Below are 55685 nucleotides of genomic sequence, written 5' to 3'. Positions count from 1 at the left end.
CGCGGGCGTGCACGGCCAGCTCCTGACCGGTCTGGCGGGCGCGATCGGCGACCCGCTGCTCGGTGCTTGCAAAGGCGCCGACAATGGTCTGCGCATGCTCGCCGATCGTCGAGGTGCTGTCGGCGATGCGCGAAACCAGGCGCTGGTCGGCGTCGTCGAAGATGCGGGCGATTTCGGATGCCCGGCTGGACAGCGCGTCCGAACCCTCGGCGATGCGCGAGACCAAATGCTGGTCGGCGGCATCGAAGATACGACCGAGGTCCGACGCGCGGGCGGCGAGCGCCTCGGCGGATTCGCCGATGCGCATGCCGAGCCGCTGGTCGGCGCTTTCGAAGTTCCGCAGGATGTCGCCGGCGCGGGCGGCCAGCGACTGCGCCGTTTCCACGGCACGGGCGACCAGCTTCTGGTCGGCCGCGTCGAACGTGCCGGCAATCTCGCTTGCGCGGGCGGCCAGCTGATCGGCGGTTTCCTGGGCGCGGGCGGCAAGCTTCTGGTCGGCCATGTCGAAGGTGCCGGCGATCTCGCCGGCGCGGGCAGCGAGTTGATCGGCGGTTTCGTGGGCACGGGCCAGCAGCGAGCTGGAGGTGTCATCGGCGCGGGCGAGCAGGGCGTTCGACGTATCCTCCGCACGGGCGTGGAGGCGACGATCGGCCTCCTCGAAGGTGCGGGCGATGTCTTCGGCCCGGGCCAGCAGGGCGGCGGACGTCTGCTCGGCGCGCTCGGCGATCTTGCGATCGGCGTCGCTGAAAGCGGCACCGGCCTGTTCGTGCAGCGTGCTGGTGACTTCCAACACCTTTTCGCGCAATGCGCCGGCGACGAAGACAGCGCTCTTCTCGAGCACGTTGCGGACGTTGTCGACACCAGTCGAGAGCGCGCGCTCCATGGTGCCGGCGCGTTCCTCGATGATGCCGGTCTGGCGGCTGAACGCCTGCTCGATCTTGTCGACATCGGCGGCGATCGCGGCGGAAATGTCCGTGCTCCTGGCCGCGATCTGGTCGATGTGGCCGGACAGCGAACGATCGACCTCCTTGCGGCTTTCGGCGAGCTTGCCGAGATCATCTTCCAGCGCGCGGCTGAGCATGTTGCGGCCTTCGGACAACTTGCCGACATGTCCGGCGATGATATCGTCGATATCGCCGCGGCTTTCGGTCAGCTTCTGGAGGTCGGCTTCGAGAGCACGCTTGAGAATGTCGCGGCCTTCGGCGAGCTTCTCGACCTGGCCGGCGACCAGACCGTCGATGCTGGAGCGACTTTCAGCCAGCTTGGCAAGGTCTGCCTCCAGCGCACGCTTGAGGACATCGCGGCCTTCGGCAAGCTTCTCGACCTGGCCGGCGACCAGACCGTCGATGCTGGAGCGGCTTTCGGCCAGCTTGGCAAGATCGTCCTCGAGAGCCTTCGACAAGGTCGAACGCTCCTGCACAAGCCGTTCCGCATGATTGTTGACGTGGGTGCCGACAGTCTCAAGGTCGGCCTCAAGTGCCTTCGACAAGGTCGAACGCTCCTGCACAAGCCGTTCCGCGTGACTGCTGACGTGGCTGCCGACAGCCTCGAGATCGGCCTCAAGCGCCTTTGACAGTGTCGATCGCTCTTGGGCAAGTCGGTCCGAGTGGCTGTTGACAAGTCTGTTGACAGTTTCGAGATCGGCCTCCAGCGCGCGGGCGAACTGGGCGCGGTCGTCGACCAGCTTCTGGGACTGGTCGGCAACGGTGTTTCTGACCGTGCTGAGGTCGGCTTCCAATGCGCGGCGCAGGATATCGCGCCCTTCGGCGAGCTTCTCGACCTGGCCGGCGACCAGACCGTCGATGCCGGAGCGGCTTTCGGCCAGCTTGGCGAGATCGTCCTCCAGCGCCTTCGACAAGGTCGAGCGATCCTGAACCAGCCTGTTCATGTGGTCGGCGATGACGCTGTTCACATTCTGCAGATCGGCTTCCAGAACACGTGAGAGCTGCCCGCGATCCTCGGCCAGCCTGTCCGACTGGCTTGATATGACGTTCTTGATCGTATTGAGGTCGGATTCCAGCGCACGCTTGAGGATGTCGCGGCCCTCGGCGAGCTTCTCGACCTGGCCGGCGACCAGACCGTCGATGCTGGAGCGGCTTTCGGCCAGCTTGGCGAGGTCGGCTTCGAGCGTCTGCGACAGCAGGCCGCGGTCTTCCGCCAGGCGTCCCGAATGGCTGTCGATCAGCCCGCGTATCCCCGACAGGTCGCTTTCGAGCGAACGGCCAAGCTGCGTGCGGTCCTCGGCCAGTTTCGCCGAATGCGCCTCGATGAGGTTCTTGATACCGGCAATGTCGTTTTCCAGCGCCTTGGCGAGCACCGCGCGGCCCTCGGCGATTTTCTCGACCTGGCCGGCGACAAGGCCGTCAATGTCGGCGCGGCTCTCGGACAATTTGCCGAGATCGGCCTCCAAGGCGCGCGACAAAATGTTGCGGCCTTCGGCCAGTTTTCCAACATGCCCGGCCACCATTTCATCAATGATGGTACGAGCTTGCACCAATTTTCCGGAGTCTTCGTTGAGAGCCAGTGAGAGCCGGTTGCGGCCTTCTTCCAGCCTTTCGAGGTGGCTGCCGAGCGACGCATCGATGGCGGCACGCGATTCGTTGACCTTGCGCAGGTCTTCTTCGAGCGCACGCGCTATCAGGCTGCGGCCTTCGGCCAGCCTCTGCACCTGGTTGGTCACCGCCGCATCGATGCCGGCGCGGCCTTCGTCGAATTTCTCCAGGTCCGCTTGCATGGCTGCCGCCATGCGCTCGCGGCTCTCGGAGAGCTTGCGGCTATGGTTTTCGACGGCTTCTTCGATACCGACGCGCGCGTCGGCGAGCCGCTGGATGTCGGCATCGAAGGAGCGCGACACGACGTGGCGGGCTGCCTCCATGCGGCCGGCGAAATCGCTGGCGCGCGCTTCGAGCATGGAAGAGGTCGAGGTGACGATGTCGGCCATGTCGGCGCCGATCTGGGTCTTGCCCTGATCGATCATGGCCGACAGCGTGTCCTTGCTCTCGGCGAAGGTGTGGGCGATTTCGCGCGCGCGCTCGACCAGCGTTTCATTGATCTGGCGGGCGCGGGCTTCCAGCGCGGCATTGAGCTTCTGGGTGCCGGTGTCCAGCGCTTCGGCGCGGGTCTGAAATTCACTGATCAGCGCCTGGCCGCGTTCGGCCAAGGTGCGTTCGATGCCGTTGAGGCTGGCCTCGAACTCGGAATTGAGGGTGCGCGCGGCGCCGCCGAGCAGCGACACCATGCCGGTGGTGCGATCGTCGAGCAGGTCCGTCAACGAACGGGTCAAGCCGTCCGTGGTGTCCGTCAGCTTGGCGATACGGGTGTCGAGCAGGCTGGCGAAAGCCTCGCCGGAGGTTGAAAGCCTGTCGGTAATGTTGTCGAGCCGGCCCTCCACCGAATCGAAGATCGACATCGAGCTTTCGTTGATGCGGTCGATCAGCGTGTCGCCGGAATTGGTGATCGTCATCGACAGTTTGGTCGACGCGTTGAGGATGCTGTCACGGATGATGTCGCTTGCCGCGCCGATTTCATCGCGCAGCGTCTCGTGCGCGCCGGAGATCGAGGCGCGGACGCGTTCGGCATGGGTGACCACTGCTTCGCGTTCGCTGCCCAATCCGTCGACCAGCGACCTGATGCGGGTTTCGTTTTCCGAATAGGAGCGCTCGATCTGGTTGACCTCGCTGTGGACCAGCGTCTCCAGTTCGACGGCACGGGCAAGGGTCCGTTCGATGCCTTCGCCCATGGCAGCCACCTCGCGGCGGACGGCCTGGCCGATCATCATGACGCGATCCTGGGCCATGTTTTCCGGCTCGGTCAGGCGGAAGGCCACTTCCGTCATCGATTGCGCGGCGATGCGCATGTCCTGAGCGCGGCGAATCATCGTCGCGAAGGCCCAGAACAGGATGACAGGCACGATAGCCGCGACGGCAAGGCCGATCAGTTCGGGGCGGGCGAAGAACTGGTCCAGCGTGCGGATCCGCCAGATGCTCGGTCCAAAAAGCAGGTTCGCCAGTCCGCCGGCGCCCGCGATCCAGGCAAGCGAGACAAAGGCGATGACCCAGTAAATGGTGTTGGAGGCGCGCCTGTTCAGGCTGTGCAGAAGGGTCTTGTAATCTTTCTGACGATCGTCGTTGGCTGGCGCGAAGCCGGCGGGCTGGCCACCATTGCGCGTCTCAACCGGGCGAAGTTCGGCCGGCTTGGCGTTTGGCGCGGGCTTCGCGGCCTGGGGCTGATTGACGACGGGCGCCGGCTGCTGATTGCGTCCCTCGCGTGCCAGTTCGTCGGCCGCCTGTGATATCTGCGCTTCCAGATCTTCCATCGAGGCCGCGATATCGAGGTCGCCGCTATCGGTATCGCCGCTCAGGTCAAGATCGAGCGCTTTTTCGAGTTCCCTGGCTACGTCGCTGTCGAGAGTTCTGGTCGTTGTTGGTTTCTTCGCCATGCCTTCGCTACCCTGTACTAGCTGCCGCGGGGGCTTATAATTGTGCTTGTCTTACCCCCGCGCAGGAGGCTGAAAATGGACCCTCGTATCGTAATGACACAGGGGGGTAAAGAAAACATGCATTCCGCGGGATACGTAAAACTTTAAATATAAGGTTAACGGAAGCGTGATTTGGGCGCCGCTTTCGCAACATTTTTCCGGGCCATCCATTAACCCGTTGTCCACTGGATTCGCCTAGGTTTTCAGGCGACCGAAGAAAATGGAGTTCGAGTTCATGCGTGGCGAAAGCGGCATTGCCTTCTCAATGCCGGGGGGCGACGTATCGGGAACGAGGCAGTCCCGACCGGTCGATTTGGCACACCTTGCCCGGCAAACGATGGGCGACCGCGCCCTCGAGCAAGAGGTGCTGGCGCTGTTTGTACAGCAGGCACTGTCGGTACGCGACAAAATAGTCGATGCCGACATCAAGGACCGGCTCCTGCTGGCTCATGGTTTGAAAGGGTCGGCCCGTGGCGTGGGTGCCTTCGCCATCGCCGATTGCGTCACCGATATCGAGCATCGCCCGGAGGACGCCCAGACGCTCAAGCGGCTCGGCAGGCTGATCGACGAAGTGCGCGACTTCATCGCCGCCATCAATCGCTGATCCAGGTTTGCGACAAAAACGTCACGGAGCGCCGCTTTCGCACGGCAGTTGACTTGTTTGCCGGAGTGATTATCTCGGGCGAAACTCGCTTCCCCTCGGGCGAACTCCCTTCGTCCGGGGCGAAACTCCCTTCAGGTGACAAATGACCAAACTGACCTTCATCGCCCATGACGGCACACATTTCGACGTGGACGCCGAAAACGGCTCGACGGTCATGGAGAACGCCATCCGCAACGCTGTCCCGGGCATCGAGGCGGAGTGCGGCGGCGCCTGCGCCTGCGCGACCTGCCATGTCTATGTCGATGAGGCATGGACGGCCGAAGTCGGCGAGCCCGAGGCGATGGAGGAAGACATGCTGGACTTCGCCTACGACGTCCAGCCGAACTCGCGCCTGTCCTGCCAGATCAAGGTACGCGACGCGCTCGACGGCCTGATCGTCCGGGTGCCCGAGCGTCAGGGCTGAAGCCAGCACGGGCGATTTTTGCCGCTGACGCTTGGCAGCGGGCCGCTGGTCATGCAGTCTCGCCCGGACTTTCGCAGCGAGGCGCATCATGACCGGCATCATCAGCACAGACGTCCTCATTGTCGGGGCAGGGCCGGTCGGCCTGTTCGCCGTGTTCGAACTCGGCCTGCTGGACCTGAAATGCCACCTGATCGACATCCTCGACAAGCCCGGCGGCCAATGCGCGGAACTTTATCCGGAAAAGCCGATCTACGACATTCCCGGCTGGCCCTCGATCTCGGCGCAAGGGCTCGTCGACAAGCTGCTTGAGCAGGTCGCGCCGTTCCAGCCTGAATTCACCTATAACCGCATGGTCTCCAGCCTTGAGAAGCTGGAAGACGGCGGCTTTCGCGTCACCACGGACGAGAACGAGGTATTCGAGGCCAAGGTGGTGGTCATCGCCGCCGGCGGCGGCTCATTCCAGCCGAAGCGCCCGCCGATCCCGGGCATCGAACCCTATGAGGGCAAGAGCGTCTTCTATTCGGTGCGCCGGATGGAGGACTTCCGCGGCCATGACCTTGTCATCGTCGGCGGCGGCGACTCGGCGCTCGACTGGACGCTGAACCTGCAGTCGATGGCAAAGAGCGTGACACTGGTTCACCGGCGGGCCGAGTTTCGCGCGGCGCCCGACAGCGTCAACAAGATGTACGCCATGCAGGAGATGAAGCAGCTGGAATTCAGGGTCGGTCAGGTGACCGGGCTCACCGGAGCCGATGGCCAGTTGTCATCGGCCACCATCAAGGGCGGCCCGGATGGCGACGTCGAGGTGCCTTGCACCCGCATGCTGCCGTTCTTCGGACTGACCATGAAGCTCGGCCCGATCGCGGAATGGGGGCTCAATCTCCATGAGAACCTGATCCCGGTCGATACCGAGAAGTTCCAGACCTCGGTGCCCGGCATCTTCGCGGTGGGCGACATCAACTGGTACCCGGGCAAGCTGAAGCTGATCCTGTCGGGCTTTCACGAGGTGGCGCTGATGGCGCAGGCCGCCAAGCGCATCGTCAGCCCCGGCGAGCGCATCGTGTTCCAGTACACGACCTCGTCCACCAGCCTGCAAAAGAAGCTCGGCGTTTCCGGCTAGTTATTCCGCCAGGATCGGCGCCGGATCATCGACGTGGCCCCGAAGTTCTTTCTCGGGCATCAGCGTCAGCGTGACGAGACCCAATCCCAGAGTGCCGGCCGCGACGAGAAAGATCATCACGAAGGGTTGGGCCGATACGACATGTCCAGCCACCTGAACGCCTTCGCCGGCCAGCGGCAACCCAAAGCCAAGGGCGACCGCGCCGAGCATCGCCACCCCCAATGCACTGCCCAGCGAACGCAGAAAGGTAAGCACCCCCGTCGCCACGCCAAGATGCATGCGGTCGACGGCGTTCTGCACGGACACGGTGGTTACCGGAAATGTCGTGCCGGTTCCCAGCCCGATACAGATGGTCAGGGCTTCGACGACAAGCAGCGATGCATGGCCGGCGACAAAAGCCAGCAGGCCCGTGCACAGGATGGCGAAGACGACGCCGACCATGGCGATGCGCTTGTAGTGGGTGAAGCGTGGTATCAGGCGGCCGCTGGAAGCGGCGCCGCCCACCGTTCCAAGCAGAAGACCAAGCATTGCAATGCCCGACTCGCTGGCCGTGAGGCCGAGTATCGACTGCAGATAGACCGGCAGATACACGGCAAGGCCGACGCTGGAGGCCTGGAGCAGGAACATCGACAGGGTGCCGGCCAGGACGATCGGGTTGCCCAGCACCTCGAGCGAGATGAGCGGTTCAGCCGCCCGCATCAGCCGCAAGGCAAAGGCGCCCCAGAACAGCGCGGAGCACGCCAGGACGCCGATGACTTCCGGCGATAACCAGGGATAGGCACTGCCGCCCCAGTTCAGTGCCAGCAGCAACAGCGCCGTTGCCACGATCAGCAGCAATGCGCCGAGGCCATCGATGCTGTGGTTCTTGGCCGCGATGGGCAGCTTCTTGAGCGGCTTGTTGATGATCGCCATGGCAAGAAAGCCCAGCGGGATATTGATCCAGAAAATGAGAGACCAGTGCAGATGCTCAGCGAAGGTGCCGCCCAGCAGCGGCCCGGCGACGCTGGCAACGGCCCAGGTGCCGGAAAACCACGCCGCATAGCGCGCCCGCTCGCGCGGCGGGACGAGGTCTCCGACCACGGTCTGCGTCAGCGCGAAAAGACCACCGCCGCCGGCCCCCTGGATCGCGCGACCCAGGATGAGGACGAACATGTTGGGGGCCAGTGCGCTGACCAGCGATCCAGCAAGGAAGATGAGGATTGCCGCGTAGACGGTTGGCCGACGCCCATAGACGTCGGAAATCTTGCCGTAGAGCGGTGCCACGGCGGTTGCGGTCAAGAGGTAGCCGGTGACGATCCATGGCAGGTATTCGGCATGGCCGAGCAAGCGCCCGATGGTCGGCATGGCGGGCGCGACGATGGTCTGGTCGAGGGCTGCCAGCAGCATCGACAGGAGAACGCCGCCAATAATGGCGTTCTTTTCGCTTTCGCTCAGCGGCGCGCTCACGGCCGCCACGGCCTGCTTGTCGACAGCCTGGTCCATAAATCTTCTCGTCCATGCGCTTTGCGCTGCCGCATCACCATTGGGCTTGTCTGGTGCATCCGCGGCGTGATCGATCGTGATGCCCGTGCTTCTGGATTGTGCCCTTGGCAACCCTGGATATGTCGTTCCGTATAGGCCGATTTCGACGGTTGCTCGAAAAAATTCCAAGCTGGCACTACGCTTCCGCCCGGTTGGCTTGCACCCAGGCGAACGGAGGCGGCGAGGAGATTCAGGCCGGCGGCCGCAACTGGCCGCTCTCGATGCGCTCCATCCGGTAACGCAGCAGCCGCAGGATGCGGCTTTCGAAATTGGCGCCTTCGACACGGTCGAACCGCACCTGGTCCCTGTCGTGTTTGGCAAGCTCGGCCGCCGTGATCGCGGCGGCCCTGGCCTTTGCGGCGTCGCAATCCTTCTGCGGATAAGCTGCCTTCAGGGCGTCTTCCAGCGCGCGGCCGTGGTTCTGGGCTATCTCGACATGGCGGTCTTCATGGCGCTTGATGTCGGCGGACAAGGTATCCCAGAACAGCCGCACATCGGCGTCGGCTTTGCGCGGGCGGCGCCATTCGGGAAGGATCACCTTGACCTTGACGGTGACGACCGCGTCGGCGATCCGGCAGGAGCCCGGCTGGCTGGCGTAGCTAATGCGTGTCGTGAAAGCCATCTGGGTGGCGCCAGGGTGGCGCGACCCCGTGCTTTTGACCTGGGGCCCGTGTTTGGCAAGTTGCTGCTCGATATCCTCCAGCGTTCTGCCGCCAATGGCGAAATAGCTGTATGTCTTCACCAGATTGGCCGCATTCGCCGGAACGGCGGCGGTAAGCAGCAGCGCGCACAGGGATCGTATCATCATGTTGCCTCTTCAATCACCTTGCTTTACGGCCTTCGCCGGCGCAACGGAATTGATCCAATGCGGATCACACATCGTTGATGGCATCTTGGTTGATGAGCCCATGGTTGAAGCGCAATGACGGCGGGGCGATGGCAATTGGCGCATGGACGCCATCTCGAGCTTGGCGGCAAGGCCGTGGTCGTCGGCATCCTCAATGTCACACCCGACAGCTTCTCCGATGGCGGCTTGTTTGATGCTCCTGAACCCGCGCTCGTCCAGGCGCGCCGCATGATCGGGGAAGGAGCCGCCGTCATCGATGTCGGCGGAGAATCGACCCGCCCGGGCGCCGCCGCGATATCGGCCAGCGAGGAGCAGGCCCGTATCCTGCCCGTGATCGAGGCGTTGGCGCAGGTCGGCGACGTGCTGATTTCCGTCGACACCTATCGTGCCGACACCGCGCGGCTCGCCGTCAAGGCCGGTGCGCATATCGTCAACGATGTCTGGGGTCTGCAGCGTGAGCCCGACATTGCGCGGGTGGCGGCCGAAACCGGCGCCGGGCTTGTCATCATGCATACTGGACGGGATCGCGACAAGCTGCCCGATGTGATCGCCGACCAGCTGGCGTTCCTGGGAAAATCGCTTGAGATCGGGCGCGGGCAAGGTGTCGCCGACGGCCATATCGTGCTCGATCCCGGCTTCGGCTTCGCCAAGGAGACGGCGGAGGAAAACCTCGATCTGATGGCACGGTTTGCCGAGCTTGGCGCGCTCGGCTTCCCGCTGATGGCCGGTACGTCGCGAAAGCGTTTCATCGGCACCGTCACCGGCCGCGACGCCGCTGATCGGGCGGCCGGCACGGCGGCGACCAGCGTCATTCTCCGGCTCAAGGGCGCGCATCTGTTTCGCGTCCATGATATCGCAATCAACGTGGACGCGCTGGCGGTGGCGGATGCTATGCTGGCGCGGGAAACCGGATCGGAACGCTGAGCCATGTATGTCATCCGCATGAAGAATTGCGCCTTCTTTGCCCGGCACGGCGTGCTGGACGAGGAAGAAGCGCTGGGGCAGCGCTTCTACGTCGATGCCTCGCTCACCGTCGAGCCGGGACGCGCGCTCGTCGATGACGCCATCGGGGAAACCGTCAATTACGGCGTCGCCTTCACCGTCATCGAGGAGATCATCACGGGACACCGGCGCTGCCTGATCGAGGCGCTGGCCCTGGAAGTCGCGAAGGCTCTCACCGGGCGCTTTCCCCAGATCCGGAAAGCCGAGGTCACCGTTCGCAAGCCCAATGCGCCGGTGCCTGGCGTGCTCGATTACGTCGAGGTGACCGTTGTCTGGCCCGAGTAACACCGTCTATCTGAGCCTCGGCGGCAATCTGGGCGATCCGGCGGCGTCGATGGGAGCGGCGTTGCGCCTCCTCGACGCCGATCCCGATACCGACATGGCCGCCGTCTCCTCGCTCTACCGGACACCGCCCTGGGGCAAGCTCGACCAGCCGGATTTCCTCAACGCGGCCGCCGAATTGTCGACGCGGCTGTCGCCGCGGGCATTGCTCGACCTCTGCCTCGATGCCGAGCGAAAGCTCAAACGCGTGCGCGAGGAGAGGTGGGGGCCGCGCCTCATCGACATCGACATCCTGGTGTTCGGCGACCGCATCATCCATGAAATGGGCCTGGAAGTGCCGCACCCGCGCATGCTGGAGCGCGCCTTCGTGCTGGCGCCGCTGGCCGAAATCGCGCCGGATCTTGCCGTCGGCGGCAAACGCGTGGCCGATCGCCTGAGCGCGGTCGATGCGGCCGGCATCGAGCGGCTGCCATCAGGCCGCGACTGGTGGCGGCGCTAAATCGCGGATCAGCCGGAGAAACCACCGTCATCCAGGAATGCTTTTTCCTCAGCCGTGGTCTCGCGGCCAAGCATCCGGTTGCGGTGCGGAAAGCGGCCGAAGCGCTGGATGATGTCGCGGTGCTCCAGCGCGTATTTCAGATTGAACTCGGCCCTGGCGGTATGAAGTTCGACCGACCGCTCCTGGTCCGCAAGATTTTCCGAATGTTCGAACGGCAAATAGAGGAACACACGCACTTCCGGTTCCAATGCCAGATCGTGGCCGGCATCGACCGCTTTTTGCGCAAAATGCTTTGCCAGTGGGTCGGTTGCAAACATGTGGCCGGTGCCGCGAAAGCAATTGCGCGGGAACTGGTCGAGCAGGATCATCAGCGCCAGCGAGCCCTCGGCATGGCTTGACCAGACATCGCATTCACGGCGCGCTGCGGCGTAGTGGAGATCGAGGAAGCGGTCGCGGAAATCGGCATCGAAAGCGTCGTTCTTCTCGAACCAGGCATCCTCGCCGGCGTCGCGCCAGAACTTGGTGATCGACAGGGCTCTGCTGTCCAATTCCATGCCTAACTCCCTCAATCCGCCGATTCGGATTTATGCAGGACGCCGGCCGTTTCCTCGTTGAGCGCCTGGCCAGGACGGCGGGGCGTGGAGAGTGGGGTCGGGATCGGCGTACCGATATTGCCTTTCAGGAAACGCTGTCCCGAGCGGATGCCTTCGGCGAGCTGGGTCTCGAACCGGGCCGTGTCGCGGCGCCTGACGTCCTCGATCGTTTCGGCGACGTCCTCGGGATCGACGCCCAGCGCCTCGAGGGTCGAGCCACCAAAGACGAGCGCCGATTCGAAGGTTTCGCGCAGCTGATAATCGACGCCGGCGCGGATGAGCTGCAGCGCCGTGCCGCGGTCGAACGCACGGGCCAGCACCGTAAGCAAGGGGAACTCAGCCTTGACAAGTTCGGCGATGCGGATGGCGGCGTCGGGCTTGTCGACACAAATGAGCACGGCCCGCGCCCGGCCGGCCCCGGCCGCGTGCAGGATATCCAGCCGCGTGCCGTCGCCATAATAGACCTTGAAGCCGAAATCGGCGGCCGCCTGGATCATCTCGACATCGTTGTCGATGATCGAGACGTCGATGCCGCGCAAGAGCAGGGGTTGGCTGGCGATCTGGCCGAAGCGGCCAAAGCCGATGATCAGCACGCTGCCGGACAGGCCGTCGGCGACTTCGACGCCGTCCAGCGACTGCTCGTCCCGTGGCGTGAAATAGCGCAAGGCGATGATCGCCAGCGGCGTCAGCACCATGGAGATGATGACTATCGCGGTCAGCGTTGCGTTTGCCTGGCCGTCGATGATGCCGACGGCGGCGGCCGCGGAATAGAGCACAAAGGCGAATTCACCGCCTTGCGCCATGAAGACCGCGCGCTCCAGTGCCTCGCGGTGGCCTGATTTCAGGATGCGGGCGACAATGTAGATGCCGAAAGCCTTCATCACCATGTAGGCCACGACGTAGACGGCGATCAGCTTCCAGTTCGCGGCCACCACGTGCAGATCGAGCGACATGCCGACCGCCAGGAAGAACAGGCCGAGCAGGATGCCGCGGAACGGCTCGATGTCAGCTTCAAGCTGATGGCGGAAGGTCGATTCCGAGAGCAGCACGCCGGCCAGGAACGCGCCCATCGCCATCGACAGGCCGCTGAGCTGCATGGCAAGCGCCGATCCGAGCACGACCAGCAGAGCCGCAGCCGTCATCACTTCGCGCGCACGGGCATCCGCCAGGATGCGGAAGAAGGGGTTGAGGAGGTAGCGTCCCGCCACCACCAGGCCGATGATCGCGGCGAGGCCGATGCCGACCTCGGTCAGCCGCTCCGACAGGCTGGTACCGGCACCGCCCGGCGCCAGGAAGGCGATCAAGGCGAGCAGCGGCACGATGGCCAGGTCCTCCAGCAGCAGGATGGAGACGATGCGCTGGCCCTTGGGCGCGGCGATTTCGCCGCGTTCTTCCAGAAGCTGCATGACGATGGCCGTCGAGGTCAGCACGAAACCGGCGCCGGCGACGAAGGATTGCGCGATCGGAAACCCTCCGGCCATGCCAACACCAGTCAAGAGCACCGCGCAGACGCCGACTTGAAGGGCGCCCAGCCCAAAGATCTCGCGGCGCAGGCCCCAAAGCCGCGACGGCTGCATTTCCAGGCCGATGATGAACAGGAACATGACCACGCCGAGTTCGGCGACATGGAGGATGGCTCCCGATTCGGAAAAGACGCCGAGGCCGAACGGACCGATCACCACGCCGGCGGCCAGGTAACCGAGAATCGAACCGAGACCCATGCGCTTGAAGATCGGGACGGCCACCACGCCCGCCGCCAGCAATGCCACCACCTGAATGAGATCGCTGCCCGCTGCCTCTGCCGCCATGATCTGTCCCTTTGTCGTATAGCACTCCTTGCATGCAGTGGGAGCGGGAGGCAAGGGCGGGAAGCCTGCCAGGAAAGGTGGGGTGCTGTCGGTGCGACTCCCCCGGAGGAACAACGGTCTCCCCTTGTCTGCGGGACGTTCGGCGTATATATCGGCTACATGCTTGACCGTTCGTCCCAGCCGTCTTCGCCGTCCCATATCCCGATGGATGCGCTCAGCGAAGTCCTGCAAGACTTTCGCCTGAGTGGCGTGAACTATGGCCGCTGCGAGCTCCGACATCCATGGAGCATAGAATTTCCGCGACAATCGCTGCTTCGTTTTCACTTTGTCGGCCAGGGTCCGTGCTGGATTCACACCGAAGCGCAGGGCTGGCAAGAGTTGCGCGATGGCGATCTGGTGCTGCTGCCGCAGGGCATCGCCCATCGGCTGGCGAGTGCGCCGGACGTGGTGGGCGACTCGCTCGAGGGCTGCCAGGTGATCAAGTTAGGGGGCAATGTCTGCGAAGTGGTGCGGGAAGGAACGGGCGCGACAAGCACCCTTTTCTGCGGCTCCATGGCCTTGGACTCCTGTGCGCTCAATCCATTGATCACGTTGATGCCGGCTGTCATCAAGGGTTGCGACGTGGCCGGCAATGACCCGGTCGTTGGTCCTTTGCTGGCGGCCATGACGACGGAGGCCGCGCAACCGCAGATGGGCAGCGCCACCATCTTGTCGCGAATGGCGGATTTGCTGACAGCCCGGCTCATCCGCTGTTGGGTCAATTGCAACGGAGCCTCGACCACAGGTTGGCTCGCAGCCATCCGCGATCCCCATATCGGCCGCGCACTGGCAGCCATGCATCGAGACCCCGGCCACGACTGGACGCTGGGAAGCCTTGCAAGCGTGGCAGGCCAATCGCGATCTATTTTCGCCGCGCGTTTCAGCGCTGTATTGGGCGAGGGTGCCGCACGCTATCTCGCTCGCCTGCGCATGCAGCTTGCCCGCGAGTTGTTGGGGCAGAGCGGTTTGTCGGTTGCCGAGGTCGCTACTCGTTTGGGCTATGATTCCGAGGCATCCTTCGCTCGCGCGTTCAAGCGCATCACCAATGTCTCGCCGGGAATTGTGCGTCGCACAAATCCCGGACGAATAGACATGAATTTCGGATTTTAAGACACATATCATCCGACAGAACTCGTCTATCAAGATCTCCAAACTTTGGAGATCTTTCCGTGACAGACACAACATTACAGCTTGAAGACGCCGCGATTGGCCTTGATGCCGACACGCCGGCCGCGTGGAGCGCAGCCACCTGGTTTGCGGTCATTTCACTGGCGGCCACCAGCTTTGCCCTGGTGTCAGCCGAATTCCTGCCCGCAGGCCTGCTGACGCCAATGGCGCGCGATCTCGGTATCAGTGAGGGAACGGCCGGACAGGTCGTCACCGCCACCGCTTCCGTCGGCGCCGTGACGGCCATGTTGAGCAATGTTCTTATCGGCCGACTGAACCGCAAGACGGTGCTGGTCGGTCTCATGGCTTTGGCGGTGGCTTCCAATATTCTTGCGGCGCTGGCACCCAATTTCTGGCTGTTGTTGTTGGGCCGGGCCGGGCTGGGGATCGCTCTCAGCGCTTTCTGGGCACTTTCGGTTGCCGTCGTGGCGAGGCTGGTCGGCGCCAATGCGACAGGCCGGGGCATGGCTATCGTTACCCTCGGCGTCTCGCTCGCCACCATTGCCGCGCCGTCCTTGGGGGCGTTGATCAGCGACTGGCTGGGATGGCGCAGCGCCATGGCCATGACAGCGGGGCTGGCCGTATTGGCCATGTTGGCGCAGTTGCTCAGCCTGCCGACCTTACCGGCGACAACAAGCAACAGTCTTGCAGACGTGTTTCGGCTTACACGGCGGCGCGGCATTCAAATCGGCATGCTGGCCATTGTCTTGCTGATGACGGGGCATTTTGCTGGTTCTGTCTATGTGCGCCCCTTCCTCGAACACGTCACGCTGCTTGCAACCGGTCCAATTGCCCTGGCTCTGCTTGGGTTTGGCATCGCCGCTGTGATCGGCAACATTGCCGGCGGCCGCATGGCCGATGCCAATATTCACATGGCTCTCGTGGTCACCGCGGCGTTAATGGCGGTTGCGGCGCTGGCCTTGGTGCTTTGGGGCGTGCACATTGGCGTTGCCTTCGGATTCGTCACGCTTTGGGGCTTCGCCTTCGGCATGGGGCCGGTGGTGCTGCCAACCAATCTCTCGCGTGCGGCACCTGACGCGCTGGAAGCAGCGGGCAGCCTGATGGTCGTCTCTTTCCAGGTTGCCATCACGATCGGCGCGGTTGTCGGTGGCTATGTCGTGGACACCTATGGTGCCACGGCGCCGTTGACCGTTACGGCCATCCTTGCTGCATCGACAGCTGTGCTCGCTCTGCTGCAGCCTCGCGGTTGAACTTTGCTCCAGCTGACATCGAACTCGAACGCCGCAATGTTGCAGGCTCTTTACACAAGTTTACGCCATGCACGCGTTGCTTGTTGCCGCAATCGAAGGCTAAGCACGCTCGGCTTCGGCCACTGGGGGTGAGCGGCGATCAAGTCGCACCCTTTTGAGGAGATGACTGACATGAAGAAGTTTTTGCTCGTTGCCGCCGGGCTGGCGGTGCTTGCCGGCTCGGCCTGTTCGAAGGCGCCGGAATGCACGACCGAGATCGCGACCAAGAAGGCGCAGGACATGGCCGCTGCGCTGCAGGAGGCGATCACCAAGGATCCGTCCAAGGCGGCTGACCTGACCGCCAAGGTTCAGGCGGTGACGACCAAGTACCAGGGTTCCACGACCCTGGCCGATGCCTGCAAGGCGTATGACGAGCTGACCAAGGCGATCAAGGGCTGACGCCTGGTTCGTCCGTTTCCAAGGAGGCGGTGGCGATGGGCCGCCGCCTCTTTGTTTTGTGGGGTTCGAAAATCCCAGGAAAAGTGTTTTTCCGTCCGGAATAGCGTAAAAAAATAGAGGCGAGGGTGCGCTCAGTTCGGCGCGATGGAGCCGACTTCGACGGCATCGACGCGCTTCAGGCTCATGCCGATGACGGGCACCAACTGGTCCTGAACGCGCACGGCAACCGTCACGGTCATGGAATTGTCGTCGGGAATGCGGGCCTGCATGACACCGCGCAATTGGTTGCGGTTGATGGTGAAGACCACCTTGTGGGCGTCGACGACGTTGCCGCCGATGATATCGAGGCCGGCGCCGGCAGCGCCACCCATGAAGGAACCCTTGTAGTCGCGGCCCTTGCGCTCGATCTTGGCCGACATGGGCTGGGTGAACATGCCGACCCGGCAACCGCCGTCCAGTGTCATGCCCATCTTGCCGTCCGGCGTGGAGCCGGTGAAGCTGCAGTTGAATTTCGTGCCCTTGTATTTGCCGGCGACGATTTCGCCCGGGCCAACCCATTTGCCTTCGGCCGACTGGAAAAACTGCTTGTCCGGTTCCGTGGCAGAGGCCGCCGAGGCAATGCCGACGACAGCTGTGATCACCGTCGCCAGGGGCAGGACGCTGGACAGAATTACGCTTTTCATCGACGACACCCGGCAACAACGAGGCTGTTTGAAACCGGTTCGACCATGAAGAAGATTGGTTAATGCTTCGTCACCGCGGGCCCTCGAAACAGCAGTCCGATCATCGTCCCGAAGAGCTGGACGCTATTTGCCGGAGCCGGCTGTTTCGGCGTCTTTCTTGGCTGCGAACGACGTCAATGCTGCGAGGAAATCGCCCAGCCCCGGGCGCCTGGCAGCGCTGAAGGGCAGGGGGCGCGCCGTCTCCATCGCGGCGATACCGATGCGCGCCGTCATCATGCCGTTGACGACGCCTTCGCCCAGCTTTGCCGAGAGGCGGGCCGCCAGGCCGTGGCCGACGATCTGCTGGACGAAACTGTCGCCGATGGCGATCGAACCGGTGACAGCCAGATGCGCCAGTACGCTGCGCGCCAGGCGAAAGAAACCCAGCGTTCCGGGCCGTCCGCCATAGAGTTCCGACAGCCGGCGGATGAGGCGCCCGGCCTCGAACACGACATAAGCGACATCGACCAGCGCGCGCGGGCTCACCGCCGTCACCAGCGAGACCCGCTTCGCGGCCTCGAGAATCATCACCTTGGCCCTGACATCAAGGGGCCCGAGGATTTCCGCCTCCGCCAGGCGCACCAGATTGGCGCCGTCGATAATCTCGCCGCGCAATTCAGCCAGCGCGCGCCGGCCGGCAGCGGTCTCGGGTTTGGCCGCGACAAAGGCCGACAACTCGTCGACCACCGCGCGTGCCGCCTTCGGATCGTCGCGCGCGATGGCATCGAGCGCGCGCTTCTGCAGCTTTTCGACCTCGGCGAGGCGGGCGATGGCCAGGAACTCGCGAATCAGGATTACCAGCAGCGCCAGCAGCGCAATCGCCGCCATCCCGGCGGCCAGCCAGCCCAGCCATTCGGCGCGGGCAAAGAGATCGCGTATCAACTGGTCGGTCCACAGGCCGACAGCCAGCGAAACCAGCACGCCGAAGGCGCCGAAGAAGATGCTGCCGAGAACCGAGCGCCTTCTGGGGGCGACCGATGGCGGCGGCTCGGCGGCAATAACGTCCGGTTCGTCGAAAACGTCGACCTCCGCCGGGATGACCAGCGCCACATCGGCCTTCATGGAGCGCGGTCTGCGCGACGGTTCGGTCTGGCGTGCTTGTGGCGCGTCTTGTTTCGGCGCGGCTTCCGGCTCGATGCGGAATGCCGCCGGTTTGCGGGGCGCGGTCATGCCAGATGGTCTCCGATCAGGAACTGCAAGGCGCGGTCGAGCCTGATATGGGGCAGCGACAGCGTGACACCTTCGGCCGTGCGTTCGAGTTTCGGCGGACGGAACCGGACGAAGCGGATTGCCGGGTCCGTGGAGTCCTGCCTGTGATCCGGCCCCGAAAGGTCGAAAACAGCATCAATGTTCTCCGGCAAATCACCAGGAAATATAGCTGTTTCCGTCTTTCCGTCGAATGTTTCACCATCGATCTTCTCGCCGGCGATCGGCGTGCCGATGATAACAGGCAATGTCTCGCGGCCCTGCTTGACGGTGCCTTCGCGGGTGGCGCGCACCGCCGCCATGGCGACGACGTCGACATCGGCGCCGGTGAAATTTGCCCGCGCCACGGCGCGGTCGGCAAGGCGCCGTACGATCGCCTGCAACCGGTCATGGCTTTCGTGGTGCAGATGATCGGCCTTGGTCGCCGCGACCAGGATGCGGTCGATACGCCGGGAGAACAGGTCGGTTATGAAGCTGCCCCGGCCGGGGCGAAAACAGCTGAGGATCTCGGTGACGGCGCGCTCCAGGTCGGCCATGGCACCAGGCCCGGCGTTCAGCGCCTGCATGGCATCGATGAGCACGATCTGGCGGTCCAGGCGCGTGATGTGCTCGCGGAAGAACGGTTTGACGACATGCGTCTTGTAGGCCTCGTAGCGCCGTTCCATCATGGCGTGCAACGAGCCGTTGCGCGCGCGCCTGTCGCCCAGGCCGGCCAGCGGCGCGAAAGTCAGCGCGGGCGAGCCTTCGAGATCGCCGGGCATCAGGAAACGGCCGGGCGGCAAGGTCGAAAGCGCCCGTTCGTCGAGCTTGCATGCCTTGAGATAGGCGGCGAAGCTTTCAGCCAGCCGGCGCGCCGTCATTTCCTCGGCGTCGGCATTCGGGTCGATTTCCGCCGAGATCGCTCGCCAGGCCAGCGAAAGATCCTCGCGCACCGGCAGCGTGGCCATTTCGAGGGCTTCGCGCGAAAAATCGGCGAAGGATTTGCCGAGCAGCGGCAGGTCGAGCAGCCATTCGCCGGGGTAATCGACGATGTCGACCGACAGCTTGCCCGACGAGAACATGCGGTTCCAGCCGGAGGCCGATTCATATTCGATCGTCAGCCGCAGTTCCGAAATGGCGCGGGTCGAGTCCGGCCAGACGCGATCGTTGACCAAAGTGGCGATGTGGTCCTCATATTGAAAACGCGGCACGGCGTCGTCGGGCTGCTGTTCGAGGAAGGCGCGCGCGATACGCCCCGACTTCTGCGCCTCGAACAGCGGCAGACGTCCACCGTGGATCAGATTGTGGACGAAGGCCGAGATGAAGACGGTCTTGCCGGCGCGGGAGAGACCCGTGACACCCAGACGCAGCGATGGAGAAAAAAGTCCGGTGGCACGTCCCGAAAATGTGTCGAGGGCAATTCTTGCCTCGTCGGTGAAGGTGGTCAGCGATGATGCCAAAACATGATCTCTCGGGCTTGCGTCAGCCCGATATAGGCGCTGGAACCCGGCTTTGAAATGGCGCTGGAAATCGGCATCAGGGATCTGCCGGTGTCAGGAACGCTTCGAGATAACCCGCTCCCTGGGTCGCTTTCGCCAGATCGCCGGGGAAACGGACGACCGCGAGGCCCGTGGTTGGAAAGCCGTGATTGAGCATTGCCCGCTCCGGCTCGCCGCCATCGCCCGAAACCGCCATGGCGAGATCCTCCGTCATCGGGTTGTGGCCTATGACCAGCAATGAACCGGGTCCGCCATGATCCCGGACGAGGCGGAGATAGCAGGCCGCGTCCTCGCTGTAGAGCGCGTCCAAAAACAGCACCTTGCCTGTGTCGGTCTGGCCGGCCAGACCCTCGAGGGTTTCCCTGGCGCGTTTGGCGTTGGAACACAGCGTCAGGTCCGGCACATAGGAGCGGGAACGCATCGCGGTCCCCATTTTTTCGGCATCGGCGCGGCCGGATGCGTCCAATGGACGATCGAAATCACGCATGCCTGGCAAGGCCCAACCGGCCTTGGCGTGTCGCAACAGATAAAGCCTGCTCACCCAACCTCCAACGGTGCCCGAGAGCTGAAGTCCTGCCGCGATTAGCCACGAGAAAAGCCGCACGCACAATGGTGCGCGTGCTTCAGCGCGGCGAATCACTTGCAGGGCGATGGGCGAGGATCGTCGTACTTTCGCCATCAAAACAGATTTATGCCGCTCCGGAGAAGGCTGGAGACGCACTTTAACAATTGCGTGAGTCGGTGGCTGATTGCGCTTGTGCAGGCGTCTGGTGGCGAATATATAGGCGCCAAATTTGGGGCTGTTGGGTGAGTCGAATGAACGACATCGTTACCGCCGATTACGTACCCTCCGAAGACGAGCCGTTCATGAACGAACGGCAGAAATCCTACTTCCGCCAGAAGCTCGTCACCTGGAAAAATGACATCTTGCGCGAGGCGCGCGAGACCCTCGAAATCCTGCAGCAGGAAAACGCCAACCATCCCGACCTCGCCGACCGCGCCTCTTCGGAAACCGACCGCGCCATCGAGCTCAGGGCCCGCGACCGTCAGCGGAAACTCATCTCAAAGATCGATTCGGCGCTGCAGCGCATCGATGAAGGCACTTACGGCTATTGCGAAGAAACCGGTGAGCCGATCGCCTTGAAGCGGCTCGACGCGCGCCCGATCGCCACCTTGTCGATCGAAGCGCAAGAACGGCATGAGCGCCGTGAAAAAGTCTATCGCGACGACTGATGGACCGCCTTTGCATTGATTTCCAAATGGCCGGTTATCCGGCCATTTCTGTTCGATGCGTGCCACCTTCAATAGATTTGAACACGCTTGAACGCCGGCCAGCCTAGTCACTGGCAGGCGACAGTTCATCTCTTGACCTAGGCGCAGTTCATCTCTTTTGGCTTGAAAGTTCGCCCAACAGCCTGGTCATTTCATCGTCGAGCGAGGGCGGCGCCTTGGCTGCCGGTTTGCCCACCGGGCCGCCGGAGCGGGGCTGGTCGAGCGAAACCTCGAGTTCTTTCATCAGCGTGTCGTCGATGCTGTCCTGCGTCGGCGGTGGCGGCGTGTGCCTGGCGGCATTGACGTTGGCGGAGCCATAGGCAGGCAGCGGCGTGACATTGGTCGATTGATAGGTTTGCGCCGCTGGTTTCGGTGCGGGCGCCGGAGCCGGTGGTGGCGCCGCCGGACGCTGGCGGGCAGGCTGTGCCATGGCCACCGGCTGCGGAGCGGGTGCTTGTCTCGGAGGCACGGGAGCGGGCTGCGGCGACCGAGGCTTCGCAGCCGGGGCGGCGGCGGCCGGGACAGGCTGCAGGCCGCCATCTCCAGTCAACGCCGGACGGCGCGGCGCGGCGAGGCGGATGTCGCGTTCGACAACGACGTCGGTCGGGCCGCCGATCAGAAGCAGATGTTCGATGTCGTCGCGTCGCACCAGCACCAGTCGGCGATGGCTGTCGACGGCGGTTGCGTCCATGACGGCGAGCCGCGTCTTGCGGTTGCGGCCGCCGGCGACAAACGTGCCGAAGGTCAGGTTGCGCACCAGCCTGACGATGATGAGAACGATGACCAGCAGGATCAGCGCCGCGAAGGTCCACAGGAGTGCCGCCGCATAACCGGGACCCGCCACGCTATCCAGCCACTGCATTGGTTTCCCCCGATCGGTTTGGAAAGTGGACGCGACACTAGACCGTTGCGACTGGCTACCGCAAGTTGCCTTCACTCATCGTGAACAGCTTGAAACACAGGGAAGGCCAGCCGACAGCATTTTTATCCGACATTTGCGGCCCGGGCCTTTTCCAGACCAGGAGAATGTGATTCAACCGGCTAAAGCGCGTCGCGCTGAAACGGATTCATGCGACGCGTTTCAGGTCCGTGTTTTTCATGCATGTCGTTTTCCCAAAACCGAAGTCATTTTTGGGCGACATGCATTGGGGGCGGGTGTCGGAACATCGGATTTCATGAGCAGGGGGCATATGGCCAAGGAAGCGCGCGGCGATTTCTATCCGGCACCGATCGTCGACCAGAATACGCGACCGGGCGCGGTCACCCGGCTTATCATCTTCATCGTCGTCCTGACGGGCGCCGCAATCGTCTTCGGCCTTTTCCGCGAGCGCCTCGGCGATCCGTTCCTGCTCGGCATGCTCGGCGTGCTGGCGATGATCGGTGTCGGCTTCCTGTTCGCGACCGCGATCGGCTTCGTGCAGATCACACCGCGCTCGACGGGCGACGAACTGTCCAAGGCCTTCGTCGATTCGATGTCGCAGGGCCTGCTGGTCACGGACACCAAGGGTCGCGTCGTCTACGCCAACCGCGCCTATGCCGATATGACCGGCGCCTCATCGGCCGCCGACCTGAAGACGGTCGAAGGATTGCTCTCCGATGTCCCCGAAGCCTCGGTGACCATTTACCGGCTGGCGTCCGGCTTGCGTGACGGGCAGCCGGGCGACGGCGAGTTCCGGCTCGCGCAATCGATCCGGCCCGGCGCCGAACCGGGCGCGCGCTGGTACCGGGCACGCGCCCGCGCGTTCAGCGTTCCGGGCCAGCGGCTGCCGATGCTGGCCTGGCAGCTCGCCGACATTTCGCAAGAGCGGGCCGAGCAGGAGCGTTTCTTCCTCGATCTGCAGAAGGCAATCGACCACCTCGACCACGCGCCGGCCGGCTTCTTTTCGGCCGACCAGGACGGCCGCGTCACCTACATCAACGCCACGCTCGCCGGATGGCTGGGCATCGATCTCGCCAGCTTCACCCCCGGCGCCGTCGCCTTGCCCGATATTGTTGCCGGCGACGGCATGGCGCTGGTGCGCTCCGTCAAGGCGGACCCCGGGACGACGCGCAATGCGGTCATCGATCTCGACTTGACGACGATGACCGGCGAGGCGCTGCCGGTGCGCTTCATGCATCGCGTTTCGGCCAGCCGTGAGGGCGTCGGCGGGCCAACCCGCACCATCGTGCTCAACCGCACACAGGGCGAGGATGCCTCGGCCGACCTGCGCGCCTCGGAAGTGCGCTTCACCCGCTTCTTCAATTCGACGCCGATGGCGATTGCCGGTGTCGATGCCAGCGGGCGCATCCTGCGCACCAACGCACCGTTCCTGTCGCTGTTTTCCTCGGTCGTCGACCGCGATGCCGTGGATCGCCGCGTGCGGCTCGACACGGTGATCCATGACCGCGACCGGCCGGCCTTTGCCGCGGCTTTCGAGAAAGCCCGGCAGCGGCAGGCCGACATCGATCCGATCGAGACCGTGCTGCCCGGCAATGATGAGCGGCATATCCGTTTCTACGTCAACGCCGTGGCCGATGGCACCGGCGGCGAAGGAGCCGAGGAAGCGGCCATCGTCTACGCCGTCGAGACGACCGAGCAGAAGGCGCTCGAAGGGCAGATGGCGCAAAGCCAGAAGATGCAGGCCGTCGGCCAGCTCGCCGGTGGCATCGCGCACGACTTCAACAATGTGCTGACCGCCATCATCATGGCGTCCGACCTGCTTTTGACCAATCACCGGCCATCGGATCCGTCCTTCCCCGACATCATGAACATCAAGCAGAACGCCAATCGCGCGGCCTCCCTGGTCAGGCAGTTGCTGGCCTTCTCGCGCAAGCAGACGCTGCGGCCGGAAGTGCTGAACCTCACCGACGTGCTCGCCGATCTCAGGATGCTGCTTGCCCGGCTGGTCGGCAACGACATCAAGCTCAAGGTCGATCACGGCCGCGACCTGTGGCCGGTCAAGGTCGATATCGGGCAGTTCGAGCAAGTGGTGGTCAACCTGGCGGTCAACGCGCGCGACGCGATGCCGGCGGGCGGCGATCTCACCGTGCGCACCCGCAACGTGACCGCCGAGGAATGCAAGAGCTTTCCCTATCGCGAACTCGCGGCCGCCGACTATGTGGTGGTCGAAGTCGAGGATACGGGTTCAGGCATCGCGCCCGACGTGCTGAAGAAGATCTTCGAGCCGTTCTTCACCACCAAGGAGGTCGGCAAGGGCACGGGCCTTGGCCTGTCCATGGTCTACGGCATCATCAAGCAGACCGGCGGTTTCATTTTCTGCGATTCCGAAGTCGGCAAGGGGTCCACCTTCCGCATCTTCCTGCCGCGTCACATCGTGGAAGCGAAAACGGCAGCCGAAGCCGGTGAAGCGCCGGCGGCAGCGGCAGTCAAACTGGCCGATAGCACCAAGGATCTGTCCGGGTCGGCGACGGTCCTGCTGGTCGAGGATGAGGATGCCGTGCGCATGGGCGGCATGCGGGCACTGACCTCGCGCGGCTATACCGTTCACGAGGCATCCTCGGGCGTCGAGGCGCTGGAAGTGTTCGAAGCGCTGGGCGGCAAGGTCGACATCGTCGTTTCCGACGTGGTGATGCCGGAAATGGACGGGCCGACCCTGCTCGGTGAGTTGCGCAAACGCCAGCCGGACATCAAGTTCGTTTTCGTCTCCGGCTATGCCGAGGACGCTTTCGCCAGGAACCTGCCGGCGGAGGCGCATTTCGGCTTCCTGCCAAAGCCGTTCTCGCTCAAGCAACTGGCCACGATCGTCAAGGATGTCCTTGAATCCTAGGTGCTTCCAATGCCGCGCTCTTGCACAACGCCGTAACAACGCCATGATTGTTGAAAATACAGCAGGCGGGCTTGGGGGAGCGGCTGTTGACGCCACACATCGAGGCAGGCAAGGGCGATTACGCCGACACGGTTTTGTTGCCGGGCGACCCGCAGCGCGCGGAGTGGATGGCGCAGACATTCCTGGAGGCATCGCGCTGCGTCAATCGCCGACGCGGCGCTCTCGGCTTTACCGGCTTGTTTCGCGGCAAGCCTGTCAGCATTCAGGCGACGGGCATCGGCGTTTCATCCTTCCTGATCTACGCCCATGAACTGCTTGACTTTTATGGCGTCCGAACACTGATCCGCACCGGTACCTGCGGCAGCCTGAGCGCCGAGGCAAAGCTGCGCAGCCTTGTGATCTCGCAATCGGCACGGCCTGAAAATACCGAGAGCGGTCGAGTTTTTGGCCTTTACGTAGCCGATGTTGGCCCGGATCCGGCGCTGCTGGCTAGCGCATTGAGCAAGGCAGCCGCACTTGGCATCGACCACCACGCCGGCCTGACAGCCTGCACCGATATATTCTACCATCCTGAAGCGCGTGCCCGTTATGCCGACGCAAGGGCGCTCGGGGCGCTGGCGGTAGACATGGAAACCAGCGCTCTCTATCGCATATCGGCCCATTTCGGCGCGAGGGCGTTGTCGCTGCTGACCGTCGTCGACAATCTGCTTACCGGCGAACAGACCGACTATTCCGAACGCCAGGCGCTTTTCACGGACATGAGCCGGCTCGCGCTCGAAGTCGCCACGGAAGGGCGCTAGGCGGCCTCTCGCTTCAACACCTCCTCCATGGATGGTCGGTGGCCGCGTAGATAGAGTGCGCAAGTGGTGCGCAGCATCGACGCGAAATTAGGGATCTCGCCGTTGATCTCGATGGCTTCGTCGTAGAGCTTCGAGATGAATTTCGGCGTCGTCAGGTTCTGGCTTTCGGCGATTTCGTCGAGCAAGGCCCAGAACGTGACCTCGAGCTGGATGCTCGTCGAATGTCCGTCAATGCGGATCGACCGGTTGATCTGACGATAGCCTTCCGGATCCTGTGCGGCAAAGACTCTGCACATCGTTACCTCCCGTTTTTGTTGGTCTTGGGCGCCGACGGGGCGGTCGGTGCCTTTTGAACACTGCCTGCGGTTTCATCATCGACCGGAAGGTCGTCAACGGCAATCAGACTTTCGTCCTTGGCAGACTTACGTCCTTGGGATGGGCATATCCGTTTTTCCAACCCCATGCGTGGTAGTCGGCTGCCACCACCTTTCTTCACCGGCGCGCATAATCACCTTCGAAAGCATGAAGCTGCGGAGTCTGATTTGGCGAAGGCAATCCACACCATGATCCGGGTTCTCGACGAAGCCCGCTCCATCGATTTCTACACCAAGGCATTCGGCCTTGAGGTCGCCCAACGACTGGACTTCGAGACCTTCACGCTGGTCTACCTCAGCAATGCCGATGCGCCTTTCGAGGTTGAGTTGACCGTCAACAAGGGGCGCGCGGAGCCCTATGCGCTGGGCGACGGCTATGGTCACCTCGCGGTCTCGGTCGCCGATCTCGACAGCGAACATGATCGGCTCGGCGCACTCGGCCTCAATCCGAAGAAGATTGTCGAATTCAGCCGCGACGGGTCGCTCATCGCCCGCTTCTTCTTCATCGAGGACCCCGACGGCTACAAGGTCGAGGTCCTGCAGCGCGGAGGGCGCTTCCAATAGGGACAACCGGCCGCGCGGACCGGCGCGGCGCCAGCAACGGCACTCTTTCGAGTGCGAACAGCAAGCAGGGAGGAAAACATGGTCACGATCCACGAGGGGAAGCCCGGGCTTTCACGGCGCGAACTTCTCAAACGCGGCGGCGTCGGCGCGCTGCTCGTCATTTCCGGCAGCGCCGTCATCAGTCCGCAACATGCCTGGGGGCTGGAAACCTCGGCTCTGAAGCCCGAGACAATGGCGACGCTGATCCAGCTGGCGCGCGATATCTACCCGCATGACCAAGTCCCTGACAAATATTACGCCGTCGCGGTCAAGGGCCATGATGAGATGGCCGCCAAGGACAAGGCTCACAAGGAGCTTATCGAAAACGGGATCGCCGATCTCGACAAGAGAGCCGGCGAGGGCGGTTATCGCGGGCTCGGCTGGGAAGAGCAGCGGGTCGCGTTGCTCAGGGACATTGAGGGTACGGCCTTCTTCCAGGCGGTTCGCGGCGGTCTTGTCGTCAGCCTCTACAACCAGAAGGAGGTCTGGCCGATCTTCGGCTACGAGGGCGAATCCTATTCCAAGGGCGGCTACATCGCGCGGGGATTCAGCGACATCGAGTGGCTCTGACCCGCTTCGCCTCAACCGCATTCAGTTGATTTCATGGGAGGAAACCATGGCAGCAGCATTTGATCTGAAAAACGACGGCGTGGTCGTCATCATCGGCTCCGGCGCCGGCGGCGGCACGCTCGGCAACGAACTGGCGCAGAAGGGCATCGATGTCGTCATCCTCGAGGCCGGTGCCCGCCACGAATATGAGGACTTCATCAACGACGAGTGGGATTCGTTCGCTCAGCTCGCCTGGACGGACAAGCGCACCACATCCGGCGATTGGCGCGTGGCCAAGGATTTTCCCAACCTTCCGGCCTGGATCGTCAAGTCGGTCGGCGGCTCGACCACGCACTGGGCAGGCGCATCGCTGCGCTTCCAGGAGCATGAGTTCAAGACGCTGTCGACCTACGGCAAGCTGGAAGGCGCCAACCTTTTGGATTGGCCGGTGACGCTGGCCGAGATGGAGCCCTATTACGCCAAGGCGGAAGCCAAGATGGGCGTCACCGGCACCAATGGCTGGCCGCGCCTGCCGGGCAACAACAATTTCAAGGTGCTGAAGGCCGGCGCCGACAAGCTCGGCTACAAGGAATGCCATACCGGCAACATGGCGATCAACTCGGTGGAGCGCGACGACCGCAATTCCTGCCAGCAGACCGGCTTCTGCTTCCAGGGCTGCAAATGGGGCGCCAAATGGTCGACGCTCTATACCGAAATCCCGAAGGGCGAGGCGACCGGCCACCTCGAGGTCCGGCCGAACGCCATGGCGATCAAGATCAACCATGACGCCTCTGGAAAGGTCACCGGCGTCGTCTATGCCGACAAGGACGGCAAGCTGCAGGAGCAGAAGGCCCGCATCGTGGCGGTCGCCGGCAATTCGATCGAGAGCCCGCGCCTGCTGCTCAATTCCGAATCAGCCAAGTTCCCGCACGGCCTTGCCAACTCGTCGGGGCAGGTGGGCAAGAACTACATGCGGCATACCACGGGATCGGTCTATGCCATCTTCGACAAGCCAGTGCACATGTATCGCGGCACAACCATGGCCGGCATCATCCGTGATGAGGCGCGCCATGATCCGTCACGCGGTTTTGTCGGCGGTTACGAGTTCGAGACGCTGTCGCTCGGCCTGCCATTCATGGCTGCCTTCCTGAACCCTGGCGGCTGGGGGCGTTCCTTCACCACCGCGCTCGACCACTACGACCACATGGCCGGCCTGTGGATCGTCGGTGAGGACATGCCGCGCGAGGAGAACCGCATCACGCTGCATGGCGACGAGAAGGACGAGCACGGCATGCCGATCGCCGATGTGCATTTCGACGACCATGCCAACGACACGGCGATGCGCAATCATGCCTACAAGCAGGCCACCGCGCTTTACGATGCGGTCGGCGCCACACGCACCTTCCCGACGCCACCCTATCCCTCGACGCACAATCTCGGCACCAACCGGATGAGCGAGAAGGCCGCCGACGGCGTCGTCAACAAGCATGGCCAGGCACACGACATCAAGAACCTGTTCGTGTCGGACGGCAGCCAGTTCACGACGGGTGCGGCCGAAAACCCGACCCTGACCATCGTGTCGCTGGCGATCCGCCAGGCCGACTATATCGCCGCGCAGATGTCGGCGAAAACCATCTGACCTCCCGACTGCCTGCTGGCGCGGAACTTGACCAGTTCCGCGCCTTTTTTTCATGGCCTCAGGCGCCGACCGGCTGGCGGTCCTTCGGCAACATCCAGATGAGATGAGAAGACGGGCAGGGTTGCAGACCGAGGCGGTGTCATTGCCAGGGAAGATCTATTGATTGCTTCCCCTGGTGCAGGTCGTGGCGGTGAAGGCGCCGTCAGGCTGCTTCATGATGATGTCGAAGGAGGGCGGACTCTGGCCGTCCAGCGTTGCCTGGGTGAGCGAGAGCGAGTTGCCGCCGGTGGTGTAACCGCCAACTGGTCCCAGCCAGGAGATCACGCCGTTTGCATCCATCTGGTAGTTGTAGCCCTGCTGCGCGGTCCCGAACGTGACCGGGCCGCTGTAGACGTTTCCCTTGATGGTGATGTCCCCGAGGTTGAGGAACATGCCGAGCAGGTAGGCCTCGCAGTGATAGATGCCGTCGGGCATCCTGCCGTCGCTGAAGTCGGCTCGGGCCGCTCCGGTTGCCGCCGCCAGAGCCACTATGCCGATGAATATGCGTGAAATGGCTGATGTCATGATGCCGTCCGCTTGAACGACCAAGCTTGCCCTATTTTTGCGCCGCGCCGCAACATTTGCCGTCGGCGATCTGCCTCCAAGATCAAAATATAGGCATCTAGAGAAAATGGGCAAAATTTAGGCATATGCCTTGTGCATTGCGCAAATTTCCCTCAATCAATTTTAACCGGCTCTCTTTGTTTCGTTCAATCTAATGTAGCAACGCACTGATAACATGTATCTATCTTGCCCTTTTCCGCATGCCTTCAGCGGTTGGCACGGGGGTTGCATTGCATAGTTGCGGTGCAATCAAACCAGCTTGGGAGTCTTCCGCATGAGAGGTAATTTCTCGACAATAGCAAAAATGTTCTCGGCGAGCGTAGTTGCCGCCGGCCTGGTGATGTCTGCTCCGGCCAGGGCCGCCGATGATACGATCAAGGTCGGCATTCTTCATTCGCTGTCGGGCACGATGGCGATTTCGGAGACGACGCTGAAGGACGCCATGCTGATGCTCATCGACGAGCAGAACGCCAAGGGCGGCCTGCTCGGCAAGAAGCTCGAGGCGGTCGTCGTCGATCCGGCTTCCAACTGGCCGCTGTTCGCCGAAAAGGCGCGTGAGCTGATCTCCAAGGACAAGGTCGCCGCGGTGTTCGGCTGCTGGACCTCGGTGTCGCGCAAGTCGGTGCTGCCGGTGTTTTCCGAACTCGACAATATCCTGTTCTATCCGGTCCAGTATGAGGGCGAGGAAAGCGAGCGCAATGTCTTCTACACGGGTGCCGCGCCGAACCAGCAGGCCATTCCGGCCGTCGATTACCTGATGAGCGAGGACGGCGGTTCGGTGAAGCGCTGGGTGCTCGAAGGCACCGACTACGTCTATCCGCGCACCACCAACAAGATCCTTGAGGCCTATCTGAAGGCCAAGGGCGTCGCGGCCGAAGATATCATGGTCAACTATACGCCGTTCGGCTTCTCCGACTGGCAGACCGAAGTCTCGGCGATCAAGAAATTCGGCTCGGCCGGCAAGAAGACCGCCGTCGTCTCGACCGTCAATGGCGATGCCAACGTGCCGTTCTACAAGGAACTCGGCAACCAGGGCATCAAGGCCGAGGACATCCCGGTCATGGCCTTCTCGGTCGGCGAGGAAGAGCTGGCCGGTCTCGACACCGCGCCGCTGGTCGGCCATCTCGCCGCCTGGAACTATTTCGAGAGCGTCGATACGCCCGAGAACAAGAAGTTCATCGCCGACTGGCACAAGTTCATCAAGAGCGACAAGCGCACCACCAACGACCCGATGGAAGCTCATTATATCGGCTTCAACATGTGGGTGAAGGCGGTTGAGAAGGCCGGCACCACCGATCCGGACAAGGTCATCGACGCCATGATCGGCGTTTCTGTGCCAAACCTGACCGGCGGCTACTCGACGATGATGCCGAACCATCACATCACCAAGCCGGTGCTGATCGGCGAAATCCAGGCCGACGGCCAATTCGAAACGGTTTCGCGCACGCCCGGCCTGGTGATGGGCGACGAATGGTCCGACTACCTGCCGGACTCCAAGGATTTGATCTCCGATTGGCGCAAGCCGCTGTCGTGCGGCAACTTCAACGTTGCCACCGGCAAGTGCGGCGGCAAGGGCACAAACTGATCCTCCCCGGGCAGGGCCTTCATGCCACGCCCAAGACCGCACGCGTCCGGACGGTTTCCTCCACCGTCCGGACGCGCCCATTTCAAACCTTCAAGGGTTAACACAAGCCGATGACCTTGATCCGCACAATTGGCCTGACGCTGTTGTTCCTGCTGGCGGCACTGTCGTCGTCGGGCGCAGGCGAAGCCGATCTGCGCGCCATCATCGCCAAGTTCGCGACCGCCAAGGGCTTTTCCGAGACCGGAGCCGTCGTGCATGACCTCGCCGCCACCGGCGATCCCTTGGTCGAACACCCGCTTTCGGCACTCGCCGACGGCAACCTCTATATCCGCAAAGCGGATTCCCTGGTCTTCGTCGGCAAGGAAACCGGCGAAAGCGTCCAGCTTTTCGATCCGCTCAGCAGCGAAGCATCCGGCGAGGCGGCCAAGGGCGACGTCGCCAAGATCAAGGTCAACAACACGCTGCGCCGCGTCATCCGCGATGCGCTTGGCACGCTGACGCTTGGCGCCAAGGATCCGGCCGTGCGGCTGGCCGCCGCCGGCACCATGTTCAAGACACCCGACGCAGCCAACATCGAGCCACTCGACACGGCGATCGCCGGCGAGACCGTGGCCAGCGTCAAGGCTCTGCTCGAACAGGCTCGTGCGGCCTCGGTGCTTGTTTCCGACAGGCCTGAGGCCGACAAACTCGCCGCGGTCGCCCTGATCGGCGCGCGTGGCGACCGCGACGCGGTTTCGCTGCTCACTTCGGTCGAGGGCAGTGCCTCCGGCGCGGTCAAGGACGCGGCGACCGCAGCGATCGCCAACATCAATTCGACGCTGGCCTTGTGGGATGCCGGACAGAACATCTGGTACGGGATTTCGCTGGGTTCGGTGCTGCTGCTGGCAGCGATCGGGCTTGCCATCACCTTCGGCGTCATGGGCGTCATCAACATGGCGCATGGCGAGATGGTGATGCTTGGCGCCTATACGACCTTCGTCGTCCAGCAAGTGATCCGGACGTCCTTTCCCGGCCTGTTCGACTGGTCGCTGGTGATCGCGCTGCCGCTCGCCTTCCTGGTCGCGGCATTCGTCGGTCTCGTCATCGAGCGCGGCGTGATCCGGTTCCTCTACGGCCGGCCGCTGGAGACGCTGCTGGCAACCTGGGGCGTCTCGCTCATCCTGCAGCAGGCGGTGCGCTCGATCTTCGGACCGACCAACCAGGAGGTCGGCAATCCGTCCTGGATGTCCGGCTCCTTCGACGTCGGACAACTGGCCATCACCTGGAACCGGCTGTGGATTCTGGTGTTCGCGCTCACGGTGTTCGGCATGTTGCTCTATGTAATGAAGCGCACGCCCTGGGGGCTGCAGATGCGCGCCGTCACCGCCAACCGGCGCATGGCCGCCTCGATGGGCATCAGGACGCCCTGGGTCGACGCGCTGACCTTCGCGCTGGGATCCGGCATTGCCGGTATCGCCGGCGTCGCGCTCAGCCAGATCGACAATGTCTCGCCCAATCTTGGTCGCGGCTACATCATCGACAGCTTCATGGTGGTCGTCTTCGGCGGTGTCGGCAATCTCTGGGGTACATTGGTCGGCGCCTTTTCGCTCGGCATCGTCAACAAGGTTCTCGAGCCCTATGCCGGCGCGGTGCTCGGCAAGATCGTCGTGCTGGTGCTGATCATCCTGTTCATCCAGAAGCGCCCGCGAGGCCTGTTCGCGCTCAAGGGCAGGGCGGTGGAAGCATGATATCGGGACGCTTCTTTGCCGCCGGCGCGGATCGCCGCATCGCCATCACCATCTTCATCCTGCTGGCGGTGGCTATAATCGTGCCGGTGCTTAACCTGGCCGTCTCGCCGACAAGCGCCTTCTACATTCCGTCCTACATCGTGGCGCTGACCGGCAAATATCTCTGCTATGCACTGCTGGCGCTCTCGCTCGATCTGGTCTGGGGCTATTGCGGTATCCTCTCGCTCGGCCACGGCGCCTTCTTCGCGCTCGGCGGCTATGCGATGGGAATGTATCTGATGCGCCAGATCGGCTCGCGCGGCGTCTACGGCAACCCGATCCTGCCCGATTTCATGGTGTTCCTGAACTACAAGGAATTGCCCTGGTTCTGGACCGGTTTCGACCATTTCTGGTTCGCCGCCATCATGGTGCTGGCGGTGCCCGGCCTGCTTGCCTTCATCTTCGGCTGGTTCGCCTTCCGCAGCCGCGTCACCGGTGTCTACCTCTCCATCATCACCCAGGCGATGACCTATGCGCTGCTGCTTGCCTTCTTCCGCAACGACATGGGTTTCGGAGGCAATAACGGCCTGACCGATTTCAAGGATATTCTGGGCTTCAACGTGCAGGCCGATACCACCCGTTCGGCACTGTTCGCGGCCAGCGCGGTGATGCTGGCACTCGCCGTTTTCATCACCTGGGCGATCGTCGGCTCCAAATACGGCAAGCTGCTGATGGCCGTGCGCGACGCCGAGAGCCGCACGCGCTTCCTCGGCTGGCGGGCGGAGAACGTAAAGCTGTTCGCTTTTACCGTTTCGGCCGTCATGGCAGGCATTGCCGGCGCGCTCTACGTGCCGCAGGTCGGCATCATCAATCCAGGCGAATTCGAGCCGGCCAATTCGATCGAGGTGGTGATCTGGGCGGCGGTCGGCGGCCGCGGCACCATTGTCGGGCCGATCATCGGCGCGTTGCTGGTCAATGCCGGCAAATCCTGGTTCACCGGCGTGCTGCCGGAATTCTGGCTGTTCGCGCTCGGGGGCCTGTTCGTCGCCGTCACCTTGCTCCTGCCCAAGGGCATCATCGGCATGTGGGACAGCTGGCGCGGCAATGCCAGGGCGCTGCGCGTGGCGTCCCTGGCTGAAGAAGCCGGCGCCGAGGTTGGCATCGCGTCCGCGACCTCGAAGCCCGCTCGCTCGCCGGCGAGAAACCCAGGCGAGTGGTCCTGGTCCGACCCCGAACCGCAGGCGGCGGAGTAAGCGACCATGAGCAAATCCAACACTATCCTCTATCTCGACGGCGTCTCAGTGTCCTTCGACGGCTTTCGCGCCATCAACAATCTGTCCCTGGTGCTCGACAAGGGCGAGATGCGCGCCATCATCGGCCCCAACGGCGCCGGCAAGACGACGATGATGGACATCGTCACCGGCAAGACGAGGCCGGATGAGGGCGAAGTGTTCTTCGACGGCCAGGTGGACCTGACCAGGCATGACGAAGCCGAGATAGCCATGATGGGCATCGGCCGCAAATTCCAGAAGCCGACCGTTTTCGAAAGCCACACGATCGAAGAAAACCTGATGCTGGCGCTGAAGGGGCCGCGTTCGATCTTCCCGGCGCTGTTCCATCGCCAATCGCCCGCCGAGGCGCGGCAGATCGATGACATCCTTGGCATCATCCGGTTGGGCGACAAACGCAGGGAATTGGCGGCCAATCTCAGCCATGGGCAAAAACAGTGGCTGGAGATCGGCATGCTTCTCGCGCAGGACCCGAAGCTGCTGCTGGTCGACGAGCCGGTGGCCGGTATGACCGATGCCGAGACCGAGGAAACCGCGCGGCTGCTCAGGGATATCGCCCGTGACCACTCAGTCATTGTCGTCGAACACGACATGCATTTCGTCCGCGAACTCGGCGTCAAGGTTACCTGCCTGCATGAAGGCTCGGTGCTCTCGGAAGGGACGCTCGATTTCGTTTCGGCCGACGAGCGCGTCGTCGAAGTCTATCTGGGGAGATGAGCATGGTCTGGCGGGTGCAATTCCATCACTTCGACATGTCGTTTCTTCGGTTCTGGAGAAGGCGCTGACATGCTCGAGGTTTCCAATGCCACGCTGCACTACGGCGCCGCCCAGGCGTTGCGCGGGGTGTCGCTGAAGGCGGGTGCGGGCAAAATCACCTGCGTGCTCGGCCGCAACGGCGTCGGCAAGACCAGTTTGATGAGATCGATCGCCGGCCATAACCGGCTGACGAGCGGAAGCGTTGCCTTCGAGGGGAAGGCGCTCGACCGGAGCGCGGCGTATGACCGCGCCCGGTCGGGCATCGCATTCGTGCCGCAGGGCAGGGAGATCTTTCCGCTGCTCAGCGTGCGGGAAAATCTCGAGTCCGGCTTCGCGCCCTTGAAGCGCGCCGACCGCAACGTGCCTGCGCACGTCTTCGAGCTGTTTCCGGTGCTGAAGCAGATGCTTGGCCGCCGTGGCGGCGATCTTTCCGGCGGCCAGCAACAGCAGCTCGCCATCGGCAGGGCACTCGTGATGCGGCCGAAGCTGCTGGTGCTCGACGAGCCGACCGAAGGCATCCAGCCCTCTGTCATCAAGGATATCGGCCGCGCCATACGCTATCTGCGCGACCAGGCCGGCATTGCGGTGCTGCTGGTCGAACAGTATCTCGATTTCTGCCGCGAACTCGCCGACGAGGTCAACATCATGGATCGCGGCCAGATCGTCCACACCGGCCCAGCGGAAGATTTAGACCGGGCTGATGTCCGCAAATTCCTCACGGTCTAGAATCGGCGCCAGACTTCATTGAAGATTTGAAGTTATTGGCAAGACCAATATTTCCTACATCCATCATCTGCGTCTCTGGCACATGCAATATCGCATGCTAGTGTTTCCGTGGCTTTGTGAGTCGGCCGTTTCCGTATCAGTCTGGTTATCGCAGATCGCGGCGCGGCAAAGGCCCTGCAAGTTCCACGCAAGCAAGGCTTCCTACCTTCCCGATCTGATTGTCGTTCAAACGCGTTTGGGCACACAGGCTAAGGGACAGCCATGGAACGTTACGTCGAAGACTACCAGAAGCGGCGGCTTACCGAACGCGTCGACATCATCGCCGCCATCAACATTCTGAGGTCACAGGGCTGTGACTACGACGACCTGATCGAGGAGATCACCAAGGTCTTCTATGTCGATCTCGATACCTTCAATGAAATCGTCATGGCGGCCTAATGCATGTCGCCCGGCGGGCTTGGCATGATACGCGCGTTTAGCTCGCGCGTCGGAATGGCGAGGCGGTGACGCGGTTGCGACCTCCCCGCTTGGCGTCATAGAGCGCCTTGTCGGCGGCGCTGAGTACCTTGTCCAGGCTGATCCCCTCTTTGCTGCCAAACGCAAATCCGGCGCTGACCGTACAGGTGAGGGAACCGGTTTCGGTTTCTATCAGTCGCGCCGCGAAAGCCGCCCGGATACGCTCGGCTGCTTCCTCGACCGCCTCCGGCAGCGTGCGCTTCAGTACCAGCGCGAATTCCTCGCCGCCCATGCGCGCGGCGACGTCGGCCGGTCGAAGGTTGGCTACCAACTCGTTGGCGAACACCCTCAGCACTTCATCGCCCGCCGCATGGCCGAATTCGTCGTTGATGGTTTTGAAGTTGTCGAGGTCGAAGACGACCACCGCGGTAAAGGCGCCGACCGGGACATGGCCATGCATGTCGAACAGCGCGCGCCGGTTGAGCAGGCCGGTCAGGGAATCCGTCTGGGCGTTGCGATGGTGGTGCCTCGCCAGACGCCCCTGATTGAGGGCAAGCGAGAGCGCGCCAATACCTGTCATGCTGGCGATAACCACGACGAGGCTGAGCTCCTCGGCCCAGTTGCTTGGTGCATGTCCGAGCACCAGTTTTCCTTCCCAGGCGAGAACCATGGCGCAGAGCCCGAAGGAGGTGGCCGTGGCCGAATAGAGCGCGGTGATGCCGATCGTCAGGGCGGGTGCCTCATCACGGCCCTTCCAGTATTCGAAAGCCGTGGCGAACAGGAGCACGGCGGCAAACATGTTCTCCGCCACGAAGCCGAGGCCATCGTAGCCCAGAGCCATGGGGGGCAACGCTATCGCCAGGGAATAGCAACCCCACAGGGTCCGCGGCAATGGCGAGCCGCCGGTTCGGAACTGATAGGCCGCACCCAGCATGGCCGAAAAGCCGATCAGCAGAAACGCGGAGGTGGCGATGCCGAGCAGGCGTCCCGGCATCTCGATATAGGCGTCATAGATAAAAATATCGCCGACCACGAACACCAGGCTGATCGCCCATGTCAGCAGGAATTTTTCCGAGCGGGCGGTCAGCCACATGCCGAACAATGTCAGGCTGAGGCAAGCGGCCGAGAAACCGACGGCCAGCAGAAGTGAAGTGTAGTCGAGCGACATGCCCTCTTTCCCTGCCGGCGGCGGTCCCAGCTCTGCGGCTTGGCGTCGGCGCATTCATGCGGCAAGGAGGTGTCGATAAGGTTACGATCGTGGCGAAGATGCCCAGGAACAGGCGCTTTGCTACGCTCAATACGCATAGGCTATGTGCTTATTGTGTGCAGCTGGAAACCGACTGACGCCTTTTCAGTCGGCTACGCGCCTCATCAATGCCATCGCCCCGAACGGCGCCCGCACCTTGCCCTCGGTGATGAAGTAGACGAACACGTCGCGCGGTTGGACCGGCGCGTCGCTGGCAGGGTCGGCGCGCCGCAGATCGGCCGGCTGCTTGCCCTGCGCCCAGACCTTGACCCGCGCCGCCCATTCGTCGAGGCCCTTTGGCGTGTAGCAGTCCGGATTGTCATCCGAGCCGGTCTGCAGCCGGGCGTAGATGAAATCGCCAGTGATGTCGGCGATGTCAGGATATTTGGCATGGTCGGCATAGACGATCGCCGCCTTGTATTTGCGGGCGAGCGCTGGGAATTCCGGCACGATGAAACTGTCGTTGCGCACTTCCAGCGCGTGGCGCAGCGCGACACCATCCTGCTTTTCCGGCAGCAGCTTCAGAAACGCCTCGAAATCGTCCGGATCGAACTTCTTGGTCGGCGCGAACTGCCAAAGGATCGGTCCCAGCTTATCGCCGAGCGCGGCAACGCCGGAACCCAGGAAACGCATCATCGATTCACCGGCCTCGCCCAGCACGCGCCGGTTGGTGACGAAGCGGTTGCCTTTCAGCGAATAGACGAAATTGTCAGGTGCTTCGTTGGCCCATTTGACGAAGGTCGGCTCCTTGAAGCTCGAATAATAAGTGCCGTTGACCTCGATGCTCGGCACCTGCCGGGTAGCGTATTGCAGTTGCTTGGCCTTCGACAGTTTCTCGGGGTAGAAGGACGCGTCCCAGGGTTCGAAGGTCCAGCCGCCCATGCCGGCGCGGATTGTTCCCGATTTGCTCATTGTCGTCCTCCCAGATTTCTAATGGCGATCAGGCCGTGGTGGACCTGTTGTCGACGGGTTTGGCCATGTCGACGAGTATCCACCCTGGCCGGTAGGAATTGGGCCGGCGACCCGTTTCGCGATAGCCGTAAGCGAGATAGAGCGCGATGTTTCGTTCCATTTTCGCATTGGTGTAGAGCCGTATCTCCGGCAGGCCCCACTGCCGCGCCTGTTCATCGGCGTGGTTGAGCAGCGCGATGCCGAAGCCTTTGCCCTGAAATCCTGGCGCCACGGCGACGGAGAAGATCATCGCGTGATCTTCATGCCGCTCCAGCGTGATCACTCCGGCAAGCTTATCGCCGCTCTCCAGCAGCCAGACCTGGCCCTGGGCAATACGCGGCGCATAATCCTCGGTGACCGGGATCGGCGGTGCATCGAGTATAGCGGAGTAGGGAGCGTAGGCGGCTTGCGTCAGCGCGACGATCGCGGCGAGATCTTCAGGGCCGGCAAGCCTCATGCCAAAGCTGCTCTGGACCGTGATGAGATCATCCTTACCCATCACTCCGCCGCTTCGCGCTTACCTCCGGGGCGACGCTCCAGCAACTCCTTGAGGAACTGACCGGTGTAGCTTCGCTTCTCCCGCACGATCGCTTCCGGCGTGCCCGAGGCGACCAGTTCGCCGCCGCCGTCACCGCCCTCTGGGCCGAGGTCGAGCACCCAGTCGGCGGTTTTTATCACTTCGAGATTGTGCTCGATGACCACCACCGTATTGCCTTGGTCGACCAGTTCATGCAGCACTTCCAACAGCTTGGCGACGTCGTGGAAATGCAGGCCGGTGGTCGGTTCGTCGAGGATGTAGAGCGTCTTGCCGGTCGCCTTGCGCGACAGTTCCTTGGCGAGCTTGATGCGCTGCGCTTCACCGCCGGACAGCGTCGTCGCCTGCTGGCCGATATGGATGTAACCAAGGCCGACCTGCTTCAGCGTCTCCAGCTTGTCGCGTACGCCGGGTACGGCGGCGAAGAAATCGACGCCTTCCTCGACGGTCATGTCGAGCACGTCGGCGATCGACTTGCCCTTGAACAGCACGTCGAGCGTCTCCCTGTTGTAGCGCTTGCCGTGACAGACGTCGCAGGTGACGTAGACGTCGGGCAAAAAGTGCATCTCGATCTTGATGACGCCGTCGCCTTGGCAGGCCTCGCAGCGGCCGCCCTTGACGTTGAAGGAGAAACGGCCGGGCTGATAGCCGCGCGCCTTCGCTTCCGGTAGCCCGGCGAACCAGTCGCGGATCGGCGTGAAGGCGCCGGTATAGGTGGCGGGGTTCGAACGCGGCGTGCGGCCGATCGGCGACTGGTCGATGTCGATGACCTTGTCGAGGAACTCCAATCCCTCGATGCGGTCATGCTCGGCCGGATGCTCGCGTGAGCCCATGATGCGGCGCGAGGCCGCCTTGAACAGCGTCTCGATCAGGAAGGTCGACTTGCCGCCGCCCGACACGCCGGTGACGGCGGTGAAAGTGCCGAGCGGGATTTCGGCGGTGACGTTCTTCAGATTGTTGCCGCGCGCGCCGACGATCTTCAGCCGCCGGTTTTTCTTCGCCTCGCGGCGCACGCCGGGCGTTGCCACTTCGAGCGCGCCCGACAGATATTTGCCGGTGATCGAATTGGGATTGGCCATCACCTGCTGCGGCGTGCCCTGGGCGATGATCTCGCCGCCATGGATGCCGGCGGCCGGACCCATGTCGACGACATAGTCGGCATGCAGGATGGCGTCCTCGTCATGCTCGACGACGATCACGGTGTTGCCGATGTCGCGCAGGTGCTTGAGCGTATCGAGCAGGCGGGTGTTGTCGCGCTGGTGCAGGCCGATCGACGGCTCGTCCAGCACGTAGAGCACGCCGGTCAGGCCTGAGCCGATCTGCGAGGCCAGCCGGATGCGCTGGCTTTCGCCACCCGACAGCGTGCCGGAATTGCGCGACAAGGTGAGATAGTCGAGCCCGACATCGTTGAGGAAGCGCAGACGCTCGCGGATTTCCTTCAGGACGCGGACAGCGATCTCGTTCTGCTTGTCGTTGAGCTGCGCCGGCAGGTCGGTGAACCATTTGTCGGCGTTGCGGATCGACTGTTCCGTCACTTCGCCAATGTGCTTGCCGGCGATCTTCACCGCCAGCGCCTCCGGCTTCAGCCGGTAGCCCTTGCAGACCGGGCAGGGCGTTGCCGACATGAAACGCTCGATCTCCTCGCGCATCCAGGCGGATTCGGTCTCCTTCCAGCGGCGCTCGAGATTGGGGATGACGCCTTCGAAGGTCTTGGTCGTCTTGTAGGAGCGCAGGCCGTCATCATACTGGAAGGTGATCTCGCGCTCGCCGGTGCCGCGCAGGATCGCTTCCTGGGCTTGCGCTGAAAGATCCTTGAACTTGTCGCCGAGCTTGAAGTCGTACGCCTTGCCCAATGCCTCGAGCGTCTGCGAGTAATAGGGCGAGGTCGATTTCGCCCATGGGCTGACGGCGCCGTCGCGCAGCGACACGTTCTCGTCGGGCACCACGAGGTTGGGGTCGATGGCGCGCTGGCTGCCGAGACCGTCGCAGGTCGGGCAGGCGCCAAACGGGTTGTTGAAGGAGAACAGCCTGGGCTCGATTTCCGGAATGGTGAAGCCGGAAACCGGGCAGGCGAACTTTTCCGAGAACAGGATGCGCTCATGCGTCTCGTTCTTCGACTTGTTGACCGAATCCTCGCCAGTCTGGCTGGCATCGAGCGGCCTGTCGGCGAACTCGGCCACTGCCAGCCCCTCGGCCAGCTTCAGCGCCGTCTCGATGGAGTCGGCAAGCCTTGTGGCAAGGTCGCCGCGAACGACGATGCGGTCGACGACGACGTCGATGTCGTGCTTGTATTTCTTGTCCAGCGCCGGCACATCGGCGATTTCATAGAAGACGCCGTCGACCTTGACGCGCTGAAAGCCCTTCTTCTGCAACTCCAGCAGTTCCTTGCGATATTCGCCCTTGCGGCCGCGCACGATGGGCGCCAGCAGGAACAGGCGCGTGCCTTCCTCGACGGCCAGCACCCGGTCGACCATCTGGCTGACCGTCTGGCTCTCGATCGGCAGGCCGGTGGCCGGCGAATAGGGCACGCCGACGCGGGCAAACAGAAGGCGCATATAGTCGTAGATCTCGGTGACGGTACCGACCGTCGAACGCGGGTTCTTCGACGTGGTCTTCTGCTCGATCGAGATGGCCGGCGACAGGCCGTCGATCTGGTCGACGTCCGGCTTCTGCATCATTTCGAGGAATTGCCGGGCATAGGCCGAGAGGCTCTCGACATAGCGGCGCTGGCCTTCTGCATAGATGGTGTCGAAAGCAAGCGACGATTTGCCGGAGCCCGACAGGCCGGTCATGACGATCAGGCTGTCACGCGGCAGGTCGAGATCGACATTCTTCAGATTGTGTTCGCGCGCCCCGCGAATGGAAAGATATTTATGGTCGGCCATGTCAGGTCGCCGCCTCAGATCTGGAATTTGTGGGATCGGCGGGTTTCCCCGGCCATTCCCTATGTAGTTATTTTTGCCGCCACGTCGAGAGACGCCACAATTCTCGACAGAAGTCGTTTAACCGCCTTTCGCGCGAGGGGGCAAGCGGAAAGAACAAAGGCCGAACACGCTCCTGACAAAGCTGTGCGGAAGCTGACCCGAACGTAAGCTCCCGGCGATCACATTTTTCCGTAACCGGCTATTGATGGTTGACGCGGCCAACTCACGGGAGCAGTCTTGCGAAGTCAGCGAAGCCGGCCGTCTATCGATGGCCTCGCCGCCCCAAGGCGGCCTGCGAGACGCCGCAGGCATTTGCGATTTGCGCTTCACGACGACAATGTCGCAACGGACAAGAGGAGCGGAGCATGACGCCACCGGATAGTCCCCCAGGGCTTCAGTTGTTACTGGAGCCGCGGCAGGCATAAGTGCCAAGGGCAGGCGTTTGCGCCACCCGACAAACCGTGACCTGCCGTATCCCTGAAAATCAGAGACTGCTAGTCGGATCGTCGGCTGAATGCCGCGAAGCATCCGAAATCAAACGCCGGCAGTACACTCCCGGCAAAAATGGATTTGAGATCCAGAAAAGCCCCGTCCGTTTGCCCAAGGCACGGCGGGGCTGTTCTTTTGGCGGGCTCCAGTTGGAAGGCCCGATCTTTGCCTATCTGGGTGGCTTGATCCCGCCAACTCCAACATCGACGGTGATGCTGCCGGAAATCCTGACATTGGTATTGCCGATCTTGAACTGCCCGTTGCCGCTGCTGGGGAACGCGTCGTCGGGTTCGGGCACCGGGGCGGGCTTTGCGATGCGATAGTCGCCGGTTACGCCGGGCAGGGCGCCTTTCCGAACCGACGACGAGGCCTCGTCGGCAAGTGCCGACCTGGACACAAGGCCGACGATGGCAAGCACCATGGCGGCCGTGACACGGTGCGATGTTCTTGATCGATGAGTGTCGGTCATCCCCTTGTTATAGGGGCCTGCCGCCACCGGAGCCAGAGCGGGATCGTCAAATCTTCGACAAGCAGCAGGATTTGACCTCACTCTGGTCCTACGCAGCCTTTTTGCGGGTGTCGAACACATGGTCGACGATGCCCCAGGCCTGGGCCTCGCGGGCGGTCATGAAATGGTCGCGGTCGAGCGTGCGCTCGACGTCGTCATAGCTGCGGCCGCAATGCTGGGCGTAGAGTTCGGTCATGTGGCGTTTGGTCTGGCCGATGCGTTCGGCGTGCCGCTGGATGTCGGAAGCCTGGCCCTGGAAGCCGCCCAGCGGCTGATGTAGCAGGATGGTGGCGTTGGGTAGTGCGATGCGGCGCCCGGCGGTGCCCGCCATCAGCAGGAACGATCCCATCGACGCTGCAAAGCCCATGCATACGGTCGACACCGGGCAGCTGATATACTGCATCGTGTCGTAGATGGCGAAGCCGCTGGTCACCATGCCGCCGGGCGAGTTGATGTAGAGCGAGATCTCCTTCTCGGGATTGTCCGACTCCAGCGACAAAAGCTGCGCGCAGACCAGCGCCGAGACGTCATCGTTAATCTCCCCGTTGACGAAGACGATGCGCTCGCGCAGCAGCCGCGAAAAAATGTCGAATGCGCGTTCGCCGCGGCTCGATTGCTCGATTACCATCGGCACAAGACTGGCAACACCGCCCATTTTTCTGTCTCCAATTTTCCGTGTTCAAGCCGCGTGCAGCAGCAGAAGGCGTGGGGTGTTCGCGGCTATAGGCGTGCCGGTCCCGTGCAGCGAAAGCCGGCAGCCTGCCCCCGCCATGGCCACGGCCGGCATCGCCTTGCGAGCAAAGCCGTCATGGACGATGCGCAGATGCGTGCCGCCGGAAACGGTTCGGGCGAGTGTGAAGGTGACGGTGCTGTCGAGTGGGTGCGCGGCATCGTCCGACCGCTCGCGCCAGGAATAGCGCAGCAGGCGTTCGGGCTCGGCATCGAGAATCTCGCATTCGATCGCCGCGTCTTGACCGGCGAAGGCAAAGCGGCTGCCGGTCTGCGGCCTGATGTCGTTGGGCATCATCCAGGCGGCGAGCAGTTCCGGCACGGTCAGCGCCCGCCAAACCTTTTCCGGCGGCTCGGCAAGATCGTATTCGAACTCAATCGCATCGGGAGAGACTTCGCTTTGGCTGTTCATTGATCCATGTCCTTCAAAACCGTCTTCAGCCTTTCGATGCGCTCCGGCCAGAAGGTACGGTAGCGTTCGATCCATGAGAGCAGCGGGGCAAGCCCCTGCGGATCCACACGATAATAGGCGTTGCGGCCGGCCCGCCGCTCGACCACGAGGCCGGCGCCCCGCAGCACCGCCAGATGCTGCGACACCGCCGGTTGCGACACCGTCAGGCCGCTGCGCAATTCCGATACGCTCATCTCGCTTGTGGCGAGACGCTCAAAGACGGCGCGGCGTGTCGGGTCGGCCAAGGCGCGGAAAATCTCTGCTTCGATCATGACAAAAGCATAAGTCGATACTTATCGATTTGGCAAGCGCTGTTTTGAGACCCATATGCGGCGTTCCGGCATTGCTGCCATTCCTTGACAATTGGCCGCAGTGCATATAGGAACGAAAAGGGAACAAAAACCTTGTGGGAAAAGCCAGCCTTGGCAAGCGGCTGACGTGCGTAGCCTGTAAGGTGCTGCGACAAAAATTTGTTTCGGATAGCGCGGAGAAATATCATGGCGGGTAGCGTCAACAAGGTCATTCTGGTCGGCAATCTCGGCGCTGACCCTGAAATCCGCCGCCTGAACTCGGGCGAGCCGGTCGTCAACATTCGCATCGCGACGTCGGAAAGCTGGCGCGACAAGAATTCCGGCGAGCGCAAGGAAAAGACCGAGTGGCATAACGTCGTCATCTTCAATGAGGGCATCGCCAAGGTGGCGGAGCAGTATCTGAAGAAGGGCATGAAGGTTTATGTCGAGGGCCAGCTGCAGACGCGCAAATGGCAGGACCAGACCGGTGCCGACAAATACACGACCGAAGTCGTGCTGCAGAAATTCCGCGGCGAGTTGCAGATGCTCGACGCGCGTGGCCAGGGTGAGGGCGGTCAGGTTGGCGGCTACAGCGGTGGCGGCAGCAGCCGTGGTTCCGATTTCGGCCAGTCGAGCCCGAACGAAGGGTTCAACCGCGGTGGCGGCAACGCTCCCAGGGGCGGCGGTGGCGGTGGTTCGTCGCGCGAACTGGACGACGAAATTCCGTTCTGATCGAAAGCCGCACCAAATAGCGAATGCCTTTACTTGATATGCCCCGAGGGTCCGCATGGACTTTCGGGGTTTTGCATGGTGGTTTTGAGCTGACGTTGGCGCGATCAGAGACGTAAGAGGACTGGCGATGAAGGCACGGGTAAAATGGGTCGAGGAGCGCACCTTCGTCGGCGAGTCCAGCAGCGGCCACAAGGTCGTGCTGGGCACGGCGTCAGGCCCGGAAGGCAAGACGCCGGGACCGAGCCCGATGGAACTGGTGCTGATCGGCACCGGCGGCTGCTCGGCCTATGATGTCGTCCATATCCTCGAAAAGGGGCGCGAGGCCGTCGAGGATTGCGTGGTCGAGCTCGATTCCGACCGCTCCGAAACCGATCCCAAAGTGTTCACCCGCATCCATATGCATTTCATCATCAAGGGCCGGGCGCTGTCCAGCGACAAGGTCAAGCGGGCAATCGACCTTTCGATCGAAAAATACTGCTCGGCCTCCGCCATGATGGCCAAGACAGCGACGATTACCCACGACTTTGAAGTCATCGATACGACCGCAAAATAAGCGGCCTACGAGGCCATCAACGCCTTGATGCCATCTGCCACGAACTGCACGGCCAGTGCCGCCAGGATAACCCCGAGCAGGCGGGTCAGGATCGAGCGGCCGGTCTGGCCGAGGATGCGGTCGATGCGTTCCGACAGCACGAATACCAGATAGGTTATGACGAGGCAGACAAGAATGATGCCGACCAGGGCCGCCTGCGCCGCAAAACCTTGAAACGAGCCTGAGAGCAGCACCGTCGCTGAAATCGCGCCGGGGCCGGCGATCAGCGGAATCGCCAAGGGGAAGGCGGCGATGTTGTGGATCATGTCCTTGGTGATGGCGACGTCGCCGATCTTTTCCTTGCGGTCCTGCCGGCGCTCGAACACCATTTCGAAGGCGATGAAGAACAGCAGGAACCCGCCGGCGACACGGAACGCCGGCAGGGTGATGCCGAACACCGACAGGATCGACGCGCCGGCCACCGCAAACAGCGCCATTACCAGAAAACCGATGACCGAGGCGCGCACGGAAACCTGGCTGCGCTCCTCGCGGTTCATGCCGCGCGTCACGGCGAGGAACAGAGGCGCCAGCCCAGGCGGATCGATGGTCACGAGAATGGTGACGAAGGCATTGAACAGGCTGTCGAAACTCGGCATCGCTGACCCTCCCGCCGGGCCAAGCCCGTACCCACATTGGTAGAGCAAAGCCCGGTCGGTGGGAACAGTCAGAACCGCAGGTTAGGCGGCAGCGCCGCAATAGGCCTCCAGGCGATAGCCGTCCGGATCGACCACGAAGGCCGCGTAATAGTTCTCGCCATAGTCGGCGCGCAGGCCCGGTGCGCCATTGTCGCTGCCGCCTTCGCGCAACGCGCCGGCATGAAAGGCACCGACGCTATCCCGTGTCGGCGCGGCGAAGCAGAAATGCAGGCCAGATCTTTCGTCCGCCGGCACCGGGCGCGCCGCCTCGTTGACCCACAGCGCGACAGCCTGGGGCGCGACGGTCTGGACACCATAGCCGAGCGAACCCGGCGATTGGCTGACGCAAGTGAAGCCGAGCGGCCTCAACGCGGCATCGTAGAAACGTTTGGAGGCAGTGACGTCGCGAACGCCGATCGAGATATGATCGAACATGGTTTTCTCCATTGTTACTAAGGGTTGTGGGGTCATCTTTCAGATTGACGACGCGCCAGGAACTGGACTTCGAGGTGCCAGTCCGCGCCGTCATGCGAGCGCTCGCCGAGCCATCGGAAGGAATTCCCGGTGATGCGCGAAAAGCTCCAGCGTACCGAGGAACCAGTGCCGTCGGCGCCGACCTGCACGATCGTGTCGCCTTCGGCGCGGCCGAGCTGACGGCTGAAATACTGGTTGCGCGGGTCGCTCCAGAAGATGTGCCAGGCATCGATTCCGGGGTCATAGACCCGCAGCGTCGTGCCGTAAAAGGTCCATTTGCCAAGCGATGGCGAGGGGCCGGCGTCACGCGCGGGCAGGATCCAGACGTCCTGGATGGCGCGGCCTTCCAGCGCCCAGCCGAAGTGCACCTCGCCGCGTCCGGTCAGCACCGTGCCGTCCTCGAGATGGCGCGCGGCGTCAAACGTCCAGGCACCGACGAAGCGGCCGTAAAGGTTCAGTTTTTCGGCAAGCCCTTCGATCGGTCCGGGACTGTGCAAGGCTTCGGCAAATGTGGATTGGTCGGGCATGGCTGCGGCCTCTTCTTGTCAGGAGACCGCGAGGAATAGGTGCCGGCGGGGTTTTGGGCTTGGGAAAAATTGCTATATTTCAGCCATGACGGCGACCGCGAACACCCTTGCATCCGGACCTGGCTGGCACGTGGCGGATGTGATCTGCACGGCCAGCGCCGGCGATCGGCCGTTCGAGGAAGTCCATCGGGATTTTTGCGTCGCGGCGGTCACCAGTGGCACCTTCCGCTATCGCGCACAGCAAGGCACCGCCATGCTCGCGCCAGGCAGCCTCCTGCTTGGCAATTCCGGCACATGCTACGAATGCGGGCACGAGCATGGCAGCGGCGACCGTTGCCTCTCCTTCCATTTCGGGCCGGCCTATATGGACCGGATCGTCGCCGACGTACCCGGCGCTGGGAAGCTCACCTTCGAGACGCCACGCCTGCCGCCGTTACCGGCCATCGCACCGCTGCTGGCCGAGGCGGAAGCCGCGCGCGACATGGCGGACGCAGGTGCCTTCGAGGAAATCGCCCTGCGCATCGCCGGTGCCGCCGTGGCGACAGTCTCAGGCGCAAGGCACGCCAGTCGCGATCCAAGCCGCCGCGACCAGAAAAGGGTTGCCGAGGCGGTGAGGCGGATCGAACTGGATGCCGACGGACCGGTCTCGCTTCCAGCGTTGGCGGATGAGACCGCGACCAGTGCTTATCATTTCCTGCGCACCTTCCGGCAGGTTGCCGGCATGACGCCCTATCAGTACCTGCTCAGGACCCGATTGCATCGCGCGGCGGTGCGATTGCGCACGTCCAACGATGCCATCTCGGCAATTGCTTTCGAAGCCGGCTTCAACGATCTGTCGACCTTCAACCGCCGGTTTCGGCGGGTCATGGGCGAGACGCCTGGCCGGTATCGGTCCGGGCGCGTTGGCAGCCGCTGAAAAGTTGCCAGGAGCTCCAATTGATCGCGCTCGGGGCGTTCGTCTGGGGAAAACGGTCCATTGCCGGCTTTTGCCTTGCTGGCGGCGAAAGGGTCGTGGCCATATCGTCGCAATCAGTGGTATCCACTTGAAATTACCGCTAAAATTGACACTGGAAAAGTGCCCCGGACATTGGAGTTTCGGCCTCGCTTCCTATATAAGCAGTGAGTGATTCCTGATTAGATTGTGATCCGATTTGACCGACCAGAAGACACCGCGCGGCACAGACGGCGGCCCCAGCGGCATCGAGCCGATATCCATCATCGAGGAGATGCAGCGCTCCTATCTCGATTACGCCATGAGCGTGATCGTCAGCCGTGCGCTGCCCGATGTGCGCGACGGCCTGAAGCCGGTGCACCGTCGCATCCTCTATGCCGCCCATGAGAGCGGCTACCACTGGAACCGCAAATATGTGAAATCGGCGCGCCCCGTCGCCGACGTGATGGGTAAATACCATCCGCATGGCGACGCCTCGATCTATGACGCCTTGGTGCGCATGGCGCAGGACTGGTCGCTGCGCGTGCCGCTGATCGACGGGCAGGGCAATTTCGGTTCGATCGACGGCGATCCGCCGGCGGCGATGCGCTACACCGAATCGCGCCTGACCAAGGTCGCGCACGAGCTGTTGGAGGACATCGACAAGGATACCGTCGATTTCCAGGACACTTATGATGCTTCGGACACCGAGCCGAAGGTTCTGCCGGCGCGCTTTCCCAATCTGCTGGTCAACGGTTCGGGCGGCATTGCCGTCGGCATGGCCACCAACATTCCGCCGCACAATCTCGGTGAAGTCTGCAACGCCGCTATTGCCGTCATCGACAATCCGGCGATCGACCTGCCGGCGCTGATGGAGATCATTCCAGGCCCCGATTTCCCGACCGGCGGCATCGTGCTTGGCCGCTCCGGCATCTACAGCGCCTATTCCACCGGCCGCGGCTCCATCGTCATGCGCGGCAAGGTCAACATAGAGCAGCGCGGCAATGACCGCGAATCGATCATCATCACCGAGGTTCCCTATCAGGTGAACAAGGCCTCGATGATCGAGAAGATGGCCGAACTGGTGCGCGACAAGCGCGTCGAGGGCATTTCCGATATCCGCGACGAAAGCGACCGCCAGGGTTATCGCGTCGTCATCGAGCTCAAGCGTGACGCCGTTGCCGACGTCGTCCTCAACCAGCTCTACCGGTTCACGCCGCTGCAGACCTCTTTCGGCGCCAATATGGTGGCTCTGAACGGCGGCAAGCCGGAACTGCTGAACCTGACCGACATGCTGAAGGCGTTCGTCACCTTCCGCGAGGAGGTGATCAGCCGGCGGACGAAGTTCCTGCTGCGCAAGGCGCGGGACCGCGCCCATGTGCTGGTTGGCCTGGCCATCGCCGTCGCCAACATCGACGAGGTCATCAAGCTGATCCGTACCGCGCCGGACCCGCAGACGGCGCGCGAGCAGTTGATGGAGCGGCGCTGGCCCTCGGGTGACGTTGAATCGTTGATCCTCCTGATCGACGATCCGCGCCATCGTATCAACGAGGACGGCACCTACAATCTGTCCGAGGAACAGGCGCGCGCTATCCTCGAACTGCGCCTGCAGCGCCTGACCGCGCTTGGCCGCGACGAAATCGCCGATGAGTTGAATACGATCGGCGACGAGATCAAGGACTACCTCGACATTCTGTCGTCGCGCGCGCGCATCCAGCAGATCGTCAAGGACGAGCTCGCCGCCGTGCGCGACGAATTCGGCACGCCACGCCGCACCGAGCTCACCGATGGCGGCGCGGACATGGAAGACGAGGATCTGATCCAGCGCGAGGACATGGTCGTGACGGTGAGCCATTCCGGCTACATCAAGCGCGTGCCGCTGTCGCTCTATCGGGCGCAGCGCCGCGGCGGCAAGGGCCGCTCCGGCATGTCGACCAAGGAAGAGGATTTCGTCACCCGGCTGTTCGTGGCCAACACCCACACGCCGGTGCTGTTCTTCTCCTCGCGCGGCATCGTCTACAAGGAAAAGGTCTGGCGGCTGCCGATCGGCAACCCGCAGTCACGCGGCAAGGCGCTGATCAACATGCTGCCGCTGGAGCAGGGCGAGCGCATCACCACCATCATGCCGCTGCCCGAGGACGAGACGAGCTGGGGCGATCTCGACGTGATGTTCGCCACGACGCGCGGCACCGTGCGCCGCAACAAATTGTCCGACTTCGTCCAGGTCAATCGCAACGGCAAGATCGCCATGAAGCTGGAGGAGGAGGGCGACGAAATTCTCGGCGTCGAGACCTGCACCGACAATGACGACGTGCTTCTGACGGCGAATTCGGGCCAGTGCATTCGCTTCTCCGTCGGCGACGTGCGCGTCTTCCAGAGCCGCAATTCCGTCGGCGTTCGCGGCATAACCATGGCTGAAACCGACCGCATCATCTCCATGTCGGTGATCGAGCATGTCAATGCTTCACCGGCGGAACGCGCCGCTTACCTCAAGCGGGCGGCGTCGGAGCGGCGGCTTGCCGCCGAGACAGCCGGAGAGGAAGAAGAGATCGCGCTCACCAATGAGGAGATCGGCGAGGAGACCGAGCTTCCAGACGACCGCTACGAATTCCTCAAGGCGCATGAGCAGTACGTGCTGACGGTGACTGAATATGGATACGGCAAGCGCTCGTCGTCCTACGATTTCCGCCTGACCGGCCGCGGCGGCAAGGGCATCCGTGCCACCGACGTGTCCAAGGCAGCCGAAATCGGCCAGCTGGTGGCAACCTTCCCGGTCGGCAATGACGATCAGATCATGCTGGTGTCGGATGGCGGCACCGTCATCCGGGTACCCGTCAACGGCATCCGTTTCGCTAGCCGCGCCACCAAGGGCGTGACCATCTTCAACACGGCTGAAGGTGAGAAGGTGGTTTCGGTCGAGCGGATTTCGGAGCCGCAATCGGACGAGGAAGTGGAAGAGGCCGTCGAGGGTGGCGCGGGGCCGGATTCGAATGACAGCGGTCCGGACAACGCCGAATAGTTCCTGGTACGTTTGACATAGCAACGCCGGCCTGTCGGCCGGCGCGGCAGCGTTGCGGACTGTCTTAGTAGTGGCGATACGGCTTGCGCAGGCCAAAGCCTTCGAAGCGCTTGGTGGTGGCCTTGACGCGGATGCGCTGTGCTTCCTGATGCAGCCCGAATACTGTGGCGATCAGCATGGCGACGGTCATTGCGGTGGCGAGCATGTAGATCAGCATGTGCGTGTTCTCCTGCGCCTTACAACGGAGATATGGGACTTTGGTTTCATCTTATTAAGGGTGCAGCCTAGTGAACGCTGCGTGAAGGCTTCGTGATCAGCGTGTTCATCTGTCGTTCATGTGCCGGAAAAGGTTCATGGGCCGCCTGCCAATCGGATTTGCCTTTGTGATAGAGGCTCGCTAGAAGCTCCGACATGACCGAACGCATCGCCCTTTATGCCGGCTCCTTCGACCCGCTGACCAACGGCCATCTCGATGTGCTGAAAGCTTCGCTGGCCGTTGCCGACATTGTTTATGCCGCGATCGGCATTCATCCGGGCAAGAAGCCGCTGTTTTCGTTCGAGGATCGGGTGCAGTTGATCGAAGCCGCCGCGAAGGCCGAATTCGGCCGCGACGGCGCCCGCATCAAGGTGGTTGCCTTCGATGGGCTGGTGATCGATGCGGCCAGGAGAGAAGGCGCCTCGATCATGATCCGCGGTCTGCGCGACGGCACCGACCTCGACTACGAAATGCAGATGGCCGGCATGAACGAAACCATGGCGCCTGAATTGCAGACGGTTTTCCTGCCCGCCAGCCCGTCGGTGCGCACCATTACCGCCACACTTGTGCGCCAGATAGCCTCAATGGGCGGCGACATCCGCCCCTTCGTGCCGGCGGCCGTGGCCGGCGCGCTCACCGCAAAATTCGCGAAATAAGCTCGGAGAACCCTCATGCAGCTCAAAAGGCTCGCCTCATTCCTTGTTGTGCTCGCCGGTCTCGTGACCGCATCGGTCTCGGCCTATGCCGCAGATCCGGAAAACACGATGATCATCACGCTGAAAGATGGCGACGTGACCATCGCGCTGCGCCCCGATCTGGCGCCCAAGCATGTCGCGCAGATCAAGAAGCTGGTGCGTGACCATGCCTACGACAATGTCGCATTCCACCGTGTCATCGACGGCTTCATGGCGCAGACCGGCGACGTCAAGTTCGGCAACATGAATAAGGGTTTCAATGCCCAGGCCGTCGGCACCGGCGGCTCCGACCTGCCCGACCTGCCTGCCGAGTTCTCGCAGGCCGAGCATTACAAGCGCGGCGTGGTCGGCATGGCCCGTTCGCAGGATCCGAACTCCGCCAATTCGCAGTTCTTCATCATGTTCGCACCGGCGCCGCCGCTCGATGGCCAGTATACGATCGTCGGCAATGTCGTCAGCGGCATGGACCTGGTGGACAAGATCAAGAAGGGCGACGAGGCGGACAATGGCACGGTCACCGATCCCGACCGGATGATCAAAGTGCGCATCGCCGCCGACAAATAGTTTCATTTTTACAAAAGGATATCTGACATGGCTGAGATCAAGGACCGCGAGAACGCGCTCATCATGGAAACGACCAAGGGCAAGGTCGTCATCGAACTGTTTCCCGATTTGGCTCCTGGCCATGTCGCCCGCATCAAGGAATTGGCGCGTGAAGGCGCCTATGACGGCGTCGTCTTCCACCGCGTCATCGAAGGCTTCATGGCCCAGACCGGCGACGTGAAATTCGGCAATTCCAGCAAGCCCAGCTTCGCGCCGTCTCGCGCCGGCATGGGCGGCTCGGAAAAGCCTGACCTGAAGGCCGAGTTCTCCAACGCGAACCACGGCCGCGGCACCTGCTCGATGGCTCGTTCGCAGAACCCGAACTCGGCCAATTCGCAGTTCTTCATCTGCTTCGACGACGCCGCGTTCCTCAACCGCCAGTACACGGTCTGGGGCCAGGTCATCGAGGGCATGGACAACGTCGACAAGATCAAGCGCGGCGAGCCGGTGCAGGATCCCGACAAGATCGTGTCCCTAAAGGTCGCGGCCGACGTCAAGTAAGGACAAACGACAATGATGGGCGTCGTCTGGTCGCTTCTCGGCATCCTGTCCGGCGCCTTCATTGCCATCCAGGCGCCGATCAATTCGCAGCTTGCGCGCGGCTTGGGTGTCCCGGTCGCGGCGGCCGCGTTTTCGTTCCTGTCGGGCGCGGTCGTGCTTGGCATCATCTCCGTCACGGTGGTGAAGCTGCAGGGCATCTCGCTTGACTGGAAGGCGCCCGCGCCCTGGTTGTTTGTCGCCGGCGGCATGCTTGGCGGCTTCTATGTCACGCTTTCGACGATCCTGACGCCGCGCATCGGCGCGGCCGCGCTGATGGCGTTCCTGGTGGCCGGCCAGCTGCTTGCGGGTATGCTCATCGACCGCGTCGGCTTCCTTGGGGTCGCCGTGCGTGAAATCTCGCTCGGCCGCGTCGCCGGCGCGGTGCTTCTGCTGGCCGGAGCGCTGCTCGTTCGGCTGTTTTGAGTCCCGATGCGCGTCGACCTCTTTGACTTCGACCTGCCGGAGGAGCGCATCGCGCTTCGCCCGGCAGAACCGCGCGACAGCGCCAAAATGCTGGTGGTCAAGCCAGGCAAGGGGCTGGTGGACAGGACGGTTGGCGATCTGCCATCGTTGCTCCGTGCTGGCGACGTGCTGGTTTTCAACGACACCAAGGTCATTCCGGCGCAGTTGAAAGGCATCAGGCGGCGCGGCGAAGCACAGTCGCAGGTCGAGGCCACGCTGCACATGCGCATGGCGCCGGACCGCTGGCTGGCCTTCATGCGGCCGGGCAAGCGCATTGCCGCCGGCGACCGCATCCATTTCGGCCATGACGGCAATTCCTGTTTCCTCGGCCAGCTCGACGCCACCGTGATCGAAAAAGGCGAGGGCGGCGAAGCGCTGCTCGGCTTTGATCTATCCGGTCCTTTCCTCGACGAAGCGCTGCACGCGGTCGGCCACATTCCACTACCGCCCTACATCGCCTCGAAGCGCGATGACGACGAGCGCGATCGTGCCGACTACCAGACCATCTATGCCCGGGAAGAAGGCGCGGTAGCGGCGCCCACCGCGGGCCTGCACTTCACGCCGGCGCTTTTCGCGGCGCTGGACGCCAAAGGGGTCGAACGCCGCTTCGTCACCTTGCATGTGGGCGCCGGTACGTTCCTGCCGGTCAAGGCGGACGATACCGCGGACCATAAGATGCATGCCGAGATCGGCTCGGTCAGCCAGGCGACCGCCGATGCGCTCAATGCGGCGAAGGCGAGGGGCGGGCGCGTCATTGCCGTCGGTACGACCTCGCTGCGCCTGCTCGAGAGTGCGGCGCGTGAGGACGGCACGCTGGCGCCATGGTCCGGACCGACCGACATCTTCATCACGCCCGGCTACCGCTTTCGCACGGCCGACATGCTGATGACCAACTTCCATCTGCCGCGCTCGACGCTGTTCATGCTGGTCTCGGCTTTCAGTGGCCTCGACACGATGCGTGCCGCCTATGCGCATGCCATCGAGAGCGGTTACAGGTTCTATTCCTATGGAGACGCCAGTCTTCTGTTCAGGGAGGAGAACGATGGACGATGATCTGCAAACCTTCGACCGCGACAGGCTGATCGCGGAAGTGAAAAGGCTGCGCGCCGGCATTCGCGCGCACCGCGATACATCAGGTCATGACCTCTGCTGGCATCACCCCGATCTGTGGGACCTGCTGCCGGAAAGGACCGAGCCGTCAATCGCGGTGCCGCCCTGGCCAAAATTCATGCGCGGCTGCATCCAATACCGTCAGTCGCTCGACGAGCAGGCGCCGGATGCGCCGGTATTCGACAAGGAGTTCAATGGCTGAGAATTTCACCTTCAGGGTGTTGGCGACCGATGGCAAGGCGCGGCGCGGCCTGATCGACATGCCGCGCGGCGAAATCCGCACGCCGGCCTTCATGCCGGTCGGCACCGGTGGCACGGTCAAAGCCATGTACATGGACCAGGTGCGCGGCGTTGGTGCCGACATCATCCTGGGCAACACCTATCACCTGATGCTGCGGCCCGGGGCCGAGCGCGTGGCGCGGCTCGGCGGTCTGCACGAATTCGCCCGCTGGCCGCACCCGATCCTGACCGACAGCGGCGGTTTTCAGGTGATGTCGCTGTCGAAGCTGAGGAAGCTGACGGAAAAGGGCGTCACCTTCCGCTCTCACATCGATGGTGCGGCCTACGAGATGTCGCCGGAGCGCTCGATCGAAATTCAAGGTCTGCTCGATTCCGACATCCAGATGCAACTCGACGAATGCACCGCGTTGCCGGCCGAGATCAAGGAGATCGAGCGCGCCATGGAACTGTCGCTGCGCTGGGCGGAGCGCTGCAAGACGGCGTTCGGCGACCAGCCGGGCAAAGCGATGTTCGGCATCGTGCAGGGTGGTGACAACGCGGCGCTCAGGATGCGCTCGGCACAGGCGCTGAGCGCGATGGAGCTCAAGGGCTATGCTGTCGGCGGCTTGGCCGTCGGCGAGCCGCAGGCGGTGATGCTCGATATGCTCGACATCACCTGTCCCGAACTGCCAGATAACAAGCCACGCTATCTGATGGGCGTGGGAACCCCGGACGATATCCTGAAATCGGTTGCCCGCGGCATCGACATGTTCGATTGCGTGATGCCGACGCGCGCCGGCCGGCACGGGCTGGCCTATACTAGGCGCGGCAAGGTCAACCTGCGCAACGCCCGCCATGCCGACGATGCGCGCCCGCTCGATGAAGAGAGCGACTGCCCGGCAGCCAGGGATTATTCGCGTGCCTATCTGCACCATCTGGTGCGCTCGCAGGAGGCGCTCGGCGCGATGCTGCTGACCTGGAACAATCTTTCGTATTACCAAAAGCTTATGCAGGATATCCGCGCCGCGATCGAGACCGGCGGCTTCGAGGCACGCGGGGCCGAGATATCAGAGGGTTGGGCGAGGGGCGATATCCCGGCGCTGTAGACCCGTTCAGGTGCTGAGCGAGTTCGACGCCCGCAGGCTGCAGCCGGTGATCTGGAATG

The 55685-nt window shown here is 62.9% G+C and carries 57 protein-coding genes (2 of these 57 running past the window's edge); 32 read left to right on the top strand and 25 right to left on the bottom strand.

Annotated elements, in window-relative coordinates:
- Positions 1-4438, bottom strand: partial view of a kinesin gene (locus tag LB524_RS15355; protein ID WP_224527836.1) — the 5' portion only. The gene continues 1916 nt to the left of window position 1, outside the view; the window shows 4438 of its 6354 coding nt (coding positions 1-4438); its start codon is at positions 4436-4438; the stop codon falls past the left edge of the window.
- Between the two features lie 274 nt (positions 4439-4712).
- Here LB524_RS15355 and LB524_RS15350 point away from each other — a divergent pair, with 274 nt between their 5' ends.
- The 3 genes from LB524_RS15350 to LB524_RS15340 all read left to right on the top strand — a co-directional run bounded on the left by LB524_RS15350 (position 4713) and on the right by LB524_RS15340 (position 6664).
- Positions 4713-5081: an Hpt domain-containing protein gene (locus LB524_RS15350; RefSeq protein ID WP_015317671.1), complete on the top strand. Its 369-nt coding sequence runs from the start codon at positions 4713-4715 to the stop codon at positions 5079-5081.
- A gap of 142 nt (positions 5082-5223) precedes the next feature.
- The gene (locus LB524_RS15345) at positions 5224-5544 is read left to right on the top strand and encodes a 2Fe-2S iron-sulfur cluster-binding protein (protein WP_015317672.1); all 321 of its coding nucleotides are present in this window, start codon (positions 5224-5226) and stop codon (positions 5542-5544) included.
- A gap of 88 nt (positions 5545-5632) precedes the next feature.
- Positions 5633-6664 carry an NAD(P)/FAD-dependent oxidoreductase gene (locus LB524_RS15340; RefSeq protein WP_224527833.1) on the top strand — a complete coding sequence of 344 codons (1032 nt, stop codon included), beginning with the start codon at positions 5633-5635 and terminating at the stop codon, positions 6662-6664.
- Here the strand turns inward: LB524_RS15340 and LB524_RS15335 are convergent, their stop codons facing one another.
- Both LB524_RS15335 and LB524_RS15330 read right to left on the bottom strand, forming a co-directional pair.
- Positions 6665-8146: an MDR family MFS transporter gene (locus tag LB524_RS15335; RefSeq protein WP_224527830.1), complete on the bottom strand. Its 1482-nt coding sequence runs from the start codon at positions 8144-8146 to the stop codon at positions 6665-6667.
- A 229-nt stretch (positions 8147-8375) separates the two neighbouring features.
- Positions 8376-8993: a DUF922 domain-containing Zn-dependent protease gene (locus LB524_RS15330; RefSeq protein WP_224527827.1), complete on the bottom strand. Its 618-nt coding sequence runs from the start codon at positions 8991-8993 to the stop codon at positions 8376-8378.
- Positions 8994-9107: 114 nt separating this feature from the next.
- Between LB524_RS15330 and folP the strand changes: the two genes are divergently transcribed.
- Genes folP through folK form a run of 3 tightly spaced genes read left to right on the top strand, consistent with a single transcriptional unit; the run spans position 9108 to position 10815 of the window.
- On the top strand, positions 9108-9956 hold the full coding sequence (folP, locus tag LB524_RS15325; RefSeq protein ID WP_140726810.1) for a dihydropteroate synthase: 849 nt from the start codon (positions 9108-9110) through the stop codon (positions 9954-9956).
- 3 nt (positions 9957-9959) lie between these two features.
- Complete coding sequence (folB, locus tag LB524_RS15320) at positions 9960-10319, top strand: dihydroneopterin aldolase (protein ID WP_140616272.1); 360 nt, start codon at positions 9960-9962, stop codon at positions 10317-10319.
- Positions 10303-10815 carry a 2-amino-4-hydroxy-6-hydroxymethyldihydropteridine diphosphokinase gene (folK, locus tag LB524_RS15315; RefSeq protein WP_140726813.1) on the top strand — a complete coding sequence of 171 codons (513 nt, stop codon included), beginning with the start codon at positions 10303-10305 and terminating at the stop codon, positions 10813-10815. The genes folB and folK overlap by 17 nt, the downstream gene beginning before the upstream one ends.
- Before the next feature lie 8 nt (positions 10816-10823).
- On the opposite strand, the gene LB524_RS15310 is transcribed toward folK, so the two are convergent.
- Both LB524_RS15310 and LB524_RS15305 read right to left on the bottom strand, forming a co-directional pair.
- The gene (locus LB524_RS15310; RefSeq protein ID WP_140716840.1) at positions 10824-11369 is read right to left on the bottom strand and encodes a DUF924 family protein; all 546 of its coding nucleotides are present in this window, start codon (positions 11367-11369) and stop codon (positions 10824-10826) included.
- 11 nt (positions 11370-11380) lie between these two features.
- Positions 11381-13216 (bottom strand): monovalent cation:proton antiporter-2 (CPA2) family protein, encoded by a 1836-nt coding sequence (locus tag LB524_RS15305; protein ID WP_015317680.1) that lies wholly within the window; start codon positions 13214-13216, stop codon positions 11381-11383.
- A 159-nt stretch (positions 13217-13375) separates the two neighbouring features.
- Here LB524_RS15305 and LB524_RS15300 point away from each other — a divergent pair, with 159 nt between their 5' ends.
- The 3 genes from LB524_RS15300 (at position 13376) to LB524_RS15290 (ending at position 16071) form a co-directional block, all read left to right on the top strand.
- A complete protein-coding gene (locus tag LB524_RS15300; RefSeq protein ID WP_224527824.1) occupies positions 13376-14365 on the top strand; it encodes an AraC family transcriptional regulator in 990 nt (329 codons plus the stop codon).
- 59 nt (positions 14366-14424) lie between these two features.
- Positions 14425-15633 carry an MFS transporter gene (locus LB524_RS15295; protein WP_224527821.1) on the top strand — a complete coding sequence of 403 codons (1209 nt, stop codon included), beginning with the start codon at positions 14425-14427 and terminating at the stop codon, positions 15631-15633.
- A gap of 171 nt (positions 15634-15804) precedes the next feature.
- The gene (locus LB524_RS15290) at positions 15805-16071 is read left to right on the top strand and encodes a hypothetical protein (RefSeq protein WP_015317683.1); all 267 of its coding nucleotides are present in this window, start codon (positions 15805-15807) and stop codon (positions 16069-16071) included.
- 131 nt (positions 16072-16202) lie between these two features.
- On the opposite strand, the gene LB524_RS15285 is transcribed toward LB524_RS15290, so the two are convergent.
- The 4 genes from LB524_RS15285 to LB524_RS15270 form a co-directional block, all read right to left on the bottom strand.
- Positions 16203-16754, bottom strand: coding sequence for a hypothetical protein (locus LB524_RS15285; protein WP_140716846.1), 552 nt, complete (start codon positions 16752-16754; stop codon positions 16203-16205).
- Between the two features lie 123 nt (positions 16755-16877).
- Positions 16878-17963, bottom strand: coding sequence for a YcjF family protein (locus tag LB524_RS15280; RefSeq protein ID WP_140664251.1), 1086 nt, complete (start codon positions 17961-17963; stop codon positions 16878-16880).
- Positions 17960-19438 (bottom strand): YcjX family protein, encoded by a 1479-nt coding sequence (locus LB524_RS15275; protein ID WP_224527818.1) that lies wholly within the window; start codon positions 19436-19438, stop codon positions 17960-17962. Before LB524_RS15275 ends, LB524_RS15280 begins: the two co-directional genes overlap by 4 nt.
- 76 nt (positions 19439-19514) lie before the next feature.
- Entirely contained in the window at positions 19515-20018 is a 504-nt protein-coding gene (locus tag LB524_RS15270) for a SixA phosphatase family protein (protein WP_140726830.1), read from the bottom strand.
- Positions 20019-20293: 275 nt separating this feature from the next.
- Between LB524_RS15270 and dksA the strand changes: the two genes are divergently transcribed.
- The gene (gene dksA, locus LB524_RS15265) at positions 20294-20710 is read left to right on the top strand and encodes an RNA polymerase-binding protein DksA (RefSeq protein WP_015317688.1); all 417 of its coding nucleotides are present in this window, start codon (positions 20294-20296) and stop codon (positions 20708-20710) included.
- A gap of 148 nt (positions 20711-20858) precedes the next feature.
- Here dksA and LB524_RS15260 read toward each other — a convergent pair whose 3' ends face one another.
- Positions 20859-21611 carry a flagellar biosynthetic protein FliO gene (locus tag LB524_RS15260; RefSeq protein ID WP_140821792.1) on the bottom strand — a complete coding sequence of 251 codons (753 nt, stop codon included), beginning with the start codon at positions 21609-21611 and terminating at the stop codon, positions 20859-20861.
- A gap of 328 nt (positions 21612-21939) precedes the next feature.
- On the opposite strand from LB524_RS15260, the gene cckA reads away from it, so the two are divergent.
- A complete protein-coding gene (gene cckA / locus LB524_RS15255) occupies positions 21940-24516 on the top strand; it encodes a cell cycle histidine kinase CckA (RefSeq protein ID WP_140616513.1) in 2577 nt (858 codons plus the stop codon).
- Positions 24517-24602: 86 nt separating this feature from the next.
- Positions 24603-25316 carry a DeoD-type purine-nucleoside phosphorylase gene (locus LB524_RS15250; protein ID WP_140726833.1) on the top strand — a complete coding sequence of 238 codons (714 nt, stop codon included), beginning with the start codon at positions 24603-24605 and terminating at the stop codon, positions 25314-25316.
- Here the strand turns inward: LB524_RS15250 and LB524_RS15245 are convergent.
- The gene (locus LB524_RS15245; RefSeq protein WP_015317692.1) at positions 25313-25612 is read right to left on the bottom strand and encodes a ribbon-helix-helix domain-containing protein; all 300 of its coding nucleotides are present in this window, start codon (positions 25610-25612) and stop codon (positions 25313-25315) included. The two genes, LB524_RS15250 and LB524_RS15245, sit on opposite strands and share 4 nt — an antisense overlap.
- A 246-nt stretch (positions 25613-25858) precedes the next feature.
- On the opposite strand from LB524_RS15245, the gene LB524_RS15240 reads away from it, so the two are divergent.
- The 3 genes from LB524_RS15240 (at position 25859) to LB524_RS15230 (ending at position 28481) form a co-directional block, all read left to right on the top strand.
- A complete protein-coding gene (locus tag LB524_RS15240; RefSeq protein WP_140664242.1) occupies positions 25859-26254 on the top strand; it encodes a VOC family protein in 396 nt (131 codons plus the stop codon).
- Between the two features lie 78 nt (positions 26255-26332).
- On the top strand, positions 26333-26863 hold the full coding sequence (locus tag LB524_RS15235) for a hypothetical protein (protein ID WP_015317694.1): 531 nt from the start codon (positions 26333-26335) through the stop codon (positions 26861-26863).
- Between the two features lie 46 nt (positions 26864-26909).
- A complete protein-coding gene (locus tag LB524_RS15230) occupies positions 26910-28481 on the top strand; it encodes a GMC family oxidoreductase (protein WP_140821788.1) in 1572 nt (523 codons plus the stop codon).
- 156 nt (positions 28482-28637) lie between these two features.
- Here the strand turns inward: LB524_RS15230 and LB524_RS15225 are convergent, their stop codons facing one another.
- A complete protein-coding gene (locus LB524_RS15225) occupies positions 28638-29045 on the bottom strand; it encodes a hypothetical protein (RefSeq protein WP_140664236.1) in 408 nt (135 codons plus the stop codon).
- A 343-nt stretch (positions 29046-29388) separates the two neighbouring features.
- Between LB524_RS15225 and urtA the strand changes: the two genes are divergently transcribed.
- From urtA to LB524_RS15195, 6 genes are all read left to right on the top strand, one after another.
- Positions 29389-30669 carry an urea ABC transporter substrate-binding protein gene (gene urtA, locus LB524_RS15220; protein ID WP_224528120.1) on the top strand — a complete coding sequence of 427 codons (1281 nt, stop codon included), beginning with the start codon at positions 29389-29391 and terminating at the stop codon, positions 30667-30669.
- Positions 30670-30779: 110 nt separating this feature from the next.
- Positions 30780-32396 carry an urea ABC transporter permease subunit UrtB gene (urtB, locus tag LB524_RS15215; RefSeq protein ID WP_224527815.1) on the top strand — a complete coding sequence of 539 codons (1617 nt, stop codon included), beginning with the start codon at positions 30780-30782 and terminating at the stop codon, positions 32394-32396.
- Complete coding sequence (urtC, locus tag LB524_RS15210) at positions 32393-33628, top strand: urea ABC transporter permease subunit UrtC (protein WP_140821786.1); 1236 nt, start codon at positions 32393-32395, stop codon at positions 33626-33628. Before urtB ends, urtC begins: the two co-directional genes overlap by 4 nt.
- 6 nt (positions 33629-33634) lie before the next feature.
- Complete coding sequence (gene urtD, locus LB524_RS15205) at positions 33635-34381, top strand: urea ABC transporter ATP-binding protein UrtD (protein ID WP_015317700.1); 747 nt, start codon at positions 33635-33637, stop codon at positions 34379-34381.
- A gap of 69 nt (positions 34382-34450) precedes the next feature.
- A complete protein-coding gene (gene urtE / locus LB524_RS15200) occupies positions 34451-35146 on the top strand; it encodes an urea ABC transporter ATP-binding subunit UrtE (protein WP_224527812.1) in 696 nt (231 codons plus the stop codon).
- A gap of 261 nt (positions 35147-35407) precedes the next feature.
- Positions 35408-35584 (top strand): hypothetical protein, encoded by a 177-nt coding sequence (locus LB524_RS15195; RefSeq protein ID WP_013531844.1) that lies wholly within the window; start codon positions 35408-35410, stop codon positions 35582-35584.
- A 37-nt stretch (positions 35585-35621) separates the two neighbouring features.
- Here the strand turns inward: LB524_RS15195 and LB524_RS15190 are convergent, their stop codons facing one another.
- The 8 genes from LB524_RS15190 to LB524_RS15155 form a co-directional block, all read right to left on the bottom strand.
- Positions 35622-36770, bottom strand: coding sequence for a GGDEF domain-containing protein (locus LB524_RS15190; protein WP_140664224.1), 1149 nt, complete (start codon positions 36768-36770; stop codon positions 35622-35624).
- A 183-nt stretch (positions 36771-36953) separates the two neighbouring features.
- Positions 36954-37760: a DUF72 domain-containing protein gene (locus LB524_RS15185; RefSeq protein ID WP_224527810.1), complete on the bottom strand. Its 807-nt coding sequence runs from the start codon at positions 37758-37760 to the stop codon at positions 36954-36956.
- 28 nt (positions 37761-37788) lie between these two features.
- Entirely contained in the window at positions 37789-38256 is a 468-nt protein-coding gene (locus LB524_RS15180) for a GNAT family N-acetyltransferase (RefSeq protein ID WP_224528118.1), read from the bottom strand.
- Positions 38257-38297: 41 nt separating this feature from the next.
- On the bottom strand, positions 38298-41219 hold the full coding sequence (uvrA, locus tag LB524_RS15175) for an excinuclease ABC subunit UvrA (protein ID WP_140664219.1): 2922 nt from the start codon (positions 41217-41219) through the stop codon (positions 38298-38300).
- Between the two features lie 697 nt (positions 41220-41916).
- Entirely contained in the window at positions 41917-42216 is a 300-nt protein-coding gene (locus LB524_RS15170) for a hypothetical protein (protein ID WP_140821783.1), read from the bottom strand.
- A gap of 88 nt (positions 42217-42304) precedes the next feature.
- A complete protein-coding gene (locus LB524_RS15165) occupies positions 42305-42910 on the bottom strand; it encodes an ATP-dependent Clp protease proteolytic subunit (RefSeq protein ID WP_140821781.1) in 606 nt (201 codons plus the stop codon).
- Between the two features lie 24 nt (positions 42911-42934).
- Complete coding sequence (locus tag LB524_RS15160) at positions 42935-43396, bottom strand: SRPBCC family protein (RefSeq protein ID WP_140616308.1); 462 nt, start codon at positions 43394-43396, stop codon at positions 42935-42937.
- Positions 43393-43707, bottom strand: coding sequence for an ArsR/SmtB family transcription factor (locus LB524_RS15155; protein WP_140821779.1), 315 nt, complete (start codon positions 43705-43707; stop codon positions 43393-43395). The genes LB524_RS15160 and LB524_RS15155 overlap by 4 nt, the downstream gene beginning before the upstream one ends.
- A 225-nt stretch (positions 43708-43932) precedes the next feature.
- On the opposite strand from LB524_RS15155, the gene LB524_RS15150 reads away from it, so the two are divergent.
- Positions 43933-44457: a single-stranded DNA-binding protein gene (locus tag LB524_RS15150; protein ID WP_023773877.1), complete on the top strand. Its 525-nt coding sequence runs from the start codon at positions 43933-43935 to the stop codon at positions 44455-44457.
- 127 nt (positions 44458-44584) lie between these two features.
- On the top strand, positions 44585-45010 hold the full coding sequence (locus LB524_RS15145; protein ID WP_140821777.1) for an OsmC family protein: 426 nt from the start codon (positions 44585-44587) through the stop codon (positions 45008-45010).
- A 5-nt stretch (positions 45011-45015) separates the two neighbouring features.
- Here the strand turns inward: LB524_RS15145 and LB524_RS15140 are convergent, their stop codons facing one another.
- From LB524_RS15140 to LB524_RS15130, 3 genes are all read right to left on the bottom strand, one after another.
- The gene (locus LB524_RS15140; protein WP_015317712.1) at positions 45016-45645 is read right to left on the bottom strand and encodes a MarC family protein; all 630 of its coding nucleotides are present in this window, start codon (positions 45643-45645) and stop codon (positions 45016-45018) included.
- 81 nt (positions 45646-45726) lie between these two features.
- Complete coding sequence (locus LB524_RS15135) at positions 45727-46119, bottom strand: VOC family protein (protein ID WP_140821775.1); 393 nt, start codon at positions 46117-46119, stop codon at positions 45727-45729.
- Positions 46120-46151: 32 nt separating this feature from the next.
- Positions 46152-46685, bottom strand: a complete 534-nt coding sequence (locus LB524_RS15130) for a hypothetical protein (protein WP_224527807.1) — start codon at positions 46683-46685, stop codon at positions 46152-46154.
- A gap of 85 nt (positions 46686-46770) precedes the next feature.
- Between LB524_RS15130 and LB524_RS15125 the strand changes: the two genes are divergently transcribed.
- Both LB524_RS15125 and gyrA read left to right on the top strand, forming a co-directional pair.
- The gene (locus LB524_RS15125) at positions 46771-47601 is read left to right on the top strand and encodes a helix-turn-helix transcriptional regulator (protein WP_140821772.1); all 831 of its coding nucleotides are present in this window, start codon (positions 46771-46773) and stop codon (positions 47599-47601) included.
- Positions 47602-47836: 235 nt separating this feature from the next.
- A complete protein-coding gene (gene gyrA / locus LB524_RS15120) occupies positions 47837-50635 on the top strand; it encodes a DNA gyrase subunit A (RefSeq protein ID WP_224527805.1) in 2799 nt (932 codons plus the stop codon).
- Between the two features lie 64 nt (positions 50636-50699).
- On the opposite strand, the gene LB524_RS15115 is transcribed toward gyrA, so the two are convergent.
- Entirely contained in the window at positions 50700-50852 is a 153-nt protein-coding gene (locus tag LB524_RS15115; RefSeq protein WP_015317717.1) for a hypothetical protein, read from the bottom strand.
- 194 nt (positions 50853-51046) lie between these two features.
- Between LB524_RS15115 and coaD the strand changes: the two genes are divergently transcribed.
- The 7 genes from coaD (at position 51047) to tgt (ending at position 55626) form a co-directional block, all read left to right on the top strand.
- Positions 51047-51547 (top strand): pantetheine-phosphate adenylyltransferase, encoded by a 501-nt coding sequence (gene coaD, locus LB524_RS15110; protein ID WP_015317718.1) that lies wholly within the window; start codon positions 51047-51049, stop codon positions 51545-51547.
- Positions 51548-51655: 108 nt separating this feature from the next.
- Complete coding sequence (locus LB524_RS15105; protein ID WP_411908818.1) at positions 51656-52150, top strand: peptidylprolyl isomerase; 495 nt, start codon at positions 51656-51658, stop codon at positions 52148-52150.
- A 27-nt stretch (positions 52151-52177) separates the two neighbouring features.
- Positions 52178-52690, top strand: a complete 513-nt coding sequence (locus LB524_RS15100) for a peptidylprolyl isomerase (protein ID WP_015317720.1) — start codon at positions 52178-52180, stop codon at positions 52688-52690.
- 12 nt (positions 52691-52702) lie between these two features.
- A complete protein-coding gene (locus tag LB524_RS15095) occupies positions 52703-53152 on the top strand; it encodes a DMT family transporter (protein ID WP_224527802.1) in 450 nt (149 codons plus the stop codon).
- A 6-nt stretch (positions 53153-53158) separates the two neighbouring features.
- Positions 53159-54244 carry a tRNA preQ1(34) S-adenosylmethionine ribosyltransferase-isomerase QueA gene (gene queA / locus LB524_RS15090; protein WP_140873767.1) on the top strand — a complete coding sequence of 362 codons (1086 nt, stop codon included), beginning with the start codon at positions 53159-53161 and terminating at the stop codon, positions 54242-54244.
- Positions 54234-54503 carry a hypothetical protein gene (locus LB524_RS15085; RefSeq protein ID WP_140616328.1) on the top strand — a complete coding sequence of 90 codons (270 nt, stop codon included), beginning with the start codon at positions 54234-54236 and terminating at the stop codon, positions 54501-54503. Before queA ends, LB524_RS15085 begins: the two co-directional genes overlap by 11 nt.
- Entirely contained in the window at positions 54496-55626 is a 1131-nt protein-coding gene (gene tgt, locus LB524_RS15080; RefSeq protein ID WP_224527800.1) for a tRNA guanosine(34) transglycosylase Tgt, read from the top strand. Before LB524_RS15085 ends, tgt begins: the two co-directional genes overlap by 8 nt.
- A 6-nt stretch (positions 55627-55632) precedes the next feature.
- Here tgt and LB524_RS15075 read toward each other — a convergent pair whose 3' ends face one another.
- A protein-coding gene (locus LB524_RS15075; RefSeq protein ID WP_015317725.1) for a DUF4864 domain-containing protein crosses the window boundary here: on the bottom strand, positions 55633-55685 show its end. The gene runs 367 nt beyond the window's last position; the window shows 53 of its 420 coding nt (coding positions 368-420); its start codon lies beyond the right edge, outside the window — the gene reads right to left on this strand; its stop codon occupies positions 55633-55635.

It is taken from the genome of Mesorhizobium sp. ESP6-5 (assembly GCF_020164695.1).
In the GTDB taxonomy this organism is placed as follows: domain Bacteria; phylum Pseudomonadota; class Alphaproteobacteria; order Rhizobiales; family Rhizobiaceae; genus Mesorhizobium; species Mesorhizobium australicum.
This window is presented reverse-complemented; position numbering and strand designations above follow the sequence as displayed.

Coding starts and splice junctions, on each gene's coding strand:
- LB524_RS15350 (WP_015317671.1), top strand. CDS start 4,713: ATGCGTGGCGAAAGCGGCATTGCCTTCTCAATGCCGGGGGGCGACGTA.
- LB524_RS15345 (WP_015317672.1), top strand. CDS start 5,224: ATGACCAAACTGACCTTCATCGCCCATGACGGCACACATTTCGACGTG.
- LB524_RS15340 (WP_224527833.1), top strand. CDS start 5,633: ATGACCGGCATCATCAGCACAGACGTCCTCATTGTCGGGGCAGGGCCG.
- LB524_RS15335 (WP_224527830.1), bottom strand. CDS start 8,146: ATGGACCAGGCTGTCGACAAGCAGGCCGTGGCGGCCGTGAGCGCGCCG.
- LB524_RS15330 (WP_224527827.1), bottom strand. CDS start 8,993: ATGATGATACGATCCCTGTGCGCGCTGCTGCTTACCGCCGCCGTTCCG.
- folP (WP_140726810.1), top strand. CDS start 9,108: ATGACGGCGGGGCGATGGCAATTGGCGCATGGACGCCATCTCGAGCTT.
- folB (WP_140616272.1), top strand. CDS start 9,960: ATGTATGTCATCCGCATGAAGAATTGCGCCTTCTTTGCCCGGCACGGC.
- LB524_RS15310 (WP_140716840.1), bottom strand. CDS start 11,369: ATGGAATTGGACAGCAGAGCCCTGTCGATCACCAAGTTCTGGCGCGAC.
- LB524_RS15305 (WP_015317680.1), bottom strand. CDS start 13,216: ATGGCGGCAGAGGCAGCGGGCAGCGATCTCATTCAGGTGGTGGCATTG.
- LB524_RS15300 (WP_224527824.1), top strand. CDS start 13,376: ATGCTTGACCGTTCGTCCCAGCCGTCTTCGCCGTCCCATATCCCGATG.
- LB524_RS15290 (WP_015317683.1), top strand. CDS start 15,805: ATGAAGAAGTTTTTGCTCGTTGCCGCCGGGCTGGCGGTGCTTGCCGGC.
- LB524_RS15285 (WP_140716846.1), bottom strand. CDS start 16,754: ATGAAAAGCGTAATTCTGTCCAGCGTCCTGCCCCTGGCGACGGTGATC.
- LB524_RS15280 (WP_140664251.1), bottom strand. CDS start 17,963: ATGACCGCGCCCCGCAAACCGGCGGCATTCCGCATCGAGCCGGAAGCC.
- dksA (WP_015317688.1), top strand. CDS start 20,294: ATGAACGACATCGTTACCGCCGATTACGTACCCTCCGAAGACGAGCCG.
- LB524_RS15260 (WP_140821792.1), bottom strand. CDS start 21,611: ATGCAGTGGCTGGATAGCGTGGCGGGTCCCGGTTATGCGGCGGCACTC.
- cckA (WP_140616513.1), top strand. CDS start 21,940: ATGGCCAAGGAAGCGCGCGGCGATTTCTATCCGGCACCGATCGTCGAC.
- LB524_RS15245 (WP_015317692.1), bottom strand. CDS start 25,612: ATGTGCAGAGTCTTTGCCGCACAGGATCCGGAAGGCTATCGTCAGATC.
- LB524_RS15235 (WP_015317694.1), top strand. CDS start 26,333: ATGGTCACGATCCACGAGGGGAAGCCCGGGCTTTCACGGCGCGAACTT.
- LB524_RS15230 (WP_140821788.1), top strand. CDS start 26,910: ATGGCAGCAGCATTTGATCTGAAAAACGACGGCGTGGTCGTCATCATC.
- LB524_RS15225 (WP_140664236.1), bottom strand. CDS start 29,045: ATGACATCAGCCATTTCACGCATATTCATCGGCATAGTGGCTCTGGCG.
- urtA (WP_224528120.1), top strand. CDS start 29,389: ATGTTCTCGGCGAGCGTAGTTGCCGCCGGCCTGGTGATGTCTGCTCCG.
- urtB (WP_224527815.1), top strand. CDS start 30,780: ATGACCTTGATCCGCACAATTGGCCTGACGCTGTTGTTCCTGCTGGCG.
- urtC (WP_140821786.1), top strand. CDS start 32,393: ATGATATCGGGACGCTTCTTTGCCGCCGGCGCGGATCGCCGCATCGCC.
- urtD (WP_015317700.1), top strand. CDS start 33,635: ATGAGCAAATCCAACACTATCCTCTATCTCGACGGCGTCTCAGTGTCC.
- urtE (WP_224527812.1), top strand. CDS start 34,451: ATGCTCGAGGTTTCCAATGCCACGCTGCACTACGGCGCCGCCCAGGCG.
- LB524_RS15195 (WP_013531844.1), top strand. CDS start 35,408: ATGGAACGTTACGTCGAAGACTACCAGAAGCGGCGGCTTACCGAACGC.
- LB524_RS15190 (WP_140664224.1), bottom strand. CDS start 36,770: ATGTCGCTCGACTACACTTCACTTCTGCTGGCCGTCGGTTTCTCGGCC.
- LB524_RS15185 (WP_224527810.1), bottom strand. CDS start 37,760: ATGAGCAAATCGGGAACAATCCGCGCCGGCATGGGCGGCTGGACCTTC.
- LB524_RS15180 (WP_224528118.1), bottom strand. CDS start 38,256: ATGAGGCTTGCCGGCCCTGAAGATCTCGCCGCGATCGTCGCGCTGACG.
- uvrA (WP_140664219.1), bottom strand. CDS start 41,219: ATGGCCGACCATAAATATCTTTCCATTCGCGGGGCGCGCGAACACAAT.
- LB524_RS15170 (WP_140821783.1), bottom strand. CDS start 42,216: ATGACCGACACTCATCGATCAAGAACATCGCACCGTGTCACGGCCGCC.
- LB524_RS15165 (WP_140821781.1), bottom strand. CDS start 42,910: ATGGGCGGTGTTGCCAGTCTTGTGCCGATGGTAATCGAGCAATCGAGC.
- LB524_RS15160 (WP_140616308.1), bottom strand. CDS start 43,396: ATGAACAGCCAAAGCGAAGTCTCTCCCGATGCGATTGAGTTCGAATAC.
- LB524_RS15155 (WP_140821779.1), bottom strand. CDS start 43,707: ATGATCGAAGCAGAGATTTTCCGCGCCTTGGCCGACCCGACACGCCGC.
- LB524_RS15150 (WP_023773877.1), top strand. CDS start 43,933: ATGGCGGGTAGCGTCAACAAGGTCATTCTGGTCGGCAATCTCGGCGCT.
- LB524_RS15145 (WP_140821777.1), top strand. CDS start 44,585: ATGAAGGCACGGGTAAAATGGGTCGAGGAGCGCACCTTCGTCGGCGAG.
- LB524_RS15140 (WP_015317712.1), bottom strand. CDS start 45,645: ATGCCGAGTTTCGACAGCCTGTTCAATGCCTTCGTCACCATTCTCGTG.
- LB524_RS15135 (WP_140821775.1), bottom strand. CDS start 46,119: ATGTTCGATCATATCTCGATCGGCGTTCGCGACGTCACTGCCTCCAAA.
- LB524_RS15130 (WP_224527807.1), bottom strand. CDS start 46,685: ATGCCCGACCAATCCACATTTGCCGAAGCCTTGCACAGTCCCGGACCG.
- LB524_RS15125 (WP_140821772.1), top strand. CDS start 46,771: ATGACGGCGACCGCGAACACCCTTGCATCCGGACCTGGCTGGCACGTG.
- LB524_RS15115 (WP_015317717.1), bottom strand. CDS start 50,852: ATGCTGATCTACATGCTCGCCACCGCAATGACCGTCGCCATGCTGATC.
- coaD (WP_015317718.1), top strand. CDS start 51,047: ATGACCGAACGCATCGCCCTTTATGCCGGCTCCTTCGACCCGCTGACC.
- LB524_RS15105 (WP_411908818.1), top strand. CDS start 51,656: ATGATCATCACGCTGAAAGATGGCGACGTGACCATCGCGCTGCGCCCC.
- LB524_RS15100 (WP_015317720.1), top strand. CDS start 52,178: ATGGCTGAGATCAAGGACCGCGAGAACGCGCTCATCATGGAAACGACC.
- LB524_RS15095 (WP_224527802.1), top strand. CDS start 52,703: ATGATGGGCGTCGTCTGGTCGCTTCTCGGCATCCTGTCCGGCGCCTTC.
- queA (WP_140873767.1), top strand. CDS start 53,159: ATGCGCGTCGACCTCTTTGACTTCGACCTGCCGGAGGAGCGCATCGCG.
- LB524_RS15085 (WP_140616328.1), top strand. CDS start 54,234: ATGGACGATGATCTGCAAACCTTCGACCGCGACAGGCTGATCGCGGAA.
- tgt (WP_224527800.1), top strand. CDS start 54,496: ATGGCTGAGAATTTCACCTTCAGGGTGTTGGCGACCGATGGCAAGGCG.